The sequence below is a fragment of the Lentzea sp. NPDC037011 genome (assembly GCF_055607425.1).
Genome location: NZ_JBVJRT010000001.1, coordinates 487,416 through 543,246, shown reverse-complemented (window position 1 = coordinate 543,246; position 55,831 = coordinate 487,416). Strand labels below are relative to the sequence as shown.

At 68.9% G+C, this 55,831-nt stretch carries 58 protein-coding genes and 1 tRNA gene (2 of these 59 only partly in view); 29 read left to right on the top strand and 30 right to left on the bottom strand.

Annotated features, from left to right (window positions below; genetic code table 11):
* The 3 genes in view from ACZ7CH_RS02750 to ACZ7CH_RS02740 are tightly spaced (at most 1 nt apart) and all read right to left on the bottom strand, a layout consistent with a single transcriptional unit that may run on beyond the window.
* On the bottom strand, positions 1-720 hold the start of the coding sequence (locus ACZ7CH_RS02750) for a DNA repair ATPase (RefSeq protein ID WP_470373033.1). 3,699 nt of this gene lie to the left of the window's left edge; 720 of the gene's 4,419 nt are visible here — the first part of the coding sequence; it begins with the start codon at positions 718-720; its stop codon lies off the left edge, out of view.
* Complete coding sequence (locus ACZ7CH_RS02745; RefSeq protein ID WP_360396839.1) at positions 717-2,642, bottom strand: flotillin family protein; 1,926 nt, start codon at positions 2,640-2,642, stop codon at positions 717-719. Before ACZ7CH_RS02745 ends, ACZ7CH_RS02750 begins: the two co-directional genes overlap by 4 nt.
* Position 2,643: 1 nt before the next feature.
* A complete protein-coding gene (locus tag ACZ7CH_RS02740; protein ID WP_458430077.1) occupies positions 2,644-3,171 on the bottom strand; it encodes a hypothetical protein in 528 nt (175 codons plus the stop codon).
* A gap of 96 nt (positions 3,172-3,267) precedes the next feature.
* Here ACZ7CH_RS02740 and ACZ7CH_RS02735 point away from each other — a divergent pair, with 96 nt between their 5' ends.
* Positions 3,268-4,083 carry an LLM class F420-dependent oxidoreductase gene (locus ACZ7CH_RS02735; RefSeq protein WP_360396835.1) on the top strand — a complete coding sequence of 272 codons (816 nt, stop codon included), beginning with the start codon at positions 3,268-3,270 and terminating at the stop codon, positions 4,081-4,083.
* 15 nt (positions 4,084-4,098) lie between these two features.
* Entirely contained in the window at positions 4,099-5,007 is a 909-nt protein-coding gene (locus tag ACZ7CH_RS02730) for a CobW family GTP-binding protein (RefSeq protein WP_470373032.1), read from the top strand.
* Here ACZ7CH_RS02730 and ACZ7CH_RS02725 read toward each other — a convergent pair whose 3' ends face one another.
* The 3 genes from ACZ7CH_RS02725 to ACZ7CH_RS02715 all read right to left on the bottom strand — a co-directional run bounded on the left by ACZ7CH_RS02725 (position 5,008) and on the right by ACZ7CH_RS02715 (position 8,310).
* Positions 5,008-6,033, bottom strand: a complete 1,026-nt coding sequence (locus ACZ7CH_RS02725) for a serine hydrolase domain-containing protein (RefSeq protein WP_360396831.1) — start codon at positions 6,031-6,033, stop codon at positions 5,008-5,010.
* Complete coding sequence (locus ACZ7CH_RS02720) at positions 6,030-7,142, bottom strand: serine hydrolase domain-containing protein (protein WP_470373031.1); 1,113 nt, start codon at positions 7,140-7,142, stop codon at positions 6,030-6,032. The genes ACZ7CH_RS02725 and ACZ7CH_RS02720 overlap by 4 nt, the downstream gene beginning before the upstream one ends.
* Positions 7,143-7,239: 97 nt before the next feature.
* On the bottom strand, positions 7,240-8,310 hold the full coding sequence (locus ACZ7CH_RS02715) for an aldo/keto reductase (protein WP_470373030.1): 1,071 nt from the start codon (positions 8,308-8,310) through the stop codon (positions 7,240-7,242).
* 202 nt (positions 8,311-8,512) lie between these two features.
* On the opposite strand from ACZ7CH_RS02715, the gene ACZ7CH_RS02710 reads away from it, so the two are divergent.
* Positions 8,513-8,588: transfer RNA gene (locus ACZ7CH_RS02710), tRNA-Lys, on the top strand.
* Positions 8,589-8,779: 191 nt separating this feature from the next.
* On the opposite strand, the gene ACZ7CH_RS02705 is transcribed toward ACZ7CH_RS02710, so the two are convergent.
* Genes ACZ7CH_RS02705 through ACZ7CH_RS02690 form a run of 4 tightly spaced genes read right to left on the bottom strand, consistent with a single transcriptional unit; the run spans position 8,780 to position 9,876 of the window.
* Positions 8,780-9,040: an AMED_5909 family protein gene (locus ACZ7CH_RS02705; RefSeq protein WP_470373029.1), complete on the bottom strand. Its 261-nt coding sequence runs from the start codon at positions 9,038-9,040 to the stop codon at positions 8,780-8,782.
* On the bottom strand, positions 9,027-9,287 hold the full coding sequence (locus ACZ7CH_RS02700; protein WP_470373028.1) for a hypothetical protein: 261 nt from the start codon (positions 9,285-9,287) through the stop codon (positions 9,027-9,029). Before ACZ7CH_RS02700 ends, ACZ7CH_RS02705 begins: the two co-directional genes overlap by 14 nt.
* Positions 9,287-9,493: a hypothetical protein gene (locus ACZ7CH_RS02695; RefSeq protein WP_470373027.1), complete on the bottom strand. Its 207-nt coding sequence runs from the start codon at positions 9,491-9,493 to the stop codon at positions 9,287-9,289. Before ACZ7CH_RS02695 ends, ACZ7CH_RS02700 begins: the two co-directional genes overlap by 1 nt.
* The gene (locus tag ACZ7CH_RS02690; protein WP_470373026.1) at positions 9,490-9,876 is read right to left on the bottom strand and encodes a plasmid replication, integration and excision activator; all 387 of its coding nucleotides are present in this window, start codon (positions 9,874-9,876) and stop codon (positions 9,490-9,492) included. Before ACZ7CH_RS02690 ends, ACZ7CH_RS02695 begins: the two co-directional genes overlap by 4 nt.
* Before the next feature lie 227 nt (positions 9,877-10,103).
* Between ACZ7CH_RS02690 and ACZ7CH_RS02685 the strand changes: the two genes are divergently transcribed.
* Positions 10,104-10,847 carry a DUF5919 domain-containing protein gene (locus ACZ7CH_RS02685; protein WP_470373184.1) on the top strand — a complete coding sequence of 248 codons (744 nt, stop codon included), beginning with the start codon at positions 10,104-10,106 and terminating at the stop codon, positions 10,845-10,847.
* Between the two features lie 10 nt (positions 10,848-10,857).
* Positions 10,858-11,331, top strand: a complete 474-nt coding sequence (locus ACZ7CH_RS02680) for an NUDIX hydrolase (protein WP_470373025.1) — start codon at positions 10,858-10,860, stop codon at positions 11,329-11,331.
* Here ACZ7CH_RS02680 and ACZ7CH_RS02675 read toward each other — a convergent pair.
* Positions 11,316-11,882 (bottom strand): HD domain-containing protein, encoded by a 567-nt coding sequence (locus ACZ7CH_RS02675; RefSeq protein WP_470373024.1) that lies wholly within the window; start codon positions 11,880-11,882, stop codon positions 11,316-11,318. The genes ACZ7CH_RS02680 and ACZ7CH_RS02675 overlap by 16 nt on opposite strands.
* 195 nt (positions 11,883-12,077) lie before the next feature.
* Between ACZ7CH_RS02675 and ACZ7CH_RS02670 the strand changes: the two genes are divergently transcribed.
* Entirely contained in the window at positions 12,078-15,266 is a 3,189-nt protein-coding gene (locus tag ACZ7CH_RS02670; protein ID WP_470373023.1) for a COR domain-containing protein, read from the top strand.
* 746 nt (positions 15,267-16,012) lie between these two features.
* Here ACZ7CH_RS02670 and ACZ7CH_RS02665 read toward each other — a convergent pair.
* Positions 16,013-17,410 (bottom strand): MDR family MFS transporter, encoded by a 1,398-nt coding sequence (locus tag ACZ7CH_RS02665; RefSeq protein WP_458430032.1) that lies wholly within the window; start codon positions 17,408-17,410, stop codon positions 16,013-16,015.
* 380 nt (positions 17,411-17,790) lie between these two features.
* Between ACZ7CH_RS02665 and ACZ7CH_RS02660 the strand changes: the two genes are divergently transcribed.
* The gene (locus ACZ7CH_RS02660) at positions 17,791-18,495 is read left to right on the top strand and encodes a hypothetical protein (RefSeq protein WP_470373022.1); all 705 of its coding nucleotides are present in this window, start codon (positions 17,791-17,793) and stop codon (positions 18,493-18,495) included.
* Here the strand turns inward: ACZ7CH_RS02660 and ACZ7CH_RS02655 are convergent.
* Both ACZ7CH_RS02655 and ACZ7CH_RS02650 read right to left on the bottom strand, forming a co-directional pair.
* On the bottom strand, positions 18,460-18,942 hold the full coding sequence (locus tag ACZ7CH_RS02655; protein ID WP_360396803.1) for a DUF6328 family protein: 483 nt from the start codon (positions 18,940-18,942) through the stop codon (positions 18,460-18,462). The genes ACZ7CH_RS02660 and ACZ7CH_RS02655 overlap by 36 nt on opposite strands.
* Before the next feature lie 59 nt (positions 18,943-19,001).
* Positions 19,002-19,679, bottom strand: coding sequence for a DUF4241 domain-containing protein (locus ACZ7CH_RS02650; RefSeq protein WP_360396801.1), 678 nt, complete (start codon positions 19,677-19,679; stop codon positions 19,002-19,004).
* Positions 19,680-19,922: 243 nt separating this feature from the next.
* Between ACZ7CH_RS02650 and dusB the strand changes: the two genes are divergently transcribed.
* From dusB to phoU, 5 genes are all read left to right on the top strand, one after another.
* A complete protein-coding gene (gene dusB / locus ACZ7CH_RS02645; protein WP_470373021.1) occupies positions 19,923-21,050 on the top strand; it encodes a tRNA dihydrouridine synthase DusB in 1,128 nt (375 codons plus the stop codon).
* Positions 21,043-21,495, top strand: a complete 453-nt coding sequence (locus ACZ7CH_RS02640; protein ID WP_470373020.1) for a hypothetical protein — start codon at positions 21,043-21,045, stop codon at positions 21,493-21,495. The genes dusB and ACZ7CH_RS02640 overlap by 8 nt, the downstream gene beginning before the upstream one ends.
* A 141-nt stretch (positions 21,496-21,636) precedes the next feature.
* Entirely contained in the window at positions 21,637-22,482 is an 846-nt protein-coding gene (locus ACZ7CH_RS02635) for a GGDEF domain-containing protein (protein ID WP_360396795.1), read from the top strand.
* Positions 22,483-23,440: 958 nt separating this feature from the next.
* Positions 23,441-26,185 carry an LCP family protein gene (locus ACZ7CH_RS02630; protein ID WP_470373019.1) on the top strand — a complete coding sequence of 915 codons (2,745 nt, stop codon included), beginning with the start codon at positions 23,441-23,443 and terminating at the stop codon, positions 26,183-26,185.
* Positions 26,186-26,257: 72 nt separating this feature from the next.
* Positions 26,258-26,923, top strand: a complete 666-nt coding sequence (gene phoU / locus ACZ7CH_RS02625; protein WP_360396791.1) for a phosphate signaling complex protein PhoU — start codon at positions 26,258-26,260, stop codon at positions 26,921-26,923.
* A gap of 16 nt (positions 26,924-26,939) precedes the next feature.
* Here phoU and ACZ7CH_RS02620 read toward each other — a convergent pair whose 3' ends face one another.
* The 7 genes from ACZ7CH_RS02620 to ACZ7CH_RS02590 all read right to left on the bottom strand — a co-directional run bounded on the left by ACZ7CH_RS02620 (position 26,940) and on the right by ACZ7CH_RS02590 (position 33,883).
* Positions 26,940-28,133, bottom strand: coding sequence for a hypothetical protein (locus tag ACZ7CH_RS02620; RefSeq protein ID WP_470373018.1), 1,194 nt, complete (start codon positions 28,131-28,133; stop codon positions 26,940-26,942).
* A 10-nt stretch (positions 28,134-28,143) separates the two neighbouring features.
* Positions 28,144-28,920, bottom strand: a complete 777-nt coding sequence (gene pstB / locus ACZ7CH_RS02615) for a phosphate ABC transporter ATP-binding protein PstB (protein WP_470373017.1) — start codon at positions 28,918-28,920, stop codon at positions 28,144-28,146.
* Positions 28,921-28,930: 10 nt separating this feature from the next.
* Complete coding sequence (gene pstA, locus ACZ7CH_RS02610) at positions 28,931-29,845, bottom strand: phosphate ABC transporter permease PstA (protein WP_360396785.1); 915 nt, start codon at positions 29,843-29,845, stop codon at positions 28,931-28,933.
* Positions 29,842-30,906, bottom strand: a complete 1,065-nt coding sequence (gene pstC, locus ACZ7CH_RS02605) for a phosphate ABC transporter permease subunit PstC (RefSeq protein WP_458430026.1) — start codon at positions 30,904-30,906, stop codon at positions 29,842-29,844. The genes pstA and pstC overlap by 4 nt, the downstream gene beginning before the upstream one ends.
* 33 nt (positions 30,907-30,939) lie before the next feature.
* Positions 30,940-32,046, bottom strand: coding sequence for a phosphate ABC transporter substrate-binding protein PstS (pstS, locus tag ACZ7CH_RS02600; protein ID WP_360396781.1), 1,107 nt, complete (start codon positions 32,044-32,046; stop codon positions 30,940-30,942).
* 198 nt (positions 32,047-32,244) lie between these two features.
* Positions 32,245-33,120 (bottom strand): mycothiol synthase, encoded by an 876-nt coding sequence (gene mshD / locus ACZ7CH_RS02595; protein ID WP_470373016.1) that lies wholly within the window; start codon positions 33,118-33,120, stop codon positions 32,245-32,247.
* A gap of 10 nt (positions 33,121-33,130) precedes the next feature.
* Positions 33,131-33,883, bottom strand: a complete 753-nt coding sequence (locus tag ACZ7CH_RS02590) for a response regulator transcription factor (RefSeq protein WP_360396779.1) — start codon at positions 33,881-33,883, stop codon at positions 33,131-33,133.
* A gap of 240 nt (positions 33,884-34,123) precedes the next feature.
* Here ACZ7CH_RS02590 and ACZ7CH_RS02585 point away from each other — a divergent pair, with 240 nt between their 5' ends.
* From ACZ7CH_RS02585 to ACZ7CH_RS02535, 11 genes are all read left to right on the top strand, one after another.
* Positions 34,124-34,780 carry an alpha/beta hydrolase family protein gene (locus ACZ7CH_RS02585; RefSeq protein ID WP_470373015.1) on the top strand — a complete coding sequence of 219 codons (657 nt, stop codon included), beginning with the start codon at positions 34,124-34,126 and terminating at the stop codon, positions 34,778-34,780.
* On the top strand, positions 34,777-35,613 hold the full coding sequence (locus ACZ7CH_RS02580; protein ID WP_458430023.1) for an LmeA family phospholipid-binding protein: 837 nt from the start codon (positions 34,777-34,779) through the stop codon (positions 35,611-35,613). Before ACZ7CH_RS02585 ends, ACZ7CH_RS02580 begins: the two co-directional genes overlap by 4 nt.
* The gene (locus ACZ7CH_RS02575; protein ID WP_360396773.1) at positions 35,610-36,029 is read left to right on the top strand and encodes a thioredoxin family protein; all 420 of its coding nucleotides are present in this window, start codon (positions 35,610-35,612) and stop codon (positions 36,027-36,029) included. The genes ACZ7CH_RS02580 and ACZ7CH_RS02575 overlap by 4 nt, the downstream gene beginning before the upstream one ends.
* Positions 36,030-36,108: 79 nt before the next feature.
* Positions 36,109-36,186, top strand: a complete 78-nt coding sequence (locus ACZ7CH_RS02570) for a putative leader peptide (RefSeq protein ID WP_352235731.1) — start codon at positions 36,109-36,111, stop codon at positions 36,184-36,186.
* Positions 36,187-36,259: 73 nt separating this feature from the next.
* Entirely contained in the window at positions 36,260-36,697 is a 438-nt protein-coding gene (locus ACZ7CH_RS02565) for a DUF4395 domain-containing protein (RefSeq protein ID WP_360396771.1), read from the top strand.
* A gap of 33 nt (positions 36,698-36,730) precedes the next feature.
* A complete protein-coding gene (locus tag ACZ7CH_RS02560) occupies positions 36,731-37,576 on the top strand; it encodes a sulfurtransferase (RefSeq protein WP_360396769.1) in 846 nt (281 codons plus the stop codon).
* Between the two features lie 5 nt (positions 37,577-37,581).
* Positions 37,582-37,881: a DUF1416 domain-containing protein gene (locus ACZ7CH_RS02555; RefSeq protein ID WP_360396767.1), complete on the top strand. Its 300-nt coding sequence runs from the start codon at positions 37,582-37,584 to the stop codon at positions 37,879-37,881.
* 247 nt (positions 37,882-38,128) lie between these two features.
* Positions 38,129-38,740 (top strand): heme-binding beta-barrel domain-containing protein, encoded by a 612-nt coding sequence (locus ACZ7CH_RS02550; protein WP_360396765.1) that lies wholly within the window; start codon positions 38,129-38,131, stop codon positions 38,738-38,740.
* Positions 38,741-38,806: 66 nt separating this feature from the next.
* Positions 38,807-39,394: a 5-oxoprolinase subunit PxpB gene (gene pxpB, locus ACZ7CH_RS02545; RefSeq protein ID WP_470373014.1), complete on the top strand. Its 588-nt coding sequence runs from the start codon at positions 38,807-38,809 to the stop codon at positions 39,392-39,394.
* A complete protein-coding gene (locus ACZ7CH_RS02540) occupies positions 39,391-40,242 on the top strand; it encodes a 5-oxoprolinase subunit C family protein (RefSeq protein WP_470373013.1) in 852 nt (283 codons plus the stop codon). The genes pxpB and ACZ7CH_RS02540 overlap by 4 nt, the downstream gene beginning before the upstream one ends.
* A gap of 85 nt (positions 40,243-40,327) precedes the next feature.
* Positions 40,328-42,862: a glycosyl hydrolase family 18 protein gene (locus ACZ7CH_RS02535; RefSeq protein ID WP_470373012.1), complete on the top strand. Its 2,535-nt coding sequence runs from the start codon at positions 40,328-40,330 to the stop codon at positions 42,860-42,862.
* A 1-nt stretch (position 42,863) separates the two neighbouring features.
* On the opposite strand, the gene ACZ7CH_RS02530 is transcribed toward ACZ7CH_RS02535, so the two are convergent.
* Positions 42,864-43,706, bottom strand: a complete 843-nt coding sequence (locus tag ACZ7CH_RS02530) for an aminodeoxychorismate lyase (RefSeq protein WP_470373011.1) — start codon at positions 43,704-43,706, stop codon at positions 42,864-42,866.
* A 71-nt stretch (positions 43,707-43,777) separates the two neighbouring features.
* On the opposite strand from ACZ7CH_RS02530, the gene ACZ7CH_RS02525 reads away from it, so the two are divergent.
* From ACZ7CH_RS02525 to ACZ7CH_RS02505, 5 genes are read left to right on the top strand one after another with little or no spacing between them, the layout of a single operon-like run.
* Entirely contained in the window at positions 43,778-44,167 is a 390-nt protein-coding gene (locus tag ACZ7CH_RS02525; RefSeq protein WP_470369996.1) for a Fur family transcriptional regulator, read from the top strand.
* Positions 44,164-45,225: a CAF17-like 4Fe-4S cluster assembly/insertion protein YgfZ gene (gene ygfZ, locus ACZ7CH_RS02520; RefSeq protein WP_458430017.1), complete on the top strand. Its 1,062-nt coding sequence runs from the start codon at positions 44,164-44,166 to the stop codon at positions 45,223-45,225. The genes ACZ7CH_RS02525 and ygfZ overlap by 4 nt, the downstream gene beginning before the upstream one ends.
* Positions 45,226-45,243: 18 nt before the next feature.
* Positions 45,244-46,068, top strand: a complete 825-nt coding sequence (locus ACZ7CH_RS02515; RefSeq protein WP_470373010.1) for a beta-keto acid cleavage family enzyme — start codon at positions 45,244-45,246, stop codon at positions 46,066-46,068.
* A gap of 60 nt (positions 46,069-46,128) precedes the next feature.
* Complete coding sequence (locus ACZ7CH_RS02510) at positions 46,129-46,698, top strand: RsiG family protein (RefSeq protein WP_360396750.1); 570 nt, start codon at positions 46,129-46,131, stop codon at positions 46,696-46,698.
* Positions 46,699-46,755: 57 nt separating this feature from the next.
* Positions 46,756-47,937, top strand: coding sequence for an MFS transporter (locus ACZ7CH_RS02505; RefSeq protein ID WP_470373009.1), 1,182 nt, complete (start codon positions 46,756-46,758; stop codon positions 47,935-47,937).
* Here ACZ7CH_RS02505 and ACZ7CH_RS02500 read toward each other — a convergent pair.
* Entirely contained in the window at positions 47,880-48,743 is an 864-nt protein-coding gene (locus ACZ7CH_RS02500) for a DUF8083 family protein (RefSeq protein ID WP_360396746.1), read from the bottom strand. The two genes, ACZ7CH_RS02505 and ACZ7CH_RS02500, sit on opposite strands and share 58 nt — an antisense overlap.
* Positions 48,744-48,916: 173 nt before the next feature.
* Here ACZ7CH_RS02500 and ACZ7CH_RS02495 point away from each other — a divergent pair, with 173 nt between their 5' ends.
* A complete protein-coding gene (locus tag ACZ7CH_RS02495) occupies positions 48,917-49,102 on the top strand; it encodes a DUF3073 domain-containing protein (RefSeq protein WP_360396744.1) in 186 nt (61 codons plus the stop codon).
* 72 nt (positions 49,103-49,174) lie between these two features.
* Here ACZ7CH_RS02495 and ACZ7CH_RS02490 read toward each other — a convergent pair whose 3' ends face one another.
* The 7 genes from ACZ7CH_RS02490 to ACZ7CH_RS02460 all read right to left on the bottom strand — a co-directional run.
* Positions 49,175-50,170, bottom strand: a complete 996-nt coding sequence (locus ACZ7CH_RS02490; RefSeq protein ID WP_458430014.1) for an NADH:flavin oxidoreductase/NADH oxidase — start codon at positions 50,168-50,170, stop codon at positions 49,175-49,177.
* Positions 50,171-50,291: 121 nt separating this feature from the next.
* Entirely contained in the window at positions 50,292-52,145 is a 1,854-nt protein-coding gene (gene iolD / locus ACZ7CH_RS02485; protein WP_470373008.1) for a 3D-(3,5/4)-trihydroxycyclohexane-1,2-dione acylhydrolase (decyclizing), read from the bottom strand.
* Positions 52,142-53,029, bottom strand: a complete 888-nt coding sequence (gene iolB, locus ACZ7CH_RS02480; RefSeq protein ID WP_470373007.1) for a 5-deoxy-glucuronate isomerase — start codon at positions 53,027-53,029, stop codon at positions 52,142-52,144. Before iolB ends, iolD begins: the two co-directional genes overlap by 4 nt.
* The gene (locus tag ACZ7CH_RS02475) at positions 53,026-53,931 is read right to left on the bottom strand and encodes a Cgl0159 family (beta/alpha)8-fold protein (protein WP_360396736.1); all 906 of its coding nucleotides are present in this window, start codon (positions 53,929-53,931) and stop codon (positions 53,026-53,028) included. The genes iolB and ACZ7CH_RS02475 overlap by 4 nt, the downstream gene beginning before the upstream one ends.
* Positions 53,928-54,860 carry a 5-dehydro-2-deoxygluconokinase gene (gene iolC / locus ACZ7CH_RS02470; protein WP_360396734.1) on the bottom strand — a complete coding sequence of 311 codons (933 nt, stop codon included), beginning with the start codon at positions 54,858-54,860 and terminating at the stop codon, positions 53,928-53,930. The genes ACZ7CH_RS02475 and iolC overlap by 4 nt, the downstream gene beginning before the upstream one ends.
* Positions 54,857-55,627: an ATP-binding cassette domain-containing protein gene (locus ACZ7CH_RS02465; RefSeq protein ID WP_470373006.1), complete on the bottom strand. Its 771-nt coding sequence runs from the start codon at positions 55,625-55,627 to the stop codon at positions 54,857-54,859. The genes iolC and ACZ7CH_RS02465 overlap by 4 nt, the downstream gene beginning before the upstream one ends.
* Positions 55,624-55,831: the end of an ABC transporter permease gene (locus ACZ7CH_RS02460; RefSeq protein WP_470373183.1), read on the bottom strand. Its footprint extends 782 nt past the window's final position; 208 of the gene's 990 nt are visible here — the last part of the coding sequence; its start codon lies off the right edge, out of view; it ends in the stop codon at positions 55,624-55,626. The genes ACZ7CH_RS02465 and ACZ7CH_RS02460 overlap by 4 nt, the downstream gene beginning before the upstream one ends.

The window sequence follows — 55,831 nt, the reverse complement described above, 5'->3', positions numbered from 1 at the left end:
GGCGAGGCTCTGCAGCGGTTCGTCGACCGGTTCGGAGTAGATGCCCTCGCCGGTCTCGGTGTTGTTCTCGACCTTGATGGTCAGCGTGCCGCCGACGGTCTCGACGAACACCTCGCCGTCGATGGCGATGTGCGGGTGCCGGCCGAGCACGTGCTGCTCACGGGTCGTCTCGACCCACGTGAAGTCGTGCGCGGGCGGGAAGACGTGGTCGCGTTCACCGCGGTTGTCGAGGTAGGTGACCGTGCCGTCGACCGCGACGTCCCAGCGCAGCACGCGGATGTCCTCGATCCGCGCGCCGGTCTGGAACACCGCGAGCAACCGCGACTCGACGATCCGCAGCTGCAGCAGCCTGGTCTCGCGGTAGTACCGGTAGAGCTCGGCGAAGTCGTTGCGGAACCTCGGATCGTCGAGGAACCCCGCGTCGGCCGGGCCGAGGTCCTTGCCGTGCACCGCGAACACGTCCGCGACCGCGGTCTCCGGCTTGAGGCCGAGGAACACGTTGTAGCCGAACAACATCTGGTCGCCCAGCGGCACGATGTCGCGGGGCACGCAGTTGTTCTCGGTGCGGATGCGTTCGGTGGCGACGAGCTCCAGCGCCTGGCTGCCGAACGTCTCGACGCGCCGGTCGTTCAGCGCCTCGGTGCTCCGGGCGAGCCCGGCGGCCTGTTCGGCCAGCCGGGCTCTGAGCACCTCGTAGGTGCCCGCGTCGAGAGCTGTCATGCGGGCTGGCCGTTGTTCTTGGCCATCTGGGTCAGCGCGATCGCGGCGGCGATGTTCTGCGCGTCACCGGTGGTGAACGAGCTGAGCACCTTGGTCAGGTCCTCCGGGAAGTTGTTCGTCCCGTCCATCCACTTGGCGCCCAGCGCCTGCACCACGTCGGAGTTGCCGACGAACCCGTCGACCTGCTTGCCCGCGGTGATGGCGTTCGCGATCTTGTCGAAGAACACGGTGTCGCCGCCGATGATGTCGATGTCGGCCTTCTCCAGCCCGGCCGCGAGGACCATGGCCTGCGCCTCGGCGATCTGGCGCTGCACGTCGATGCCCTTGAGCCGGATCTCCTTCTCGGCCTCCAGCCGCAGGCGGTACTCCTCGTGCTCGCGGGTCGCGGTGTCGAGGGCGGCCATGGCCTCCGCCTTGTGCGACAGGCCTTCGGCCTCGCCCTTGAGGCGTTCCTTGATGCCCTCGGCGTCGGCGAGCGCCTTCTCGCGGTCGACGACGGCCTCCGCGCGGCCCAGCGCCTCCACCGCGACGGCGTCGCGTTCCTTGACCTGCACGTCGGCCAAGCCCTTCGCGGCGGCCTCCGCCTGCACGCCCTCGGCGAGCCGGATCTTGGCGGTGGCGTCGAGCTCGGCGGACTGCTTGCGGGCCTCCGCGAGCAGCACCTCCTGGCGGGCCTGGTGCTGCGCGGCCTGCTCGGCGGCCTCCGCGGCCTTGATGTCCTTGACCAGCGACTCCTGCGCCTCGGCCTCGGCCCGGATGATGATCTGCTGCCGCTCGCGCTCGGCCTCCTCGACCGCGCGCAGCCGCTTGATGTTCTCCTCCTGCTCGGCCACGGTCTTCTCGACCGCGACCCGCTCGCGCACCAAGTCGGCGATGGCGCGCCGCTCGTGCTCGAGCTCCTTGTCCTTCTCGATCATGCGCAGCGAGGTCTCCCGTTCGCGCGCGATGACCTCCAGCAGGCGGTCCTTCTCGATCCGCTCGGTCTCGACGGCGATCACGCGCTCGCGGTTCTTCTCCGCCACGGCGATCTCGCGGGCCTTGTTCTCGGTCTGGATGCCGAGCTGCTCCTCGGTGCGGATGAACGCGGTGTTGGCCTTGAGGCGTTCCTCTGCCTGCACCTTCTGGGTCTCCGCCTCCTGCTGGGCGCGGGCGGTCTCGATCTCGCGCTTCTGCTTGATCTCCGCGTCGGCCTGCCGGCGTTCGAGCTCCAGGATCGCCTCACGCGCGCTGACGTTCTGGCGCGTGATCTCCTTCTCCTCGTTGCGGGTGAACTCGTTGGTCTTGACGTGCTCGATCGCGGTCAGCTCGGTGATCTTGCGGATGCCCTGCGCGTCCAGGATGTTCGCCGGGTCGAGCTGCTTGAGCGGCGTCTGCTCCAGGTAGTCGATCGCGGCGTCTTCGAGGCTGTAGCCGTTCAGGTCGGTGCCGATGACCTGGATGATCCGGTCGCGGAACTCGTCGCGGTGGGTGTAGAGGTCGACGAAGTCGAGCTGCTTGCCGACGGTCTTGAGCGCCTCGGAGAACTTGGCGTTGAACAGCTCCTGCAGCGTGGCCTCGTGGCTCGCGCGCTCGGTGCCGATCGCCTGCGCGACCTTGATGACGTCCTCGACGGTCTTGTTGACGCGCACGAAGAACGTGATGCGGATGTCGGCGCGGATGTTGTCCTTGCAGATCAGGCCCTCGTTGCCGGCCCGCTTGATCTCGATGGTCTTCACCGAGATGTCCATCGTCTCGCACTTGTGCAGCACCGGGAGGACCACGGTGCCGGTGAAGGTCACGTCGACCTTGCGCATCTTGGAGACGATGAGCGCCTTGCCCTGCTCGCACTTCTTGAACAACCTGCTGATGACGACCACCGCCATCAGCAGGACGACCGCGATCACCCCGATCAGCACCAGCAACCCCGTCGAAATTGCACCCATGTCAGCCCCCTGTGGAGATGTCGACGACCCAGAAGAACTCGCCTTCGGCGTCGTAGTCGAAGATCAGCGCGGTCTGCCCGAAGACCAGCTGCGTGCTCTCGGCCGCCCGCACCTGGACGACAGCGGTGCCGCCGTCGTCGGCGGTGACCTCGGCCTGGCCGTAGTGCCCGGTGACCCGAGCGGTCCGCACGATCGCCGTGCGGCCCACGAAGTCGTTGCGGGAGGCGGGTTTCTCCGGTCGCGTCCACCGCTTCACCGGGATCAGCACGACCTTCGTGACGAGCGCGCCGACGAGCAGCGCTGCGGCCAGGACGGCGTAGCGGAGCTTGTTCTCCGGCGTCAGCACCGTGCCGACCAGCGCGGCGAACCACGTGATCACGACGAACAGCGAGATGGAGACCGGCAGCACCGGGGCGTCGAAGTCCACGCCCACCAACGCGACCGTCAACCAGTACGCCAGCACCAGGAGCACCAGGACGCTGAACAGCACTGTCGGGAAGGCCACCGCGGCGGACAGGAACTCGGTCATCATCGCCCCCTCTCGCCACTCTGATGCGCGAAACGGCGTTTTCGTTGCACTTCGGGGAATGATCGTTGTCACCCGGTCGTTGCCGGGAACATGGACATGGGGGTTCAGGGGCTGAACACGGGCGACGCGATCGCCCCCGCCGAGACTCGTCGGCTGGCCGAGCTGGTGGAGGCGCTGGGGTACCGGTCGTGGTGGGTGGCGGAGCACGTGGTGCTGCCCTCGCCGAAGGCCGACCCGTCGCCGGCGGAACCGGACACGCCGCTGCTCGACCCGCTGGTCAGCCTGAGCTTCGTGGCCGCGGCCACGACCAGGCTGGAGCTGGGCACCGGCATCGTGATCCTTCCGCAGCGCAACCCGGTGGTGCTCGCGAAGCAGGTGGCGTCACTGGACGTGCTGAGCGGCGGCCGGTTCACGCTCGGTGTCGGTGCCGGCTACCTGCACCAGGAGTTCGCCGCGGTCGGCGTGCCGTTCGCGGGCCGTGGCCGGCGCACGGACGAGTACATCGACGCGATGCGGGAGCTGTGGCACTCGCCGGCGCCGTCGTTCTCGGGCAGGCACGTCTCGTTCAGCGGCATCGACGCCCATCCGCGCCCGGCCAACGCCCGGATCGCGGTCGGCGGTGCCAGCGACGGTGCGCTGCGGCGGGCGCTGACCCGCGGCAACGCGTGGATCGGCATCGGCACGCCGGAGGAGACGGCGGCCAACCTCAAGCGGATCCGCAGGCTGTCCGCGATGACCGAACGACCCGACTCGCTCGGCGCGCTGGAGATCGACGTCCTCGCGACGGCCCCGCTGGACGCGTCGGTGGTGCGGCAGTACGAGGACCTCGGCGTCGACCAGCTGATCGTGGTCCCCTCGTCGGTCGACCTGCCGGTGGACGAGGCGCTGGCGAGCCTGATCGCACTGCGGTAGGTAGCCTGAACGGCCGTGATCCCCGTAGTCGTCCTGGCCGGTTTCCTCGGCGCCGGCAAGACCACCCTGCTCAACCACCTGCTGCGCACGTCCGGCGGCACGCGGATCGGCGTGGTCGTCAACGACTTCGGCTCGATCAACATCGACGCGTTCGCGGTGTCCGCGCAGGTCGACTCGATGGTGACGCTGTCGAACGGCTGCCTGTGCTGCGCCGTCGACGGCTCCGAGCTGGCCGACATGCTGGGCACGCTCGCCACGGCGGACCTGGACGTCATCGTCATCGAGGCGTCCGGGCTCGCCGAACCGTCCGCGCTGGTCAGGATGGTGGTCCAGGCACCGGACGTGGCGTACGGCGGGCTGATCTACGTGGTCGACGCCGTGGAACTCGACGCCGTCGACCACCTCGACCGGGACCTCGCGCTGGCGGACCTGGTGGTGCTGAACAAGGTCGACCGGGTGGACGCGCTGCCGTCGTTGCCGTGCGAGGCACCGGTGCTCGCGGTGTCGTACGGCCGGATCGACCCGGCGCTGCTCTTCGAGGTGCGGCCACCGGACCCGGGCCCGCGCCAGCTGGCGTTCGACGACCTGGAAGACCACTCGACGCACGCGCACGCCGCGTACGACACCGTGACGTTCACGTCCGAGGACCCCCTGCACCCCAGGCTGTTCATGGACTTCCTGTCCGCGCGGCCACCGGGGTTGTTCCGCGCCAAGGGTTTCGTGCAGTTCGAGCACGGCACCTTCATGCTGCACACCGTCGGCGCGTACGTGTCGTTCACACCGGTCGAGCCCGCCCCGACCCAGCTGGTGCTGATCGGGACGGGCATCGACGCGGACTCGGTGACCGACTGGCTGCTCGCGTGCGTCGCGCTGGAGCCGGTCAGCTCCGAGGAGATGCTGTGGGTGTTGCGGTACGCCCGCTGATCACGTGCAGAGCGCGGTGTCGACGACGTCGAGCATCTGCTGGAGCGACTTCTCCGCGTCGCCGTAGGTGCCGAACAGCGCGGTCGCGGTGATCGCGGTGTGGCGCCCGCCGTCCGTCGCGGCACCGAACGACGAGAACCCGTGGATCGTGCCGCCGTGGCCCCAGTAGACGCCACCGCAGCTGAGCTTCGTGCTCTCCAAGCCGAGCCCGGCCGCGTTCCGGTCGTCGATCGGGATGGTCCTGCGCATCTCGTCGAGCTGCGGTTTCTGGAGGAGCTCGCCCCGCAGCAGCGAGCGGTAGAACCGGGCGATGTCCTGCGGCGTGGAGACGAGCGCACCCGCCGCCCAGGCCCAGGACGAGTCGAGCTCCGTCGCGTCGACCGCCTTCGACCTCGGGTCGAACAGGTCCGCCGGCGCGTACCCGCGGGCGTGCCGGCCGCGGATGGTCCGCTCGCCCTGCGCCGGCCAGTAGGTGTCGCGCAGCTGGGCCCGGTCGAGCACCCGCCGCTGCACCTCCTCCGCCACCGGCCGGCCGGTCACCTTCTGCACCAGCAGCCCCGCGACGACGTAGTTCGTGTTGCTGTAGCTGTACTTCTCACCGGGCGCACCGGTCACGGGCTGCTTGAGCCCCGCGTCGAGCAGCTCGTACGGCTCGAAATACCGGTCGCGCACGTCCGCGATCTTCGCGACGCCCACCGCGACCGAGAACTCGGGCAGGCCGCTGGTGTGCTGCAGGACCTGCCGGACCGTGATGCGCTCGTCCTCGATGCGCGGGACGTAGTTCTTGACGGGCCCGTCGAGCGCGACCTCGCCCTCGCCGACCAGCTGCAGGACCGTCACCGCCACGAAGGACTTGGTGATGCTGCCGACCCGCACCCGCCCGTTGACGGGTGCGTTGCCCTTCGCGTGGTTGCTGCCGTTGACGTGCATCTCCACGCCCGGCATGCCGTCCTCGACGATCCGGTCGAGCTGCTGCGGTATCGGCGTGACGAGGCTGAGGGCGGCTAAGGCCGCGACGACCTTCACTTCGCACCGCACAGTGCACTGTCCACAGTGGCCAGGATCTGGTCGTGCGCCTTGGCACCCTTCTCCGGCGTGTCCTGGAACGTGCCGGGCAGCGCCGTGACCGCGATCGAGAACGCACGGCCCTTCTCCGTGACGCCACCGCGGGTCTCGTACCCGTGGATGTCACCGCCGTGACCCCAGTACTTGCCACCACAGCTCAGCGTCGTGCTGGCGATGCCCAGCCCGTACGCCGAACCCGGCCACATCTCACCGGCGGTGTCGACGGTCTTCTGCATCTCCGTCAGCTGCGCGGCGGGAACCAGGTCCCCCTTGAGCAGCGCCTGGTAGAAGGTGTTGAGGTCCTTGGTGGACGAGACGATCTGCCCGGCGGCCCAGCCCCACGACGGGTCCATCTCGGTGACGTCGGTGGGCACGCCCTTGACGCGGTCGTACCCCTTGGCGTGCTTGCCGCGGATGCCCTGCTCACCCTGGCCAGGCCAGTAGGTGTCCTTGAGCTTGAGCTTCTGCACGATCCGCTGGTCGACGTTCTCCGCGATCGGCCGCCCGGTGAACTTCTGCGCGATGAGCCCCAGCAGCACGTAGTTCGTGTTGCTGTACTTGAACTTCTCCCCCGGCTGGTGCGTCGGCGGCTGCTGGTTCGCGACGGCCAGGAGCTCGTACGGCTCGAAGTACCGGTGCCGCACGTCCTCGAACTTCTCGAGCCCCAGGAAGCCCGTGTAGTTCGCGAGCCCGCTGGTGTGGTTGAGCAGCTGCCGCACCGTGATCCGGTCGTCCTTGATGGCGCCCGGCAGGTACCTCGTGACCGGCACGTCCAGCTCGACCTTGCCCTCGGCCACCAGCTGCATGATCACGACGGCGACGAACGCCTTGGTGTTGGACCCGGCCCGCACCTGCCCGTTCTTCGGCACCGGCACCCGCTTGTTCAACTCGGCCGTCCCCGCGGTGTACGCGGTCGCCCTGCCGTGCGCGTCGGTCGTCGTCGCCAGCGCCGCCGGGAACTCCTTGGCCAGCCCGTCGAGCTGCTTCTGCACCTGCCCCGCCGGCGTGGCCATGGCCGTCCCACTGCACAGCATGGCCGCCGCCAACACTCCTACCAGCGTCTTCTTCATCGTTCGTCCCCTCGTTCGGCTTGAGGAAGACGATTCCAATTCCGCGCCGCGCACACAGTCAGGCACACTGCCGTTGATCAGGTAGAGCCTGCTCCACCTAGTACCGGACGTCGCTCAGGAGCAGCGGCGGGTAGACGGTGGACGCCTCCCCGTCGACCGTGGCACCCGCGAACTGCAACATGGCCCGCAACTCCCCGTGCAACGGCGCCGGGTAACCCAACTCCGGCGCGGACACCTCGTCCAGCCTGCGGAGCTGCTCCTCACCGAGAACGACCTCCTCAAGGTTGCTCTCCAGGTGCTCCAGCCGGCGCGCACCGATGATCGGCACCACCGTCCCCGCCCGCTGCCTGAGCCACGCCAACGACACCGCCGCGGCCGAGGCACCGACCTCCTCGGCAACCTCCACCACCACGTCGATGACCCGGAACTCCGCCTCACCGGGCCCACCCACGAACTTCACCCGTTCCGAGTCGCCGACCCGCCCGTCCCGCCGGTACTTGCCCGACAGGAACCCGTTCTTGAGCGGACTCCACGGCACCAGCGCCATGCCCAGGTCCCTCGCCATCGGCGCCACCTCCCCCTCCACGGTCCGCGCCAACAGCGAGTACTCGACCTGCAACGCGATCAGCGGCGTCCACCGGTTGAGCTCGGCCATCGTCTGCGCCCGCGCCGTGACCCAGGCAGGCGTGTTGGAGAACCCGATGTACCGCACCTTGCCCGATCCCACCAGATCGTCGAGCACCCGCATGGTCTCCTCGACCGGGGTGTTCCGATCCCAGTTGTGCAGCCAGTAGAGGTCCAGGTAGTCCGTGCCGAGCCTGCGCAACGTCTCTTCGAGCTGCTTGCGGACGGCACTCCGCCCCGCCCCGCCACCGTTCGGGTCGCCGGGGTGCATGTTGAAGAAGAACTTGGAGGCGAGGACGACCCGGTCTCGGTCCCTGGTCCTGAAGTAGTCGCCGAGGATCTTCTCGGAGTGCCCGTTGGTGTAGAAGTTGGCCGTGTCGATGAAGTTCCCGCCGCGTTCGAGGTAGGCGTCGAGCATCTTCTCCGCCTCCTCGACACTGCAGCCGGCAGACCCCGGGTCCTCGCCGAAGGTCATCGCGCCGAGGGCGAACGGGCTGACGCGGAGGCCGGACCGGCCGAGGGTGACGTAGTGGTCGAGCGGCATCTCTTGGCTCCTTGGGCTGCTGTTTCGCTGCTCCAATGAAACCGGTGCCGGGGTGGTCGGCGGTACGACGATGCTCCTGGGGTCTTGCCTGATCCTCTCGTTCGGCTTGGGCTCGGTCGTTCGGGTGGGTGGGGAGTGTCAACCGTGAGGTGGGTAACCCGAGCGACATGGCGTGATGACGATCGGTAGGCTGTGCCGGCGAGGGCTGCTAGCTCAATTGGCAGAGCAGGAGACTTTTAATCTTCGGGTTCAGGGTTCGAGTCCCTGGCGGCCCACCAAACCCCCAGGTCACAGGCCTGGGGGTTTCGCTTTGCCGGGTCTCCCCACACTTAACCCACACAAAACCGCTGGTCATTCAACTTCGCCGTCTTCCTCTTTCGGCCCTCCGAGCGCGTCTCCAGAGCGTCAGCGGCCCGCCGGTTGACCGTCTCCCGTTCCATGTAGGTGTTCTGCGCCATCAAGGATGTTGCTACTTCTTTTCCGTCGCGGTGACCTTGATCGCCTCCCCCTTCTCGCGCTCACGGTTCGCCCAGTAGACGGCTTCGTGGTGGTGACTGCGATCGGTCTCGGCGACCCGCGCGTAAACAGCGGCCGAGCGGAGGTAGTAGTCCCGCAGGACGGCGGGAGCGGCCTTGGGGTTGGGCATGAGCTTGCTCAGCACGTCGTGCGCCTCGCTCAGCGTCCGGACCTGCTCAGCGACTCCCCAGTGCATGGCCTCAGCCGCGGACATCGGGAGCCTCCTCCGCGAGCGCGTGACGCCCCTCCTGGTTGCCGAGGTGGTCAGCCAGCTTGGCTGCCTCCCGCGACAACTCGCGGCAGAACCGCATCAGCACGTCTGAATCACCGGGGAAGGGCGGGAGCTGGATCGCGATGTTGACCGGGTCGAGGTAGATGGCCAGCGCCGGGACCTCCGGCGTCACCCGGACCATGGCCGCGCCCGCGTCCTGACCAGGCGTGCAGGTGGCGTTGAACCCCATCACCGACCACCCCGAGCCGCATCGAGAGCTGCCTGTCCTTCGGCGACCGCCTCAGCAAGGCGAGGCAGTGCCTCCGCGTCGACCACCAGGACGGCCGGAAACGCGTTGCCCAACCGGAACTCAACCCGTCCAGCGAAGACGAGCGGTTCCACCCGGATCGGCAGGTTCGCCGTCAGGTGCAGGCGCATCAAGTCGGCCACGGTCACGCCGCCTTGGGTGCTGACTTGGACGCGACGGCCGCCTTCATGCCGGTGGCGCGCAGGCTGTAACCCAGCTTCGCCCGGCAGCGGTGACGCTCGCCGACGTGGCCACCACGGCAGCCCTTGTCGTCGATCCACGGCGTGACCGTCAGACCCTCGAACATCGCCGGGCGGATGTCCGTACCCGGAATCGCCTCCGGCGGCACCGGCTGGTGAGGCGCGGAGATCTTGACCGTGACCGCCGCGTCTGTCTTGCGCTCCGCCGCCTGGTCGATCACCAGCACGGACCACACGAGCTGACCGGTCTCCTTGTCCTTCTCCTGTTCGACAGGGAGGCCCTTGGTGCGCTCCTCAGCTGACTGGAACTTGAGCACTGGCTCGACGCTCATCACGAGCGCACCCCTCGGGAACACGAAGTCGTGACCCGCCGGGAGCCTGCTCCCACCTGTGATCGCCATCGTCGTTCTCCTGTCATTTGTGCCGGTCGGGGCTGTTCCCCGACGTTTCGACACCTACGACTTTCGGCGAATCGGCAGGACGTCAACACCACACATCAGGACAACTACAGACGTCTCGGCTACATTGAAGTCGTCCCTAGTTGTACGGAGGGTGGGCCATACCGAACCAACGCCTGCGGGATGCGTTGCTGCGCAACACTTTGGGCTTCGATGAAGTCGCCAAGGTAACCGGCGTAGACCCGAAGACCGTCGAACGGTGGATCACGCAGGACCGGACGCCGTACCCACGTCACCGGCACGCCATCGCCGCGATGGTCCGCGAGACGGAGACCTACCTCTGGCCGGACGCCGTCGCGCCAGAGAAGAAGAAAAAGATCAACGAGTCCGAGGTCGTCCAGGTCTACGCACACCGCCACGCGGTGTCGCACGACATCTGGGGGCACCTGATCGAACAGTCCAAGATCAGCATCTCGATCCTCGTCTACGCCGCCATGTTCCTGGTGGACAACCCAGCCCTGATCAAGACGCTGCGCCAGAAGGCAGAGAGCGGCGTGCGGATCAGGTTGCTACTAGGGGACCCAGCGAGTCGGGAAGTCGCGCGTCGCAGCGAGGAAGAGGGCATCGGCAAGACCACGCTTGGCGCGAAGATCCGGAACGCCCTCGCGGTCTACAAGCCGTTGGCCGAGGTGCCCGGCGTAGAGATCCGCGTGCACGGGACGACGCTCTACAACTCGATCTACCGCTTCGATGACGAGATGCTCGTGAACACGCACGTGCACGGCTTCATGGCAGCTCACGCGCCGGTCCTGCACCTACGACGGTTGTCCGGGGGCGACTTGTTCGAGACGTACGCCGAGAGCTTCCAGGGCGTCTGGGATGGCGCGAAGCCGCCGAAGTGGTAGGCAGGTAGGCATGGCTCGCACTGATCACTACAACGACCCGAACGCACCGGAAGCCACCAACATCGTCGTGGCGGTGACGGCGTTCGTGCAGGACGAGCAAGGCCGGCTGCTGATGATCCGCCGCACCGACAACGACCTGTACTCGATCCCCGGTGGGGCGCAGGACGTCGGCGAGACCATCGGCCACAGTGTCATCCGCGAGGTCAAGGAAGAGACCGGGATCGACGTCGAGCCCGTCGACATCATCGGCGTGTACTCCGACCCCGCGCACGTCATCGCCTACACGGACGGCGAGGTGCGGCAGCAGTTCTCCATCTGCTTCCGGGCACGGTTGGTCGGTGGGGAGCTGCGGACCAGCGACGAGTCCAGCGAAGTTCACTGGGTGAGCCGCGGAGACCTCGGCGCGCTCAACATCCACCCGTCCATCCGGCTTCGGATCGAGCACGGGTTCGAAAAGCGGTCGACTCCCTACTTCGCGGTGTAGTCGACTCCCGCCGCTCGTAGCCGTTCCTCCGTGCGCTCTACCGCGGCAACCAGTTCAGGCTTAGCTTGCCTAATGAAGAAGCTCACCAAGTCTTCTGGGCCGTAGCGCTTCTGAATCTCTTCGATTCGATCGAAGACGTTCGTAGCTTGACCATCGGGCGTCGTCGTCATGTCAGCCCACCAAAGAGCATCCCGCAGCACAGTCCTCTCGTCTGACCACTTCGCAAGCTCTGATGAAAGTCCACGAAGCTCAGCTTCAAGGTAGGCAAAAGAGTGATGCGCAACTAGCGCGCATATCCGCTCATCAACCTTCATGCCAGCAAGGAAACGAGCCCCATCCAAAGGATGGAATCCAGACCTCGCCATTTTCGGCGCATAGCCGATATCGTGCAACAATGCAGATGAAATCAAAACATGCTGGTCGCACACATCCAACAATAGCGCCGCCATCCGCGCTCTGCGACCTACCCCTATAACGTGTTTCCAGCGGCGCGGCAACGGCTCCGCCAACGCTTCCCGTGCAACCTTTGTCGCCCAATCAACTAGATCCACGCCACCAGCGTACGGCACGATGCAACAACTACAAAAGCGCATCGATCGCCCAGAAAAATATAACGAGATGGCCGGTTGCAGAGGGCTGCTCAGAGCGAGTGGACGCAGAAACGTAACGAGCCGCACTTCTGCTACGACATACCTGTATAGCTAAGCCCGCAAGACCATCGTATAGCTCAGGTAGGACCGGGAGCCATGACTACGGACAACCCCTTCATCGACGATGATGCAGACAAGCTTGCAGAATCAGCAATCAGCGAGCTTGAGAGCCACGCCATTGATCCAGGGAAAACGAGTTTGTCGGCATCCCTGAGCGAAGACCCCGATAGTTGGCCTGACGAAGAGCGCTCCGCAACTAACAAGTCAACGTCCTCCTTGCCATACGATGAAGAAGTCAATATAGATATCAGCATTCAAGGCCACGATAAATTCCCAGTCGAACTCCTCGACGACAACCCGGATTTTATTACCACAATATCAGCCTATGGAAACGAGCTTACAGAGCTTCCCAAGCAGATTACCAAACTTCGAAACCTGGCACTGCTCGACATTAGCGGGAACAAGATAACGCGCCTGCCGGTTAACATAGGTCGAGTTTCGAGCCTCTACGCATTCGAGGCGAACGAAAACAAGATAAAGGAGCTACCCGAAAGCCTGTTTCACCTAGTAAATCTCGGAGAGCTTTCCCTCACTTCCAACCACTTGCGATCGATCTCGCGCCAGATCGGCAAGTTGCGCGCACTAAACAGCCTGAATCTAGCCGATAACGAGCTCACAGATATTCCCGAAGAAATAGGTGAAATTAATGATCTAGAGTCTCTCGACTTGTCCGCCAATTCTATCTCTCGACTACCTGTATCAATTGGAAGACTGCATAAGCTCAAGTTCGCGAACTTTGCCGAGAACACCCTACGATCTCTACCTCCAAGCATACAATGGCTACAGGAACTTCAAGACCTTCACTTGTCGGGAAACCAACTAAAGCTCCTCCCTAGCCAGATAGGAAAACTCCGCGGCCTGCGCAATCTTGATGTTTCCCACAATGAACTAACATCTATTCCGGCCGAGATTGGCAAACTGAGCAGTCTTGAACATCTAGATTTGTCCGGGAACCAGATCAAGACTTTGCCCAAGGAACTCGGGAATCTTCCCGAAAATGTACAAATAGACCTAAGCGGCAACCCGCTTGTCGAGCCACTTCCAAGTCTAGTCGCAAGAGGCGTCCCGGCACTTCTCACCTATCTACGCAGTCTAGGAGACGGAACTCCTCATTACGAAGCTAAAGTCCTGCTTGTGGGCGAAGGCGGTGTTGGTAAATCATCGCTCATCGCCGCTCTCCGGGGAGATGACTTCCTAGAAAACCGTCCTACCACCCACGGTATTGAGATCAACGGACTCACGCTTGACCATCCTCAGTTTGCTCAAACCCTCAAGTTGAACTCATGGGACTTCGGCGGACAGGAGGTATACCGAATAACTCATCAGTTCTTCTTCTCGAAGCGCGCGCTTTACATACTCGTATGGAAGCCGCGCGAGGGGCATGAAGAGAATAGTGTGGAAGCTTGGTGCAGGCGGATCCGCCTTCGTGTCGGCGACCACGCAAGAATACTGATCGTTGCCACTCACGCAGACGAAAGAAGACCAGAGTTCGACTTCGAATACCTAAGAGCAAAGTTCCCCAATCTTCTCGTGGGATATCACGAAGTCGATAGCGGATCCGGACGAGGTATCGACGCTCTACGAACTTCCATCGCTAACCATGCATCGAAGCTTCCGCAGATGGGGGAGCTGATAAGCCAGAGTTGGATTGATGCGCGTGATGAGATCAAACATCAAGACGGACCGCAAATATCTCGGATGATGTTCGAACGGATCTGCGCAGCTCATGGTCTTGATGAAGCAGAAACCGAAACTCTCAGCTCCCTACTCCATGATCTCGGCCACATCATCCACTATGGAGACGACGACGGCCTGCGTGACATCGTCGTTCTCCAACCGGAATGGCTCACGAAGGCAATCGGATATGTGCTAGAGGATGAGCCAACACGCGCTAATGGCGGCGTGTTGCAGCACGGGCGTCTACAGAACATTTGGTCCGACAAGTCCGAAAAGATTCAGTACGACGCAAAGCTCCACCCGTACTTTCTGAGACTTATGGAGAAGTTCGACGTCTCTTATCGCCTCACTGACGATAGCGCAAGCCTAGTAGCTCAACTTGTGCCTTACGAACGCCCCAAGAACGTTTGGCAGGATGGCGCGCCGAGCTTTCATGGTCGCCGACGGATGCGCGCAGTTTGCCAAACGGCCGAAGAGGCGCCGGGGTTGATTGCGTGGCTGACAGTTCGCAATCACCGCTTCTCAACCGGGCTGCATTGGAGACGCGGAGTTCTACTCGAATACAAAAAGTACGCATCTCAAGCGGTGCTCGAACTAGCCGACAACAACCGCGATCTTCGATTGACAGTAATCGGGCCTGCACCTGACTACTTTTTCCATGTTCTGAGGGACGGAATTGAAGAGCTCATCCAGTTGCGCTGGAGAGGCCTCTCATATGATTTCCTGGTCCCATGCCAACAGATAACCGAGGACGCTACTGCGTGCAGCGGGCTATTTCCGTTCAAAATTCTCCAAAAGTTTCGAGAGAGAAGCGAACCTCGAATAATCTGCAATGCATGTGCCGGCTGGAGCGATGTCAACATTCTGCTTACTGGATTCGGGCGTCTCGCAGCACCAATCGATCAGCTTCTGGAAGGTATGCAGAAGATTTCATCACGACTGCTATCGGTAGAGGCAAGCTCATCAGAAACAGCCCGCTACGCGCGGACGGTTCTAAAAGTTCTAGACAAAGAGGTCACCGACTGTCCCAGGTACTTCACACTCACCCCTGAAGATCGCTCGTTCGCGATGAGAAAGTTGAGTCCTACGGAGAAATACAAGATGGTTCTATGGTGCGAGGAGCCAGGAAGCGAGCATCCGCAGGAAGAAGCGACGTACAGTTTTCACCCCCCGAAGAGCTGGCTTCAGTCGGTCGCACCGTACGTGAATTACCTTACAAAGTTCCTTCGGATTGCTGTGCCCATCGGCGTCACGGCCTATGCGGCCTCCATGAGCGACGATGCGCTGAAAAGCGCGAAAGCAGATCTTGATTTGATGAAGATTCTGGCGGAGAAACTTCCAGAGGATCCATTGGACTCACACACCGGTAAGAACGCAATGACAAAGCCACAGGGAGCGGCCTTGCGGGCCTTTCGGATTCTGCTGATGAAGTTGGACGCCGAAGCCGCGTACGGAGATCTACGACGGACACTCAGCCCGGCAGGCGATTACCTCTGGGTATGCCCGGAACACTACCGCGAATATGATCCTGGCTTGCCTTCGATCTAATCTGCCGAATATGGCTCTACAGGATCAAGGCGCCGCCACGCCGGCGCGTGCGGTGTGTTGCTGCGCCAGCATCCATCCCGACACTCCCGGCATCCGCTTCGCTCCGCCGGTCGGTCGGGCGGCGCTGCGCGCCGGACGTCAGGCAGCAGCTGACGGCGCATCCGACCCCGAGGCCTGATGCGTCCCCGACTCCCGACGAGCGCCAGCGCAGTCACCACAGGCCGGCTGGGCACGGCGCTCGACTGCCGCGACGGCTGCGCCGCCTTGCCACCGAAGAGGCCCAGACGAAGCCGCGAAAAGCTCGACGAGCATCAGGCCGAGCCACCCCGACACCGCGAGCATGACAACGGCCGGCAACGTCGCGTCAAGGCTGGAACGAGTTACCTTGACCCGACGCCACCGGCCGCGTTCGAGGCTCAGTGTCGGGATGATGGCAGGGGTGTGAGCGGGTCCAGGACACCAAGATCAACCCATACTTAACCCTCACAAAACGACGACAGAAGTCGAGAAGCGACTGTCCACAGTGCTCAGATTAAGATCGCATCCGCGCAGGTAGTAAGCGCTGTCGAGGAAGATCGACGAACAACACCAAGCGAAGGCTCTTACTCTTCGGGTTCAGGGTTCGAGTCCCTGGCGGCCCACCACACCCCCAGATGCTGCACCTGAGGGTTCCGCGTCGCAAGAGCGCCACCGAACGAAAGAGGCCGACGTGCAACCAGCACGTCGGCCTCCAACAACCACCACGATCAGTGGTGCGCCACACCTCCACCAGCCGAAGCAGACGCCCGGCTCGGCAGCAGCACCGCCACCACGATGGTCGCCGCGGCCAGCACGGTCGCCACCACGAACGCGATCTTCATGCCGCTCAGCTGAGCCGCACCGGCCGCAACGCCGTCGGCCACCAGCGAGCTGGCACGGGCGGACATCACGGTCACGACCAGCGCGGTGCCCAGGGCCGCGGCCACCTGTTGGAGGGTGCCGAGGATCGAGCTGCCGTGCGGGTACATGTCGGGGGGCAGGGCGCCCATGCCGAGGGTGAAGATCGGGGTGAAGGTGGCGGCCAGGCTCACCATCAGCAGTGCGTGCAGGGCGAGGATCTGCCAGTACGGCATGGTGGTGGAGATCTGGGTGAAGCCGGCCAACGAAAGCACGATGCCGATGGAGCCGGGCAGGACCAGGGGGCGGCTGCCGAGGCGGTCGTAGACCTTGCCGACCGTGGGGCCGAGGAGGCCCATGGCGAGGCCGCCGGGCATGAGGAGCAGGCCTGTTTCCAGTGGGGTGAGGCCGCGGAGGTTCTGCAGGTAGAGGGGCAGCAGGATCATCGAGCCCATCATCGCCAGGAACGCGACGCACATCAGGATCAGGGCCAGGGCGAACGTGCGGTGGCTCAGGGTGCGGAGGTCCATCAGCGGGGCGCCGGTGCGCTGCAGGCGGAGTTGGCGGAGCACGAAGAACGTGATGGTGGCGGCGCCTGCCACGACGACGCCGATGGTCGGGCCGAGGTGGTCGGTGCCCTCGCCGAACAGGCTGAGGCCGTAGACCAGGCCGCCGAAGCCGACGGTTGCGAGGGCCGCGCTGAGCCAGTCGATCGTGCTGACCTTGGGTTCGCCGATGTTGGTGAGCTGGCGCAGGCCGAAGTACGTCACGGCGCCGGCGATCGGGAGGACCGCGACGAAGAGCAGGCGCCACGAGCCGAGTTGCAGGATCAGGCCGGAGATCGCCGGGCCCATGGCCGGGGCCACGGAGATCGCGAGGGTCACGTTGCCCATCACGCGGCCGCGGTCCTGTTCGGGGACGACGGTCATCAGCGTGGTCATCAGCAGCGGCATCATCACGGCGGTGCCGGCGGCCTGGACGATGCGGCCGATCAGCAGCACGGTGAACGTCGGCGCGGCCGCGGAGATCGCGGTTCCCGCCATGAACACGCTCATCGCGATCAGGTAGCCCTGGCGGGTCGTGACGCGCTGCAGGAACCAGCCGGTGATCGGGATGACGGCGGCCATGGTGAGCATGAACGCGGTGGAGACCCACTGGGCGGCCTGTTCGCTGACGTGCAGCGACTCCATCAGGCGCGGGATCGCGTTGATCATCAGGGTCTCGTTGAGGATGACCACGAACGTCGCCAGCACCAGCAGGCGCACCACGAGTGGTGTTCGACTCGCTTGCGCGGTCGGTCGGTCTTGGATCGCAGCAGGCATGTCAGGCCCTCACTAGGTAGCTGGCTGGCACAGTCGCGTCGCGGCCAAGGCCGCCGGCGTCGTCGTCGACGCCGGTTGAGACCGGCAGATCAGGTAGAACTCATCGGTGGGTCCGAGTGTTCCTCATCGCCGCGTTCGTCTCACCCGAATTCCGCCTCCGGCAGATCCGGCGCTCGTCCGCCCACCGGTACGTCGAACTGGGGGAACGCCGATCGACAGACCGCTCGAAAAATCTTTTGGACAACGGTCTCGGACCGTGGTCCGAGGCGGGCGGTCGGACCACGGGCCGATCACGGGGAACGGCCGCGCTGGCAGCGTTGCCGACCATGACGGACGAGGTGTTCCCGAACGGGTGGACCGCCGGTGTCGCGCTGGTCCTGGGGCCGGTGCTGCTGCTGGTGGGGACGTTGCTGCGGTCGCCGTTCCACTTCTTCTTCCCCGACCAGCTCAGGGCCGCCGCCGACCACCCAGGGCTGATGACGGCGGCCTACACGGCGTTCCTCGCCGGGCACGTGGTGATGTGGCCCGCTGTGGCCGAGGTCGCGCGGCGGGTCGCGGGGCGGCGGCCGGTGTGGGCGGCCTGGGGCGGGGTGCTGGTCACGGTGGGGTTGTTCGCCCGGACGTTCCACGCGGGCGTGGACCAGGCGGCGTTCGGCGTGGTGCGGCACCGCGGGGTCGAGGAGGCGACGCGGCTGGTCGCGGACGGGTACGGGGACCTGCACCTGTTCAGCTATCTGTCGTTCACGATCGTGTTCGGCTGGTGCGTGCTGGCGGTGGGCGCCTACCTGGGTGGGGTGCTCGGGCTGGTGAGGGCGGTGGCGTTGGCAGCCATGGGGCTGTTGCCGCTGGGGGTGCTGAAGGGTGCGGAGGTGCTGTCGGTCGTGGGCACGGCCGGGTTGTGCGTCGCGCTGGTCCCGCTGGGGGTCAGGACCTTGCGCGTGCTGCCGCGGCCGAGCCGCAGGGCGGTCGTGCTGGCGGTGCCGGTCGCGGTGGGGTTAGGGGCGCTCGCGTTCGTCAGCACGCTCGGCTGAGCGCGAGGCGAACGGCCAGGCGAACCACAGGCCGGCGAAGACGAGGAACGCCACCGCGCCCACGAGGATCGCGGGCCAGCCGCCGACGACGACCTCGGCCAGCAGCAGCACCGTGCCGGTCATCGCCAGTGCGAGGAAACCCAGGCCCGCCAACGCGAACGTGTTGCCGGACGACACGACGTCCTCGCGGCGGCCCTGGCGGAACAGCACGCGGTGCCAGGCGGCGGGGGCGGTGAGGAACGCGACGGCGATGGCGGCGCACAGGACGGTGACGAGGTGGGTGACGCGGACGTAGGCGCCGACGGTCGAGTACTTGTCGGTGAAGGCGATGGAGAGCAGGAAGCCGAACAGGATCTGCACACCGGCCTGCGCCACGCGGAGCTCCTGCAGCAGCTCGTTGACGTTGCGCGCGAGCCTGTGCTGATCGGACTCCTCGGCTTCGCTCACGCCTTCCCGCGTACCCGGTCACCCCCGTTCGAAACGCGGCGACCGGGCGAACCAGCCCCTCAGAACCGGTTGATCACGAAGAAGTCCGTCACGAACGCGACCGGGTCGCCCGCGGCGTTGCGGCCCACCCACGTCGGGTAGACGCCGTCGCCCCAGCCGGTCGAGAACGCCACCACGTTCAGGCCCGACTCGACGTCGGTGACGTTGGCAGGCCCGCGACCGCCGCCGACCGCGCTCAGCGCGTCGATGAGCTCGCAGCCGCCCTGGTCGTCGCCGGCGAGCCGGTCGACGGCGGGTGCCGCGGAGAGGTCGAAGAACGCGCCGGTGCTCGACTCGACCTCGTACCCGAAGCGCTGGCCCGGCAGCATCGGCGTCACGTGCTCGCCCGGCACCAAGGCCGGCTCCCAGACGTACGCGGGTTCGTCGCGCACGGTCAGCTTGGCGGCGGCGACCCGGTAGCCCTGGCGCACGTCGGGGAACCCGTCGCGGTCGAGCCACGACACGAGGGAGACCGCGACCGGGTACTTGCCCGGCTCGAACGTCGCGGTGAACGGCTCGGCGTCCTCCGGCCACAGCACGAACGGGTCGGCCGCGACCAGCCGGCCGGTGGGCATGGCCAGGAAGCCGACCTCGCGCACGCTGATGACCTGCTGCTCGTCACCACCGGTCGGTCTGCCGATGGGACCTTCCTCGAAGAAGAGCTCGAACCCGGTCTTGATCAGCTGACTCGCCCCCACGCTTCGGTCTCCTTTCCAGGTGGCATGTTGGCAGAAGGGGTACGCCACCCGATCGGGGCACCACCACCACGATCCGGCCGGGCTCCGGGAAATCGGCGTTCAGCAGGCACTTCTGCTACCCACGCTGCCGGCGGTGGACCCGGGGGTGCAGCGGGGGTGACCAGCACCGGCACCAGGTGGCGGTGCGGGAGGCGCTGCCTTCCTCCATCGGCGAAGATCCGGCCAGGTCAGTGCCGTAACCTGGTGGTCGTGCCCGCCCCCACCCTCAAGATCGGCCCCTACGCCGTCGACCCGCCCGTTGTGCTCGCGCCGATGGCCGGGATCACCAACGTCGCGTTCCGGCAGCTGTGCCGTCAGTACGGGGCCGGGCTCTACGTCTGCGAGATGATCACGGCGCGTGCGCTGGTCGAGCGGGACCCGATGACCATGCACATGATCACCTTCGACGAGGGGGAGAACCCGCGGTCGATGCAGCTCTACGGCGTCGACCCGAAGAACGTCGGCGAGGCCACGAAGATGATCGTGGACGAGGACCTCGCCGACCACATGGACATGAACTTCGGCTGCCCGGTGCCCAAGGTGACGCGCAAGGGCGGCGGGGCGGCGCTGCCGTACAAGCGGGAGCTGTTCCGGCAGATCGTGCGGGCCGCGGTGCGCAACGCCGGGGACATGCCGGTGACGGTGAAGTTCCGCATCGGCATCGACGAGGACCACCTGACCTACCTCGACGCGGGGCGGATCGCGCAGGACGAGGGTGCGCAGGCCGTGGCGCTGCACGCGCGCACCGCGTCGCAGCGGTACTCGGGCAAGGCGGACTGGAGTGCGATCGCGCGGCTCAAGGAGGCCGTGACGAGCATTCCGGTGCTGGGCAACGGCGACATCTTCAGCGCCCAGGACGCGCTCGACATGGTGGCGCGGACCGGGTGCGACGGCGTGGTCGTCGGGCGCGGGTGCCTCGGGCGGCCGTGGTTGTTCCGCGACCTGCAGGCGGCGTTCCGGGGCGAGGAGGTGCCGCCGGGGCCGTCGCTCGGTGAGGTGGCCGAGGTCCTGCGCACGCACGCGCGGCTGCTGGCGGCGCACGACGGCGAGAACAAGGGGTTGCGCGACCTGCGCAAGCACATGGCCTGGTACTGGCACGGGTTCCCGGTCGGCGGGGACACGCGGCGGGCGTTCGCGATGGTGTCGAGCCTGCAGGAGCTGGACGACCTGATCGGTCAGCTGGACGCGGACGTGCCGTTCCCGGCCAACGCCGAGGGGCCGCGCGGGCGGCAGGGGTCCGCCGCCAAGGTCGTGCTGCCGGAGGGGTGGCTGGACGACCCCGAGGACGCGACCGTTCCCGCCGGTGCGGACGTGATGCACTCCGGTGGCTGAGCGCGCGGCGGTTCTCCTGGTCTCCCTGCTGCTGCTCGCGGGATGCGGCGGTCCCGTCGCGGGCAAGGCGCTGCCGGTGTCGTTGTCCGACGGCGACCGCGCGAAGTTCCGCGAGTACTACGAGCGGGTCAACAAGGCCGGCGACGAGGGCGCCGAGCAGCAGGCCGCGCTGTTCAAGGACACCCAGCACCCGGACTTCAAGCAGAAGACCTGCAACCTGCGGGGCGCCACCCTGAAGGTCGAACCGACCTGGTCGACGCTTCGGATGGACGCCGACTGGGCACCCCCTGGCGAGAAGTCCCACCCACGCGGGGACGTGTACGTCGTCGCCGTGACGGTGACGCTGCGCCAGGAGGACGCGGTCGTCGGCAGCCAGATCGGATCACTGCACGTGGTGCTCCTCGACGACGAGGTCTACGGGTTCGCCCCCTGTCCCGGTGGCTGAGCGGGTTGTTGATCTCCCAAGCTCACTGGATCGGAGCAGGCCCCGGTCAACCGGACGGGGGAAATCCCGCCCCCACCCGTCCTTCTTGCTCAAGCGCCGCCTCTTCGGAGACGACACCTGGCAAGTAAGGAGGTGATCGCGATGACCGCGCTGCGACCCGAAATCGCAGAGACCGAGCCGGCCGACGCCGCTGCCGGGCAGGGGCCCGCACTGGTCGGCCTGCACGAGTCCATCGCGAGGTTGCTCGCCTCCCGCGGTCAGTGGCGCCAGGCCTACCAGCACCTGCGCTCGGCGCTCGACCTCGTCCAGGCCGACCAGGAGGAGGAGCCGCACGTCCCCGAGCAACTGCGCCGCGAGGTCGACCGGCTGCGCCGGGAGCACGCGGAGGCGCGCGAGCAGAGCCTGCGCGACAGCCTCACCGACTCCTACAACCGCCGTTACCTCGACCAGCGGCTGATGGACCTGCTGGCCGAGCACGGTGCGTGCCGGCACGGGCTCGCCATCGCCCTGATCGACCTCGACTGGTTCAAGCAGGTCAACGACACCTTCGGTCACCTGCTCGGCGACCGCGTGCTCCAGCGCGTGGTGGAGCTGCTCCAGCAGGGGTTGCCGGAAGGTGCGTTCTGCGCCCGTTACGGCGGCGAGGAGTTCGTGCTCGTGCTGCCGCGGGTGGACGCCGCCGCGGCCGTCGAGGTGGCCGAGAAGGCCAGAGAACGTGTCGAGCGTCACCCCTGGGACGAGATCGCTCCCGGGCTGCGCGTGACGGTCTCGGCGGGTCTCGCCTACGAACCGCCCGCGGACGAGGCTCCGCAGCGGCCGCCGGTCAGCGCCGAGCAGCAACTGCTGCGCGCCGACAGCCTCCTGTACTCGGCCAAGCAGTCGGGCCGCAACGCCGTGGCGTACCGTTCGGACGGCCGGGTTCGCCTCGCCGGTGCCGCTTCCGGGCGGCGTGCCGTCGCTGAAACACGTGTTCTCGGTTACTGCTGAGTGACCCAGCTCACCCGTTCAGGGCAAGCGGACTGCGCGTAATCGCGTACAGATCGAACTCGTATCACCCGGAGTGGTCGTCAGAAGACGGCTACATCCGTAGTATCGCGGGCGCAACTGACACGCCCGGTGATGCAACCCTTGTGTCCCGGTCGTCGTCAACTCGTAATAGCGAACCGCTAAAGCGCTTCTGACCCAGAAGGGAGATTGGGTGCCCGACGACCCCCGACGTGGCGGCCCCTCTTCCCGCGGTGATCAGGATCCCCAGCACGACCAGCCGACCGGCCGTAGACGTCGCTCGATGGATGGCTCTGGGGGCCTGAGCGTCTCGGACCTCATCGAGCAGCACAGCAGGACGGACATCCCCCGGCCCGTCCCGCCCGGCTCGCCCGACGCTTCCACTACCGGCAGGCGTGCTCTGCCAGAGAACCCGCCCGCGGCCACCGGCCGCCGCTCGCTGCAGGAGCCGCCCGCCGACCAGCGGCAACCCGCTCCGCCGCAGGGCTTCACCGGTGGCCAGGCACCCGACCAGACCGGTCGGCGGCGCAGGCCAGAACCCGAGCAGAACGGTGCGCCCGCGCGCCCGGCGCCGGGTGACCGCCGTGCCGAGCAGACCGGTGCCCGGCCGCGACCGGACCGGAACCCGCCGCAGGCAGCGCCCCCGGCACCGCCGCGGAGCGGTGTCCGTCCGGGTGAGCAGACTGGAACGCGACCGCGGCCCGCGCAGGCCCCGCCCGCAGGCGAGCAGACGGGAACGCGCCCACGACCTGCGCAGACCCCGCCGCCCACCGGTGAGCAGACCGGACCGCGACCACGACCTGCGCAAGCCCCGCCACCCGTCGGCGAACAGACCGGAACGCGACCGCGACCTGCCCAGGCCCCACCGCCCACCGGTGAGCAGACCGGAACGCGACCACGGCCCGCACAAACCCCGCCGCCCGTCGGCGAGCAGACCGGGATGCGACCGCGGCCGGACGCGAACGGCGCCCCGCGGCGACCGGCTCCCGGCGTGCGGCCGGGCGAGGCGAGCGGTGCGGTGCGCCGTCCCGTTCCGCCGGCCGACGCACCGGGCGTGCGTCCCGGTGACGTGAGCGGACCGGTCCGGCGACCGGAGCCCCCGGCAGACCCGAACGGCGTCCCCCGCGGACCCCGGCCCGGCGAGGCGACCGGTGCGCAGCGGCGCCCGGACCCCGCGGTCCGGCCCGGTGACGTGACCGGTGCGCCGCGCCGCCAGGACGGTCCCCCCAGCGGCACGATGCGGCGTCCCGTTCCGGGTGCTCCCGCGGACGCCGAGGGCGTGCAGCGCCGGCTCGACGGCCCCGGTGGTCCCGGTGGTGCGCCCCGGCGGCTCGCTCCCGGCGACGCGCCGTCGTCGAACGGCATCCCGCGTCCGCCCGCACCGGACGGCCGCAGGCCCGCTCCCGGTGAGGCGCCCGACGGTGGACCGCGCAGGCACGACGTGCCCTCGTCCACCGGCATCCCGCGGCCACCGGTTCCCGGTGAGACGCTCCGGCACGACGTGCCCTCCTCCAACGGCATCCCGCGCCCGCCCGCTCCCGAGGGCGGCCCGCGCAGGCACCCCGGTGACGCACCGTCGTCCAACAGCATCCGGCGCCCCGACCCGAACGCGATGCCCCCGGCACCGGAGGGTGCGCCGCGCAGGCTGCTCCCCGGCGAGGCGCCCTCGGTGAACCGGATCCCGCGTCCGCCCGTTCCGGGTGAGCGGCCCGCGACCGGGGACGTGACCGGCCGGCACCCGATGCCGACGCGTGCGGAGTCCAGCGCGCCGCGGCCCGCTCCCGGCGGTGTCTCCGACCGGCTCGGTGGCGGCGACGTCGCCGACCGGCCCGCCGGTGCCCCCGAGGACGACGCGACGCAGGACAAGGGCCCCGAGGCCACCCAGATCGCCCCGGCGGGTGTGGCCAAGGTGGAACGGCGCGAGGACATCGACCCGATGAGCCTGACCACCGAGATGGAGGCCATCGGCGAGGAGGTCAAGAAGCGCCGCGAGGTGGACCACACGCTCGCGCGGTTCTCGGCCGTCCACGACGAGCTGCTCGAACAGGAGCGCCAGCGCAAGGAACGCCGCGCGAAGCTCATGCCGTGGCTCAACGACGGTGACGGCGAGGACGAGGAGGCGACCCAGTTCGCCGACCCCGTCGTCGTCGGCGCGGAGGACGACCAGAAGGCCGGTCCGGCCGGACGGACGCCGCAGCAGCGCAAGCTGATGCGCACGGCGAAGGTCGGTGCTATCGCCGCGGCGGCCGTGGTGTTCGCGTCCACCGGCATCGGCTGGGGCGCGATGCAGTGGGCCGACTCGCAGTTCAGGGACATCGACGCGCTCGGCGGCAACTCGCAGGCCGTGCAGCAGGCCGAGAAGCAGCTCGGTGACGAGAACTTCCTGCTGGTCGGCTCGGACACCAGGGCGGGTGCGAAGGCGGGCGACAACGTCGGCACGACGGCGACCGAGAAGGGCGCCCGGTCCGACGTGATCATGCTGGCGCACATCCCGGCCGACCGGAAGCGGATGGTCGTGGTGTCGTTGCCGCGGGACGTGCGCGTCGACCGGCCGGACTGCCGCAGCTGGAACTCGGACAACGGCGAGTACGGCGACGCGCTGGCACCGGCCAAGGACGTCATGGCGAACAGCGTCTACGCCGAGGGCGGACCGCAGTGCGTCGCCAACATGATGACGCAGCTGACCGGTCTCAAGATCAACCACTTCGTCAGCATCGACTTCAACGGCTTCCGCGAGATGGCCACGGCCGTCGGCGGCGTCGAGATCTGCACGTCCAAGCCGATCAAGGACAACGAGATCGGCGTCGTGATCGACAAGCCGGGCAAGCACGTCCTCAAGGGCGACCAGGCGCTGCAGTACGTGCGCGCCCGCTACGTCCAGGGCGACGACGCCTCGGACTTCGCGCGCATCACGCGGCAGCAGCAGTTCATGTCCTCGATGCTGCGCACGGCCCTGTCGAGCGAGGTGCTGCTGAACCCCAGCAGGCTCAACGACTTCATCAAGGCCTTCACGAGGTCGACGGTCGGCGACAACATCGGTGTCGCGCAGCTGCTGGAGCTCGGGCAGTCGTTGCAGGGCCTGGAAGCCGGCCGGGTGTCGTTCGTGACGATGCCGCACTGGACCGACGACAACAAGCTCATCAACATCCCCGACGACAACATCGAGCGGCTGGACAAGGACGGCGTCAAGAGGCTCTTCCAGTCGATCATCGACGGAACGCCGCTGCCGCTGGAGAAGCCGGCCGAGCAGAAGCCGGGTGAGCAGAGCTCCGCGCCCAAGCAGGGCACGGTGATCGACCCGAAGAGCGTCCTCATCCAGGTGCTCAACGGCGACCCGGACAACGACGGTGTTGCCGGCCGCACCGCGGACGCGTTGCAGGGCGTCGGTTTCCAGGTGTCCTTCAAGGGCGACGCGACGGAGCGGGCCGCGAAGACGACCATCCGCTACGCCAGGGGTTTCGAGGACAAGGCGGCGACGCTGCGGGCCGCGGTGCCCAAGGCGGAGCTGGTGGAGGCCCCGGAGATGGGTGGCGCGGTGATGCTCGTCCTCGGTTCCGACTTCGACGACAAGGTGGTCGACCCGAAGACGGGTGGGAACGCCCCCGCGCAGAACCAGAACCAGAGCGCGGGCAACCAGGGTGATCTGTCCATTGTGAACGCGGGCCAGGACCCCTGCGCGAAGTGATTCGCCTGGGGTTCACCCGCGGTTCACTCGGGCATGTCGCTGCCGCGATGGTCGCACCGTAGGCTGAGCCCCATGCGCGAGGCCTACACCGACCAGCTAGAACAGCTCGCCGAACGACTGGCCGACATGACCGGCATGGTCGCTGAGGCGATGGAGAACGCGACCGCTGCCCTGCTGCAGGCCGACCTCGGTCTGGCGGAGCAGGTCATCAGCGGTGACCAGGAGGTCGACGACGTCCGCGCCAGCATCGAGGAGCAGTCCTACGCGCTGCTCGCGTTGCAGGCCCCCGTCGCGACCGACCTGCGCACCGTGCTCGCGGTGATCCACGCGGCCGAGAGCGTCGAGCGGATGGGCGACCTGGCGCTGCACGTGGCGAAGGCCGCGCGCCGCCGCCACCCCGCGTCCGCGATCCCCGAGGACGTCCAGCCGTACTTCACCGAGATGGGCCGGATCGCGGTCAAGCTCGCGACGGAGGCCGCCCTGGTCATCCGCGAGCGGGACGTCGCCCGCGCCCGTTCCCTCGAAGAGGAGGACGACGCGATGGACGACATCCACCGCCACCTCTTCTCGGTGATCATGGACAAGGAGTGGCAGCACGGTGTCGCGGCCGCCGTGGACGTGACCCTGCTGGGCCGCTTCTACGAGCGCTACGGCGACCACGCCGTGTCGGTCGCCAAGCGCACCGTCTTCGTCGTCACCGGCCGGATGCCCGGCTACGGTGGCGACGACGACCTCTAGAAAACTTCAGGTACGGCTACCCGCGCAGCTGCCCGTCGCGCTCAGCCTCGAGCTCCGGATCGGCGTAGGCCTCGGAGAACTCGGCGAGCACGGTGGGCAGTTCCGCGTCCCAGGCGGCGCGCGCCTCCTCGCGCGGCAGATCGCGCGCGTCCGCGGTGAAGTACGCCCACGCCCGCACGACGTCCGGCAGCAGTGCCAGGTCCTCGTCCGGGACGTGCAGCCGGGCCGCCACGGCCAGGATCAGCACACCGGTCAGCGACGCGGGCCCGTACGCCACGGGGTCGCGGTCCTGGTCGGTGGCCTCCCCGGCGAGCACGCGCGCGAGCGCCCTCGCCAGCTCCGCGTCCGGCAGCGCGGTGGCGTGCTCGGACGCCAGGAACGCCTCGACCACCTCGTCGGTCCGGTCGGGCCGCTCGGGGATCTCGTAGTCGTCGGGGACCAGCGCCCGCACCCGTGCCTCGGCCAGCGCCATGAGCTGGATCGGGTGCCGCGCCTCCTCGTCGTCGTCGAGCAGACCGGCCTCGGCCTCCTCGTCGGGTTCCTCGTTCCAGAACAGCTCGATGTCGGGCCACACCCGGCTGAACGCCTCCTCGGCGCTCATCGGCGTGATCCGGTCGCGGAACGCACCCGGCGCGGAGGAGATCATGTCCTCCAGCAACGCGGTGGTGCCCTCGTCCGGGGTCGCGAACAGCTCGATCGCGGTGGCGCCCAGCACCGGCTGCCGCATGAAGAGCACGGTCTCCACGGCACCCGCGCGTTCCTGGGTGACCGCGACGACCTCGACGTCACCGAGCAGGTTCGTGACGAGGAACGCCTCGCGGAACTCCAGCGCCGCACCGGCGACGAACCACGACGGCTCGGCAACGCCCTGCGCGGCAAGGGTTTCCGCCGCCTCGACGGCCGCTTCGCCGGACGACACACCGGACAGCGCGCGCAACGCGGTCAGCGCGGCCTCACCACCGGCCCGCAGCACCCCCGCGACCAGCTTCTCGTGCTCGGACTCGAACGCCTCGGCCGGCTCCGGGAACCGCCAGGACCCCAGCCAGAGCGACGCCACGACCTCGCTCGCCCAGGCGTCCGCGAGCAACCAGGACTCGGAACGCAGCACGGCCGCCGACTCGAGCAGCGCCCCGTACGGGGACTGCTGCTCCGGCCGGCGGCCGGGTGCCTTGCCTTGCTTCTTCTTGCGGGACTTGCTCTGCGGGCTCACGCCCGGCAATTTAGCCGAACCGGCCGGAGATGTAGTCCTCGGTCGCCTTCTGGCCGGGGTTGGAGAAGATCTTCTCCGTGTCGTCGACCTCGATGAGCTGACCGGGCTGGCCCACACCGAGCAGGTTGAAGAACGCGGTCTGGTCCGACACGCGCGCCGCCTGCTGCATGTTGTGGGTCACGATGACGATCGTGTACTCCTTCTTCAGCTCCGTGATCAGGTCCTCGATCGCCAGCGTGGAGATCGGGTCCAGGGCCGAGCAGGGCTCGTCCATCAGCAGCAGGTCCGGCTGCACCGCGATGGCACGCGCGATGCAGAGGCGCTGCTGCTGACCACCGGAGAGGCCGCCGCCGGGGCGGTCGAGGCGGTCCTTGACCTCGTTCCAGAGGTTGGCGCCGCGCAGCGAGCGCTCCGCCACCTCGTCGAGCTCCTTCTTGTTCTTCACGCCCGCGAGCCGCAGACCGGCCACCACGTTGTCCTTGATGGACATCGTGGGGAACGGGTTGGGCCGCTGGAACACCATGCCGATGGTGCGGCGCACCTCGACCGGGTCCACAGTGGACGCGTAGATGTCCTCGCCGTCGAGCAGCACCTTGCCCTCGACGCGGGCGCCGGGCGCGACCTCGTGCATGCGGTTCAGCGACCGCAGCACCGTGGACTTGCCGCAACCGGAGGGACCGATGAACGCGGTCACGTTGCGCGGCGGCACCGCGAGCGAGACGTTCTCGACGGCGTGGAACTTGCCGTAGAAGAGGTTCAGGTCCTTGATGTCGAGTCGCTTGGCCATGTCCGCCCGCTCACTTCGTCTTCGGCGCCAGCGCCCGCGAGATCACGGTCGCCAGGAGGTTGAACAGGGTGATGAGGACGACGAGCGTGATCGCCGCGCCCCAGATGCGCTCGAATCCCGCCTGCGTCGGGTTGTTGCGCTCGTTCACCATCATCAACGGCAGCGAGGCCATGGGGCCGTCGAACAGGTTGTAGTTGATGAACGGCGCGTACGCCGCGAGCACCAGCACCGGCGCCGTCTCGCCCATGACGCGGGCGAGGGCCAGCATGATGCCGGTCAGGATGCCGGAGAGCGCCGTCGGGATGACGATCTTGACGATCGTCTTCCACTTCGGGATGCCGAGCGCGTAGGAGGCCTCGCGCAGCTCGTCCGGGACGATCTTGAGCATCTCCTCGGTCGTGCGCACGATGACCGGCACCATCAGCAGCACCAGTGCGAGCGACACGGCGAGCGCGCTGCGGCCGAGGCCGAAGTACGTGATCCAGACCGTGTAGACGAACAGCGCGGCGACGATCGACGGGACACCGGTGAGGATGTCGACCATGAACGTCGTGGCCTTGGCCAGCCTCGAACGGCCGCCGTACTCGACGAGGTAGATCGCGACCATGATGCCGATCGGCACCGAGATCACGGCGCAGATCAGGCCTTGGACCAGGGTGCCGTAGATCGCGTGGTACGCGCCGCCGCCCTGCTGGCGGGCCAGCAGGCCGGACATCGACTTCTGCCACCAGTCACCGTCGAGGATGACCGGGAAGCCGCGCTGGACGACGGTGTAGAGCACCCACACCAGCGGGATGATCGCGACCGCGAACGCGCCCCACACGAGCGTGGTGGCGAGGCCGTTCTTGAGCCGGCGGGAGACGCTGACCGACTGGAACGTCGGCGGCGTCGCGAGCCGCGTGGGGTCGGCGAGGTTGGTGCTCACTCGTACTCCTTGTGGCCGGCGACGATCGAGCGCGCGATGGCGTTGACGACGAAGGTCAGCACGAACAGCACCAGACCGGCGGCGATGTAGGCGCCTGCCGAGCGCGGGTCGTTGAACTCGGGCGCGGCCAGCGCGATCTTCGAGGCGAAGGTCGAGCCGCCGTCGAACAGCGACCAGCCGAACGGCTGGGTGGCCGTGCTCAGGATGATCGCGACGGCGATCGTCTCGCCCAGCGCGCGGCCGAGGCCGAGCATGGAGGCGCTGACGTAACCGGCCTTGCCGAACGGCAGCACCGTCGTGCGCACGACCTCCCACTTGGTCGCACCGAGGGCGATGGCGCCCTCGACGTGCATGGTGGGCGTGCGTTCGAAGACCTCGCGGGTGACGGCCGTGATGATCGGCAGGATCATCACCGCGACGACGATGCCCGCGGTGAAGATGGTGCCGCCGAGCTGGACGTTCACGTTGCCCTTGGCGAACAGCGGGATCCAGCCGAGGTTGGAGATCAGCCACTCGGAGAACGGGAAGAGCACCGGGCCGAGCACGAACAGGCCCCAGAGGCCGAACACGATCGAGGGGACCGCGGCGAGCAGGTCCACGACGTAGGCGAACGGCCGGGCGAGGTTGCGCGGCGCGTACTGGGTGAGGAACAGCGCGATGCCCAGCGCGATCGGCATGGCGATCAGCAGGGCCAGCACCGCCACCACGACCGTGACGAGCGTGAGGTCCAGGATGCCGAACCGCAGGTTGGACGGGTCGGTGGTGTTCCACTCGCGACTGGTCAGGAAGTTGACGTTGTCCAGCCCGAGCGACGGGATGGCCTGCAGGATCAGGAACAGGCCGATCGCGCCGATGAGGACGACGATGAAGACACCAGACCCCGTCGCCAGGCCGCGGAAGATGCGGTCACCGGGCCGAACGTGCGGTGCCTTAGGGGTTTCTGGAGCTTCCGGTGTCGGGGGAATCGGAGCCTCCGAGGCGTGGGGAGCAGCCGCAACGCCCCGCTCCGCACCGGCGGCACCGGTGCGGGCGGGGCGCTTGGCCACGACGGGATCGTTCATCGCGTCAGCGTTGGTCGAAGTCTCGCATCAACCTCAGGCGATCGCCTTCACGGCGGTCAGCAGCTTGTCCTGGAACGCCTTGGGCAGCGGCACGTAGCCGGCGTCGGCGAGCTGCTGCTGGCCCGTGGTCGCGGCGACCGTGAGGAACGCCTTGACGGCCTTCGCGGTGTCGGCGTCGTAGCCCTTCGAGCAGACGATCTCGTAGGTCGCGAGCAGCAGCGGGTACGCGCCGGCGGCCTTGGAGCCGTAGATCGAGTCGAGGTCGAGGACGAGGTTGTTGCCCTCGCCCTTGACCTTCGCGCCGTCGATGGCCTTGCCGGCCGACTCGGCGGTCAGCTCGACCGCACCGGCACCGGAGTCGATCTTGGCGATCGAGAGCTTGTTGTCCTGCGCGAACGACCACTCGACGTAGGTGATCGCACCGTCGATGGAGCCGACGGCCTGCGCGACACCGGCGGACTTCTCCTTGCCCTCGCCGACACCGCCCTTGAACTGCTTGCCGTCACCCTTGGTCCAGCCGCCGGCGACCTTCAGGTACTTCTGGAAGTTGTCGGTCGTGCCCGACTCGTCCGAGCGGTAGATGACCGCGATGTCCTTGTCCGGCAGGTTCGCGGAGCCGTTCAGCGCCTTGATGGCCGGGTCGTTCCACTTCTTGACCGCGCCGGAGAAGATCGCGGCGGTGGTCTTGGCGTCCAGCACCAGGCTGTCCACGCCGGACACCTTGTAGCCGACCGCGACCGGGCCGAACACCAGCGGGAGGTTCCACGCCGGGTTGCTCTGGCAGCGCTTGGCGGCCGCCTCGGTCTCGGCGCCCTCCTTCAGCGCGGAGTCGGAGCCGCCGAAGTCGACCTGGCCCGCGTTGAAGTTCTTGACGCCGGCACCGGAGCCGGACGGGTTGTAGGCGAGGTCGGTGCCGGGGCAAGCCGCCTGGTACGCCTGCACGAACGCGTCGACGGCGTTCTTCTGGGCGGAAGAGCCCTCGGCGTTCAGCTTGGTCTTGCCGCCACACTCGACACCGGAGGCGGCGGGCGTGTTCGTGCTGCCACCCGCGCCCGTGTTGTTGTCGGAACCACACGCACCGAGCAGAAGCGCGCTGGCCGCGACGAGGCCGAGCACGGCGCCGTGCCGCTGGATCTTCACCTTGGTCCTCCACCTTGCGGAAGCTTTAGCGGTTTCGCGACGGACGTCGCCGCTCGCTTCGGAAGGTAGGTAGCCAGAGTGGACAGACCACCTAGACCGGGTGAACGGGAGGTGAACACCGAACGGGAAGTGACGGGTCACACGGCCGAAAGAGTGACTGCGTGACCAGCGCGTATGCGTTTTGTGACGGTACGTTGACTACCGCGCGTACTGGACGTCGGCATCCCACAGGGTGAAGCCGAGCTTGGTGTAGACCCGCACCGCCGCGGTGTTGTCCGACTCCACGTAGAGCATGACCTCCTGGACCCGCTGGTCGCGCAGGTGCCGCAGGCCCGCGAGGGTCAGCGCCCTGCCCAGGCCGCCGCCCTGCCGGTCGGGGTCGACGCCGACGACGTAGACCTCGCCGAGCTCGGGGGTGTGCACCTTCGTCCAGTGGAAGCCGACGAGCCGGTCCTCCGCGTCGAACGCCAGCAGGAACCCCGCCGGGTCGAACCACGGCTCCTGCTCCTTCGCGCGGACGTCCTCGATGGACATCGCGCCCTGCTCGGGGTGCCAGTCGAACGCGCGGTGGTTCACGTAGACGACCGCGGCCTCGTCCTTGCCGGGCACGAACGCCCGGATGACCACGCCCTCGGGGAGCCGGGGCTCCGGCAGGTCGTCCTGCACCCGCAGGCGCATCCGCAGCAGCTCGCGGACCTTGTCGAAACCGAGCTTCCCCGCGAGGCGGTCCGCGTCGGGGTGGCCGCCGTGGGCCCAGATCCGCAGGTTCCGCGCGGGCAGCTCGGACACCAGCTCGGCGCCGACGCCGCGGTGGCGGTGCTCGGGGTGCACGGCGAGCTCGGCGACCTGGTGGCCGCCGGAGTCGCCCAGCAGGTCGAGGTGCGCGTAGCCGGCGAGCCGGTCGTCGACGCGGGCGAGCAGGTGCCTGCTGCCCGTGGCGCCCGGCCGCATCCGCAGCCTGACCGCCTCGCCCACCGGGGCGACGCCGTCGGTCGCCTCCGCGGCGGTCAGCAGCTGCGCGACCTCCGCAGCCTGGTCGGTCGTCAGCTCGTCGAACCAGCTCAGTTGCGCCACACCGGCGAACCTACCGCGCGATCAACTCGTCATCCAGGACTCGGACGGAGTCGGCGATCTCCACATCGGACGCGCGGCGCGACGAGCCGGGGCGCGGCGGCCGGACGAACTTGTAGCCGACGTTGCGCACGGTGCCGATCAGCGCCTCGTGCTCGGGGCCGAGCTTGGCGCGCAGGCGCCGCACGTGGACGTCGACCGTGCGGGTGCCGCCGAAGAAGTCGTAGCCCCAGACCTCCTGCAGCAGCTGCGCGCGGGTGAACACCCGGCCCGCGTGCTGCGCGAGGTACTTGAGCAGCTCGAACTCCTTGTAGGTGAGGTCGAGCGGGCGGCCCTTGAGCCGCGCGGTGTAGGTGGCCTCGTCGATCACCAGGTCGCCGAGCTGCAGCGCGCCGTCGCCACCGGGCTGGGTGGTGCCGCGGCGCGAGCGCACCAGGCGCAGGCGGGCGTCGACCTCGGCGGGGCCGGAGGTCGGGAGCAGGATCTCGTCGACCGACCAGTCGGAGTTGACCGCGACCAGGCCGCCCTCGGTGACCACGGCCACGACCGGGACGTCCACGCCGGACGAGTCGAGCAGGCGGCACAGCGACCGCGCTCCGACCAGGTCGGTGCGGGCGTCGACCAGCACGATGTCGTGCGGGCCCGCCTCCAGCAGCGCGGAGACCTCGGGACGCAGCGGGCGGACCGCGTGCGGGAGCAGCGCCAGAGCCGGGAGCACCGCCTCCGGGTCGGGGTCTGTCGTCAGCAGAAGCACGTCGATGCTCATCGCGGCGCCCTCCAAGTCGGCCGTGGTCGGTCACCACGACCAGACCAGCGGCGTACGGTGACCGGGCCCCGTTGCCTGCGGATGACGGAGACAATACCGGTGCACCCCGAGAAAGTCCCAGGTCAAGAAGCCGTGCTCACAGTTGTTTCCACAAGCGTCACGCCTGTTACATCCATGTCACACGACGGCGTGCGTCTGCACGGCGTCCACCACAAGGGTGAAGGCCCCCTCGCTTTCGTTGTGGCACACGGGTTCACGAACAACGTGACCAAGCCCTACGTGGCACGGGTGCTCGCCCGGTTCGCCCGGCACGGGGGTGTCGTGGCGTTCGACTTCCGGGGTCACGGCAAGTCCGGCGGGCGCTGCACGGTCGGTGCCGACGAGGTCCACGACGTGGAGGCGGCCGTCCGGACGGCACGTGAACTGGGTTACACCCGCGTTGCGACGGTCGGGTTCTCGATGGGCGCGTCGATCGTCGTGCGGCACGCGGCGCTGGGGGAGGCGAAGCCGGACGCCGTGGTCGCGGTGAGCGGGCCCGCGCGGTGGTGGTCGCGGGAGACCGCGCCGATGCGGCGGGTCCACTGGCTGCTGGAACAGCCGCACGGCAAGCTCGCCGCCCGCGCGATGGCGGTTCGGCTCGGTGACCCGTGGGTACAGGTGCCCGAGAGTCCGCTGGAGGTGGTCTCGCGGATCGCACCGACCCCGCTTTTGCTCGTGCACGGTGAGCTGGACCACTATTTCGGACCGGAGCACGCCAAGTCGCTGCACCGCGCGTCCTCCGGACATGCGCGGCTGTGGTTGGAACCGGGCATGCGGCACGCGGAATCGGCGACGACTCCTGACCTGGTAGACCGGATGGCGGCCTGGACCGCCGGCAACGTCGAGGACGAGGGATGACTGCAGGGCACTCTGGACAGACGCGCAAGGTGAAGCGGAAGTCGCGGCGCGGCAAGTTCCTCGTGATCGCGGTGCTCGTGCTCGGTGTGCTGCTGGTGGCCGCCGACTTCGCACTGGCCGCGGCGGCGGAGTACCAGATCGCGCAGCGGATGCGGGAGAAGCTGCAGCTCAAGGAGGACCCGTCGGTCCGGATCAGCGGCTTCCCGTTCGTGCTGCAGGCGATCCGCGGTGACTACCAGCGCGTGGAGATCGACGCCTACGGCGTGCCGATCAAGGACGAGCAGAAGGACATCGAGCTGCGCGACCTCGACGTCGAGGCCGACCTGCTGCACACCCGCGTCGAGCTGGGCGACCTGCTGGCGGGCAATGTCTCCAAGGCCACGATCGACCAGGTCGACGGCAAGGTGCGGATCAAGGCGCTCGACCTGAACCGGCTCGCGAACCAGGTCACGCCGTTCGACAAGCTGTCGATCGAGCCGGACAACCGGGTGACCACCACGACTCCGACGCCCGCGGCACCGGAGACGCCCAAGCAGAAGACGACCGCCGCGATCAAGCTGTCCGGCCAGACGAACCTCGCCGGCAAGACCATCACGGTCGCCGCGTACGGCCAGATCGCGCTCGTCGACGGCGCCATCCAGATCACCGTCGACGACATCGAGCTGGAGGACGCGTCGCTCAAGCAGCTCGTCCCGCAGCTGCGCAACGCACTCGCGATCAAGATCGACCCCGGCGCGCTGCCGTTCGGTGCGAAGCCCACCGCCGTCGAGGTGGAGAACGGCGCGTTCACCCTGAGCGGCATCGTCACGGACGTACCCTTGGCCGGGCGATGACCGGGGTGTGGGCGCTGCTGGGCGCGCTGGCGGTGGCCAGTGCGATCGGCGTGCTGCTCAAGGTCCGCGAGGGCCGCATCAAGGAGCCGGCGCGGGCCGTCGACCTGCCGGAGCCCGTGCGCGCGCTGCTCGCTCCGGGCGTGACACTGGTCCAGCTCTCCACCACGTTCTGCGCACCGTGCCGGCACGCCAAGGTGATCTTGCGCGACCTCGCCGACCGCACCGACGGCCTCACGCACGCCGAGCTGGACGTGACGAACCTGCCGGACGTGGCCGCGCGGCTCGGCGTGATGCGCACGCCCACGACGCTGGCGCTGACCGCCGACGGGACCGAGGTGCTGCGGGTCGGCGGGGTGCCGAAACGGGACACGTTGCTGGCCGCGTTGCGCCCACATCTGGGCGCGCAATCGGCCTAGTCCGGTTGAGTGAACCTGCGTTGTTCCACCTGATGGACATATCTCCCGGACCGAGGGATCGGGTACTACCCTCGCTGGCATGACCATGCTGCTCACGAAGCGACGCGCGGTTGATCTGTGCCGCGTGCGCAGCAGCCTGTGTCGCACGACGAGCTGACTGGGCCGCTTGACGCCCACCAGCCACCTCTGACGGACTGAATCACCCCTCGTCCGAATGTCCGGAGGTCGTCGTGCCCCAAGATGCCCCTGTAGACCCGCGCGGACCGCGCTTCTCCGCCTGGATGACCACCGTCGTCCTCGCGATCGTGCTGCTCACCGGCTGGTGGCGCCTGTTAGCCGCCCAGACCGTGCTCTTCGCGATGTGCGCGTTCATCTCGCTGAAGCTCAACCCGTGGGGCCACGTCTACCGGTACGCCGTCCAGCCGCGCATCACCCCGACCACCGAACGCGAGGAAGCGGCCCCGCTGCGCTTCGCCCAGGGCGTCGGTTTCGTGTTCGCGCTGCTCGGCACCGTCGGTTACGCAGCGGGCTACCCCACGTTCGGCACCGTCGCCACCGGCCTCGCCCTGGTCGCCGCGTTCCTCAACGCCGCCTTCGGCCTGTGCCTCGGGTGCGAGATGTACCTGCTGCTGCGCCGGTACGCACCCGCCCTCGCCCGTCCCCAATGAACAAGCACTGAACCTTAAATGGGAGCAACTTCGATGAGCCGTGAGAACGTGCTGGTCTCGGCAGCCTGGTCCGAGGAGAACCTCCAGACGCCCGGCGTCGTCTTCGCGGAGGTCGACGAGGACACCACCGCGTACGAGGGCGGCCACATCCCCGGCGCCGTCAAGATCGACTGGAAGAACGACCTCCAGGACCCGGTGCGCCGCGACTTCGTCGACCGCGAGGGCTTCGAGAAGCTGCTGTCCGCCAAGGGCATCTCCAACGACGACACCGTCGTCCTCTACGGCGGCAACAACAACTGGTTCGCCGCCTACGCGTACTGGTACTTCAAGCTCTACGGCCACAACGACGTGAAGCTCCTCGACGGTGGCCGCAAGAAGTGGGAGCTCGACGGCCGTCCGCTGGACAAGGAGGAGGTCGTCCGCGAGGCCACCTCCTACTCCGCCCAGGAGCAGGACCTCTCGATCCGCGCGTTCCGCGACGAGGTCGTCGAGGCCATCGGCAACAAGAACCTCGTGGACGTCCGTTCCCCCGACGAGTTCTCCGGCAAGCTCCTCGCCCCGGCCCACCTCCCCCAGGAGCAGGCCCAGCGCGGCGGCCACATCCCCTCGGCCGTGAACGTGCCGTGGAGCAAGGCCGCCAACGAGGACGGCACCTTCAAGTCCGACGAGGAGCTGCGCGCCCTCTACGAGGAGGCCGGCTTCGACGGCTCGCGCAAGACCATCGCGTACTGCCGCATCGGCGAGCGCTCCTCGCACACCTGGTTCGCCCTGCGCGAGCTGCTCGGCCACGAAGACGTCAAGAACTACGACGGTTCTTGGACGGAGTACGGCTCGCTCATCGGCGTGCCGATCGAGCTCGGTTCCGGCAAGGAGGCCTGATCACCATGAGCGACTCGTGCGGCGCGCCCGTCCAGGGCGGCGCGATCGACGTCTCGTCCTCGGAGACCGTCCTGCAGGGCAAGGTCGTGGCCGACGGCACCCCCGTCGGTGGCGCCTTCGTCCGCCTGCTGGACTCGACCGGCGAGTTCACGGCCGAGGTCGTCTCCTCCCCGGAGGGCGACTTCCGGTTCTTCGCGGCGCCGGGCAGCTGGACCGTCCGCGCCCTGCACCGCACCGGCAACGGGCAGGCCGACGTGGCGGCCTCGGGTCCCGGCGTGCACTCGCTGGAGATCGCGGTCGCCTGACGCTTCGAGCAGGAGGGCCCCGGCAGTCACGCCACTGCCGGGGCCCTTCGCCGTCCAGGCCTGCCGCGACAGCCGCGGCTCACGCGGGGCGTGAGCCGTGTCGTCCACCACCACAATCCTGCACGTCAGCCGCCCCGGGATATCCTTTCCCGGTGGAACACATCTTCACCGGACTCCTGGTGCTCGTGACCATCGCGGTCGTCTGGTTCTCGGCCTACGTCGTGTACCGGCTCTACTCCGACCAGCGATGACCAGCGGCGACGAGGCCATCCGCCTGGCCGAGCAGCGCGCGGAGGCGACGCGTGCCCGCAACCTGCCGCAGTTCACCGACATGCCCATCCCGGGCGACACGGCGAACCTGCGGGAGGGTGCGAACCTGAACGACGCCCTGCTCGCGGTGCTGCCGCTGGTGGGTGTGTGGCGGGGTGAGGGCGAGGTCGTCTACCCGACGATCGACGGCCCGTTCCGCTTCGGCCAGCAGATCACGTTCGCCCACGACGGCCGGCCGTTCCTCGTCTACGAGGCGCGGTCGTGGCTGCTCAACGAGGCAGGCGAGGTCATCAGGCCGGCGGCGCGGGAGAGCGGGTTCTGGCGCCCGCAGCCGGACGACACCATCGAGGTGCTGCTCACGCACAACACGGGCATCATCGAGATGTACTACGGCAAGCCGATCAAGCAGACGGCCTGGGAGTTCCAGACCGACGCGCTGATCCGCACCGCCACCGCCAAGGACGTCACCGCGGCCCAGCGGCTCTACGGCATCGTCAACGGCGACCTCGCCTACGTCGAGGAGCGCGCCATGATGGGGCAGCCGATGCAGGCGCACGCGTCGGCGCAGCTCCAGCGCATCGTCGGCTGAGCGACACGCTGAAGCCAGGGTCGTGGGATTGTTCAACAATCCCACGATTCCCCGTAGCATGGGTCCATGCTGCTGCGGCACTGCGGTACTGACGCACTCCTGGTCGAGGTCGACTCGCTGACCGAGGTCGCGGCCGTCCGCGCGGCCCTGCACGGGCTGCCTGGGGTCGAGGAGCTCGTCCCGGCCGCCAGGACGGTGCTCGTCAAGGGTGCGCTGCCGCGGGTCAGGGAAGTGCTCGCGAACGTCGACCTGACCAGGGCGCCCGCCACCGAGTCCCGCCAGGTCACCATCCCCGTCACCTACGACGGGCCGGACCTCGACCTCGTCGCCGAGACCGCCGGCATCGGCACCGCCGAGGTCGTCGAGCTGCACACCGCCGCCACCTACGAGGTCGCGTTCTGCGGCTTCGCCCCCGGCTTCGGCTACCTGACCGGGTTGCCGGAGGTGCTCCGGCAACCCCGGCTCGACTCGCCGCGCACGAAGGTCCCGGCCGGGTCGGTCGGCATCGCCGGCGAGTTCACCGCCGCCTACCCGCGTGCGACCCCCGGCGGCTGGCGCCTGATCGGCCGCACCCGGATCACGCTGTTCGACCCCGGGGCCGAGACACCGGCCCTGCTCGCGCCCGGCGACGAGGTCAGGTTCGTGGTCGCATGAGCCGCCGCGTCACGATCGTCCGCACCGGCCCGCAGGCGCTCGTCCAGGACCTCGGCCGCCCCGGCAACGCCCACCTCGGCGTGCCGCCGTCCGGTGCCGTCGACCCGCACTCGCTGCGGCTCGCCAACCGGCTGGTCGGCAACGACGAGACCGCCGCCGGCCTCGAACTGCTGCTCGGCGGCCTCCACCTCGAAGCGCACTCCTCCTGCACGGTCGCCGTCACCGGTCCCGCGGTCGAGGTCCGCGTCGACGGCCGGCTCGCCGACTCGCACCAGCCGCTGCACGTGCCGGCGAACGCGACCCTCGTCATCGGCACCCCGCAGACCGGCCTGCGCACCTACCTCGCCGTCTCGGGCGGCATCGACGCGCGCGCGGAGCTGGGCAGCCGGTCGACCGACCTGCTCTCCGGAATCGGTCCAGAACCCTTGCGGGACAACGACGTCCTGGAGCTCGGCGCCCCGAACCCGGCGACCGGCGCAGATGTCGTGCCGCCGTTCCACGCACCGCAGACCATCACCGTTCCCGTCCTGCTCGGCCCGCGCGACGACTGGTTCGAGGACGCGGAAACCCAGCTGCGCCGGGGTTCCTGGACCGTCAGCGACCGCGGCAACCGGGTCGGCGTGCGACTGCGGGGCACCGTTCTGAATCGTCGTGACGGCGAGATACCCAGCGAGGGCATGATCACCGGCGCGGTCCAGGTGCCGCCGGACGGGCAGCCCGTGATCTTCCTCAACGACCACCCGACGACCGGCGGCTACCCCGTCATCGGTGTCGTCGACAGCGCTCACCTGCGGTTTCTCGGCCAGGCCAGGCCCGGCACGACGGTGAGGTTCCTGCCGCGGGACTGAGGACCACGGCGTTGACGGAAGTGGTCCAGACCAAATACGGTATCCACCAGGCCGCCGCGGAACCTTCACCAAACTGGAGTTCCGCATGCGCCGATTCCCTGCCCTCCTAGCGATTCTGGTCGCGGTAACAGCCCTGGCGGTCCCTGCACACGCCGCCACGGGCATCACCGCGACCTTCACCCGCACCGGCACGAGCGCCAAGCTCGTGGTCGCCAACGCGTCCACGGCCGCGCTCAACGGCTGGTCGGTCAAGTTCGACCTGCCCACCGGTGTCACGGTGAGCGGCGTCCAGAACGCCACCACCACCCAGAACGGCACGCGGGTGACGCTCACCCCGGCGTTCTACCTCGCCAACCTCCCCGCGGGGCGCACCACCGAGCCCTACAGCCCGACGTTCACGCTGAGCGCCGCGGCCGACCCGACCGCCTGCACGATCAACGGCATGGCGTGCGACGGCAGCGGTGACCCCGCACCGGCGCCCACCGGGCTCACCGCCGAGTACTCGGTGGCCGGTGGCACGGCGAAGTTCGTCGTGCGCAACCACACCACCGCCGCGGTGAGCGACTGGTCGATCTCCCTCACGCTGCCCAACGGCGTGACGGCAGGCAACGGCCAGAACGGCACCGTCAGCCAGAACGGCAACCAGGTCACCATCACCCCGTTGCACTACAACAAGACCGTGGCCGCGGGTGGCAGCACCGAGCCGTACAGCCCGACGTTCGCCATCAGCTCCAACGTCGACCCGGTGACGTGCCGGATCAACAACGCGAACTGCGACGGCAGCGCGGACACCCCGCCGAGCACCCCGACGGGCCTCACCTCGCCGACGAAGACCACGCGCACGGTGACGTTGCAGTGGACCGCGTCGAACCCCGGCTCCCTGCCCATCGCCGGGTACGACGTCTACAACGGCAGCACGCTCGCCGGCAGCTCCACCACGACGTCCACGATCATCACCGGCCTGAACCCGAACACGGCGTACTCGTTCACCGTGCGCGCCAAGGACACCAAGGGCACGCAGAGCGCTCCGAGCACGGCCGTGGCCGTCACCACCAACAACCCCGCCGACGACACGACCCCGCCGACCGCACCGGGCGCCCTGCGCGCCACGGCGAAGGACGCGGGCAGCGTCACGCTGGCGTGGACCGCGTCCACCGACAACCGCGGCGTCGCGAACTACGACGTCTACGTCGGCTCGACCGTGAAGCAGACGGTCTCCGGCACCACCGCGGTCGTCAATGGCCTTGCGCCGTCCACGGACTACACGTTCACCGTGCGCGCACGGGACATCTACGACAACGTGTCCGCCGCGAGCAACGCGGTGAACGAACGCACCAGTGACATCGTCGGCGGCTACGCCCGTGTCGGGTACTTCGTGCAGTGGGGCATCTACGGACGCCAGTACTTCGTGAAGGACATGGACGCCGCGAAGCTGACGCACGTCAACTACGCGTTCGGCAACATCGACCCGGTCAACCTGACGTGCCTGCACGGTGTCACGAAGGGCACCAGCCCGAACCCGCAGGACCCGAACCAGGGTGACGGCGCCGGTGACGCGGAAGCCGACTACAGCAGGCCGTTCGCGGCGGCCCAGTCCGTCGACGGTGTGGCGGACAGCGGCTGGGAACCGTTGCGCGGCAACTACAACCAGCTCAAGAAGCTCAAGGCGAAGCACCCGGACCTGAAGGTGCTGATCTCGCTCGGCGGCTGGACGTACTCCAAGTACTTCTCCGACGTCGCGGCCACCGACGCGGCGCGCAAGAAGTTCGTGTCGTCGTGCATCGACGTCTACCTCAAGGGCAACCTGCCGGTCTACAACGGCGCGGGCGGTCCCGGCACGGCGGCGGGCATCTTCGACGGCTTCGACCTCGACTGGGAGTGGCCGGGCGCGGAGGGCCACGCGGGCAACCACTTCGGTCCGCAGGACAAGGTCAACAACACCCTGCTGATCGAGGAGTTCCGCCGGCAGATCGACGCCTACGGCGCCACGACCGGCAAGCGCTACCAGCTGACCGCGTTCACGCCGGCCGACCCGGCCAAGATCGAGGCGGGCTGGGAGCTCGGGCGGGTCGCGCAGTCGATGGACATCTTCAACGTCCAGGGCTACGACTTCCACGGCTCCGGCAGCGACAACTCGTGGGAGCCCAACCGGACCGGTCACCAGGGCAACCTGTACCCGGACCCGGACGACCCGTACACGACGAAGTTCAGCGTGGAGAGCACGGTGCAGGCCTACCTCGACGCGGGGGTGCCGCCGCGCAAGATCACGCTCGGGCTCGCGTTCTACGGCCGCGGCTGGCAGAACGTGGTCAACGGCGGCAAGAACGGCGAGTGGCAGCAGGCGGGTGGCGCGGCACCGGGCCAGTTCCCGGAGGAGTCCGGCACGCGCGGGTACGCCAACCTCGTCGCGTCGGTGCCGAACTGCACCGTCTTCCACGACGAGGTGGCGGTGGCGACGTCCTGCTACACCGGCAACCAGTGGTGGACCTTCGACGACGTGTGGTCGATCCAGAAGAAGACCGCGTGGCTCAAGTCGAAGAACCTGCTGGGCGCGATGTTCTGGGAGATGTCCGGTGACCGCGGCCCGTTGCTGGCCGCGGTCGACGTCGGGCTGAGGTAGCTCAGTACTCCGACTCGTACAGGCCCTGCAGCTCGGTGAGCAGGGCCGACGAGTCGGGCAGCTGCTTGCCGTCCAGCGTGGTCACCCGCGTGATCTTGCGGACGCTGGAGGTGAGGAACACGCCCTCGGCGTCGTAGAGCTCGCCGGTCTGGACCGGCTCCACGAGCACGGTCCAGCCGGCGCGCTCGGCGGCGCGGAACAACGCGTACTGCGTGGTGCCGGGCAGGATGCCGAGCTCGGACGGCGGCGTGACCAGCGTCTTGCCGCGCACCAGGACCACGGTGGAGGTGGGGCCCTCCAGCACGGAACCGCCGGAGGTCGTGAAGATGACCTCGGCGGCGCCGCGGCGCTCGGCCTCGCGGACAGCGGCCATGTTGATCGCGTACGACAGCGACTTGGCGCCCAGCAGCAACCACGGCGCGCGGTCGGCGAGGTCCGCCTCGATACCGCGGTCCAGCGTCACCGCGGACAGGCCCTCGGCGCGCTGCTTGAGCACCTTCGCGCCGATCTCCATGCCCAGCGCGAACCCGGTGCCGGTGCCGTCGCCGCCCTCGACACCGCGGGTGTAGACGAGCTTGAGCGCGAACTCGCCGCCACCGGTCCAGTTGGCGATGACGAGCTCGACCGCGCGCTCGAACTGGGGCCGCGGCGGGACCGGCATGTCGAGCATGGCCGCCGACCGCTCCAGGCGGTCCAGGTGCGGCGACAGCTCACGGGGCTTGCCGTCGACGACGAGGATGGTTTCGAAGACGCCGTCGCCGCGCATCAGACCGAGGTCGTCGACACGGATCTGCGGGGCGTCGGGGTCGGCAAGGGTTCCGTCGAGCAGTGCCAGCACGCGCATGGCGTGAGCCTACTAACATCAGGGCTGTGGAGACCGCAAGAGGCCTGCGCAAAACGCTGCACGACCGCGGCATGCGGATGACACCGCAGCGCCAGCTCGTGCTGGACGCCGTCAGGGTCCTGGGCCACGCGACCCCGGAGCAGATCTGCCAGCGCGTCCAGGAGACGGCGCCGACGGTCAACATCACGACGATCTACCGCACGCTCGACCTGCTCGACCGGCTCGGGCTGGTGCGGCACACGCACCTCGGGCACGGCGCGCCGAGCTACTCCGTCGACGAGCACCAGCACGTGCACCTGGTCTGCCACTCCTGCGGCCGGATCGACGAGATCCCGTGTGAGCTGCTCGACCCGCTGGTCGGAACATTGCGGGAGCGCGACGGGTTCGAACTTGATGCAAGCCACCTCGCGCTGTCCGGCACGTGCCGCGACTGCCTGAAGCAGGAGCAGGAGACCGAGTGAGCCTCCCAGGAGCCGTTCCTCCGCCCGACGAGTCGACCGACGCCGGCGTCGCCTGGCACTACGGCGACCCGTTCGCGGAACAACGCTCGGCCGCGCGCTCGGTCGTCGTCGTGGACCGCTCGCACCGCGGGATCATCGCCGTGCCCGGCGAGGACCGGCTCACCTGGCTGCACCAGCTCACCAGCCAGCACTTCGAGCAGCTCGGCGAGAACGCCGGCACCGAGGCGCTGATCCTCGACGCGCAGGGCCGGCTGGAGCACCACATGGTCGTCGCGAACGTCGGCGGCACCGTGTTCCTGGACGTGGAGAAGGTCGACGACCTGCTCGCGTACCTGAAGAAGATGGTCTTCTGGTCGAAGGTCGAGCCACGTGACGCCACGGCCGAGCTCGCGCTGCTGACGGTCATCGGCCCGGACGCGGCCGCGCTGCTGGAGAAGCTCGGCGTGCCGGTGCCCGCGGACGTCGCCGCGCTGGGCGACGGCTTCGTGCGGCGGACGTCGTGGCCGGGCAAGGGCGCGTTCGACCTGCTGGTGCCGCGCGCCGAGCTGGCCGCGTGGTGGCAGCGGATCACCGGCGCGGGCGCCCGCCCGGCCGGCAGCTTCGCCTTCGAGGCGCTGCGGGTCGAGTCGCTGCGGCCCCGGCTGGGCGTCGACACCGACGAGCGCACGATCCCGCACGAGGTGAACCTGGTCGAGCCGGCGGTCCACCTGAGCAAGGGCTGCTACCGCGGCCAGGAGACGGTCGCGAAGGTCCACAACGTGGGACGGCCGCCCCGCCGCATGCTCCTACTCCACCTGGATGGTTCTGCCGACGGGCAGCCGGAGACTGGTGACCCGGTCCTCCTGGACGGCCGCGTGGTGGGCCGGGTGGGCAGCGTCGCGCAGCACCACGAGCTGGGGCCGATCGCGTTGGCGCTGGTCAAGCGGTCCGTACCGGTCGAGTCCGAGCTGGTCGCCGGTGACGGGGAGCGCCAGGCGGCCGCCCGCATCGACCCCGACTCGGTGCCGCCGGACACGCCCGGTCTGGGCAGGGAAGCTGTTCGCAACTTGAGGGGCTGAGCCCCTACAGTCGCGCCTATGTCCCTGGGCACGCTCATCACTGTCGCTCCCACCGGAGCGGAGCACGCGAAGACCGACGTCCCCCAGCTCCCGGTGACACTGGAGGAGCTGGTCTCGACGGCTCAGAGCTGCGAGCAGGTCGGCGCGGCGATGGTCCACGTCCACGTCCGCGGCGCGGACGCGAAGCCGTCGCTCGACCTCGGGCTGCTGAAGGCCACCGTCGCCGCGTTGCGCGAGCAGACGAACCTCGTGGTCCAGCTGTCCACCGGCGGGTCGGTGCACGACCCGGAGGAGCACCGGCTGCGCGTGCTGGAGGCGATGCCGGACTCGGCGTCCTGCACGATGGGGACCGTCAACTTCGGCGACGACGTGTTCCTGAACCGCTGGGAGTTCGTCGTCGCGCTGCACAAGGGCATGCAGGAACGCGGCATCGTGCCCGAGTACGAGATCTTCGACATCGGCCAGCTGGCGTCGTTGAAGCGGCTGCTCGACCAGCACGGCCTGCCCGCGGGCGGGCACGTGCACGTCGACCTCGTCATGGGCGTGCCCGGCGGCATGCCCGGTGACGCGCAGACGCTGGTCGCCGCGGTGAACGCCCTGCCGGACGGGGCGACGTTCTCCGCCACCGGGATCGGCCGGACCACTCTTCCCGTGATGTTCACCGCATTGGGCGCGGGTGGGCACCTCCGCGTGGGTATGGAAGACACGACCAGCTACTCGCGAGGCGTGCCGGTGCGGGACAACGCACAGCTCGTCGCCCGTGCGGCGGGTCTCGCGAAGATCGCGCAGCGGCCGCCGCTGTCGCCCGACGAGGCGCGCAAGGTGCTGGGCGTGCAGATTTGAGACAAGTTCGGTGCAAGGGATCTGTTGGCGGCTGAGGAGGATCTACCGCAGGATGGACACGTGATCGAGGTGCGTCCTGGCGGGCGCCGCCGAATCGACCGGGTGCTCGCTCCCGACTACACGGAGGGCGTCGAGCAACGCCCGCTCGTCGAGGTGCGCGAACTCCGCGACGAAGCAGCGCAGGAGGAAACCGACCTGTCCTACCTGCGGCGGCTGCTGCACGCGCGGATCGACATCGTGCGTGCCGAACAGCAGCGCCGCAGCTCCGGCGGCTCGGCGGTGGTCGACCAACTGGCCACGATCCTCTCCACGAACGCCGTCGGGCCGGCGACCGGCCTCGGCCGGTACCAGACCCATGAGCCCTCACGTGCTGATGCGCATCAACGGCACGTGGAAGCGCTGATTTCCGATGTCGACCTCTCCGACGTGAGCAAGCTGTCCGACGACCGCCTCGGTGAGGTGTTGGAGACGTTCATCTCCGAAGAGGCCTCCGTGTCGGTGCGGCGGCGCGAGGTGCAGGTGGTCGTGGACCGGCTCAACGCCGAGATCGCGTCCCGCTACCAGCGCGGGAGCGCGTCCGTGGACGAGCTGCTGGCCGCGGAGCGCGGTCACCACCGGCGGAAGAGCTGACTCCCAGCATCTGGGAGAGTCGTTCCACTTTCTGAGCGGCGGACCTAGCGTGCCCCCATGGGGTACCGCTGGGTCGTGCTGTTCGTGGGGGCGTTGGCGCAGGGCACCAACGCGGCGGTCTTCCTCGGCCTCTCGGCCCTCAGCCCCCAGCTGCGCGACCACTTCGGCCTGACGTTGCCCCAGGTGGGGTTGCTACTCGGCGCGGTCAACCTGGGCACGATGATCGCGCTGGTGCCGTGGGGCCTCTTCGCGGACAAGCGCGGCGAACGGCTCGCGATGACCATCGGGGGCGCCGGCGCCGCAGCCTGCCTGCTCGGCGTGGCGGTCGGCGACGCGTGGCTCGCGGGCGCGGCCCTGCTCGGCGCCGGGCTGTTCGGTGCCAGCGTGAACGCCGCCAGCGGCCGGGCGGTGATGTCCTGGTTCCCCAGCGGCCGGCGCGGGCTGGCGATGGGGGTGCGGCAGACGGCGACCCCGCTGGGCGCCGCGCTGACCGCCGCATTCCTGCCCGGCATCGCGCTCGCCTCCGGCGTGCCGGTGGCGTTCGTCGTCCTGGCGTCGGTGACGGCGTTCGTGGCGCTCGCGGTGGCGTTGCTGGTCCGCGAACCACCGGGTGCCACCCGCGGCAGTGGCGCGCACGGGCTCGTGCTCAGGGACCCGCGGCTGATCCGGCTCACCGCGGCCAGCGGGCTCCTCGTCGTCCCCCAGTTCACCGCGGCGACGCTGCTGGTGCCGCTGCTGCACGAGCACCGCGGGCTGGCCGTCACGACCGCCGCCGTGGTGTTCGGCGTGGCGCAGGCGCTGGGCGGGGCCGGCCGGCTGGCGGCCGGGGTCTGGTCGGACCGGGTGGGCAGCCGCGTCGGGCCGCTGCGGGTGCTCGCCGTGGCGATGGCGGTGGGGTTCGTGCTGACCGCCGTGCTGGACCGGGCGCCGGTGCCGGTGCTCGTGGCGGTGCTGGTGCCGACCGCCGTGGTGGCGCTGGCGTGGAACGGGCTCGCCGTCACCGAGGCGGGCGAGCTCGCGCCGGAGGGCCGCAGCGCGACCGCGATCAGCATGCAGAACAGTGCGAACTACCTCAGCGCGACGGTCACGCCCGCCGTCTCGGCCTGGGTCGCGGTGCACGTGGGGTGGCCCGCGGCGATGCTGCTCGCGGCCGCGGCGTCGACCGCCGGGTGGGCGCTGCTTCAGCCGTGGCGTTCGCGGCGGGCCAGCTCGCCCCAGAACTCGCGCAGCGTCTCGTAGCGCAGCGCGACCTCCTCGGCGTCCCCGGTCTCCAGCGCGTCGACGACGGCGTTCACGTCAGCCGCGGAGGAGTCCTCCATCAGGTCCACGTCGTTCAGCAGCTGGACCAGGCCGCCGTAGTCGAGCTCGACCGCCGAGTGCGGGTGGAAGTGCTCCAGCCAGCGGCCGGTGTCGGCGAGGACCTTGGCCGGTCCGTCGTCGCCCAGCGCGCTCTTCACGACCTTCAACGCCCGCGCGACCCGCCGGCGGGCGTCGGCCATGGCGACCCGCCAGGACACCTGCCGCTCCGGGTCGTCCTGGGCGCTCGCGAGCACCACCCGGCGCTGGGCCGGGTCGACGAGGGCGAACCACGGCAGCGGCACCGTCCACGTCGTGGAGATCACGTGCACGGCCCCGGCGGACAGCTCGGCCAGCACGGCGGACGCACGCGACCGGACCGTCTCCGGTGCCGCGCCGAGCGCCGCGTCCTGCAGAACGGGCGGAGAAGAGGCCAGGAAGCCCACCAGGGCCGCCGCGGACCGGGCCCTGAGGTCCAGCGGGCAGACGAGGGGTCCCGGCCCGACACGCGCGGCGTCGGACGTCGGCACCTCGGCCGGGCTGATGGTCATCACGTCGAGGTCCGAACCGCCCGGGAGCAACTTCTTCGCCAACTGTGAGCGCAACCACAGCTCTCGCTCTCGGTCACCGACCTCCGCGCGGGCGACAGGACCCCTGTCCAGGGCTTTTCGCACTTCATCGGCCAGCGGCGCGTCCAGAACCGATAACGGTTCGTACACCCTGAGGTAGGCGACGAACGGTCTGGGCACCTGTGCATCCTTCCACGCGGGGGCGGCTGGGAGATTTGGCGGTGCGTGTCACGCCTACCGCGTCGCGAGGAACCCCATCGGCACGGTACGGTAGTTACCAGGAACTAGTTGTCGAGACGAGTGGGGCCGCCGTTCCCCCGGCCGCCCCCGTCCCTGTGCGAGGGGGTCGAGCCATGGGGCGCGGCCGAGCGAAGGCCAAGCAGACGAAGGTCGCCAGGGAGCTCAAATACAGCTCTCATGAGACCGACTTCGCTGCGCTGCAGCGAGAGCTGTCTGGTGGCGAAACGTCGCCGAACGGGAGTGGTGGCGATGAGCGCCATGACGACCCGTACGACGACTACGACGACTACCGTCGCTGAATCAAGCCTGACGCGGTTCAAGGGTTGGGTGGCTGATCGAGGCCACCCAACCCTTGACCTCGTCAGGCCTGCTCAGAACGCCCTGGCGTACTGCCTCGGTGCTCGAACCTCCACACCCAGCTGCTGTGCCGCGTGCAGTGGCCAGTACGGGTCGCGGAGCAGCTCGCGTGCGAGCAGCACCAGGTCGGCGGCACCGTCGTTCAACACCTGTTCGGCCTGCTTCGCCTCGGTGATCAGGCCGACCGCACCCGTGGGCACGTCCGCCTTGCGCCGCACAGCCTCAGCCAGCGGCACCTGGTAGCCGGGCCCGACCGGGATCTCCGCCTGCGCCGTGTTGCCACCACTGGACACGTCGACCAGGTCGGCACCCGCGGCCTTGAGCGCCGTCGCCAGCACCACGCTGTCGTCGGCGGTCCAGCCGTCGTCGACCCAGTCGGTACCGCTGATCCGCACGATCACCGGCACCTCCGGGCCGACGGCTGCCCGCACGGCGGCGGTGACCTCGACCGGAACGGCGATGCGTTCTTCCAGGCTGCCCTCGTTCGTCAGCGGCGAGTAGTACTGGTGCAGCAGGTAGCCGTGGGCGGCGTGGATCTCGAGCACCTCGAACCCGGCTGCGAGCGCCCGGATCGCCCCCTCGACGAACGCCTTGACGACCCCGGTGTGGTTCGTGATCTTCTCCGGCTGGTTGCCACCGGGGAACGGCTCGGTCGTGGGCGCCACCGGCACCCAGTCGCCGATCGCCTTGCGCCCGGCGTGCCCGAGCTGGATGCCGGGGACGCTGCCCTGCGCCTTGATGAAGCTCGTGACCCTGCGCCAGGCCGCGACCTGCTCGTCGTTCCAGATGCCGGTGTCCTGCGGCGAGATCCGGCCCTCCGGCACCACGGCCGTGGCCTCGGCGATCACCAGGCCGGCCCCGCCGACGGCGCGCGAGCCGAGGTGGACGAGGTGCCAGTCGGTCGGGACGCCGTCCTCCTGGTCCACCGAGTACTGGCACATCGGGCTGACCGCGATGCGGTTGGGCAGCGTGACGCCCCGCAGGGTAAGCGGGGAGAACAGCAAGCTCACGGGGGCTCCCTTGAACGTTCGTAGACCTAACTAAATGTTCAAGGGAGCCGCTCGGCGTGTTGTTCCCGGCAGCGGCGTCGTCTCAGTCACTGGGCGTGACGCTGAGACACCGAACCGGTCATCAGGTCAGATAGCGGACCTGCCTGGCCTTGCCCTCCAGCACGTCCTCCCGCGCCGCCGCGATCTCCGCCCGGTGCGAGGTCTCCGGCACCCCGACCTCCCACCACGCCCCGGCCTCCGTCCACGACGACGGGTGCGTGCGGATCACCACGACCGCGGGCCGCTGCTCGCCGACCGCCACCTCGCGCGCCTTGCGGTAGGCGCCGTCCAGCTCGTCCAGCGAGTCGACCGGGAACACCGCGCAGCCCATGGCCGCCGCGTGTGCCGCGAAGTCGGTGCGGGGCGGTGCGGCGTGGGTGGACCGGCAGTCGGCGTAGAGGTTGTTGAAGCCGGTGCCGCCCTGGCCGGTCTGCAGGCGGTGGATCACGGCGTAGCCGTCGTTGTCGCAGACCACGGCCACGAAGCCGTGGCCGGCGAAGGACGCGGAGAACAGCTCCGAGTTCAGCATCAGGTACGAGCCGTCGCCCAGCAGGGTCGTGACGACACCGGAGGTGTGGGCGATCGCGGCTCCCCAGGCGCCGGCCAGCTCGTAGCCCATGCAGGAGAAGCCGTACTCGACGTCCATGGTGGCCGCGCCGGTGGCGCGCCAGCCGCCGATCAGCTCGCCGGGCAGGCCACCGGACGCGGTCAGCACGTAGTCGGTCGGGCCGCTGGCCTCGTTCACCACGCCGACGACCTGGGCGTACGTGGGCAGGCCTGCCGACGGGGTGCGCAGCGCGGTGATGTGGGCGTCCCACTTCGCACGCTCCGAAGCCGCGCGCTGGGCCCACGACGACGGGGCCTGCCAGGGACCGAGGACGTCGGTCAGCTCGCGCAGGCCCTCGTCGGCGTCGGCGACCAGGGCGGACGAGCCGTGCTTCACGGCGTCGAAGCGGGCCGTGTTCAGCGACACCAGCTTCACGTCCGGGGAGAACACGGTCCAGGACGCGGTCGTGAAGTCCTGCAGCCGGGTGCCCACCGCGAGCACCAGGTCGGCCTCGCCGGCCAGGACGTTCGCCGAGGTCGAGCCGGTGATGCCCAGGGGACCGGCGTGCAGCGGGTGGTCGTGCGGGACCAGCGTGCGGCCCGCTGTGGTCTCGGTGACCGGGATGCCGTGCTGTTCGGCGAACCGCAGGGCGCGGCCGGCGGCACCGGAGTAGCGGACGCCGCCGCCCAGCACGAGCAGCGGGCGGGCCGACGAGCGGACCAGGTGAGCGGCGTCGGCCAGCGCGTGCAGGTCGGGGCGGGAGCGCACCAGGCGGTGGACGACCGGCTTGAACAGCGACTCCGGGAAGTCGAAGGACTCGGCCTGCACGTCCTGCGGCAGCGCCAGGGTCACCGGGCCGCAGTCCGCCGGGTCGGTCAGCACGCGGGCCACCTGCGGCAACGTCGACAGCAGCTGCTCGGGCCGGGTGATGCGGTCGAAGTAGCGGGAGACGGCGCGGAACGCGTCGTTCACGGTGGCCGTGGGGTCGTGGAAGTGCTCGACCTGCTGCAGCACCGGGTCCGGCGCGCGGCCGGTGAAGGTGTCGCCGGGCAGCAACAGCAGCGGCAGGCGGTTGGCGTGGGCGACGCCGGCCGCGGTGACCATGTTCAACGCGCCGGGGCCGATCGACGACGTGGCGACGCCGACCTGACGGCGGTGGGTGGCCTTGCCGATGCCGACGGCGGCCAGCGCCATGCCCTGCTCGGTGTGGCCGCGCCACACCGGAATCCGGTCGCGGACCTCCTCCAGCGCGGTGCCGACGCCGAGGACGTTGCCGTGGCCGAAGATCGCGAACACGCCGGGGAACAGCGGTGCGCGGGTGCCGTCGAAGAGCTCTGTCTGCTGGGCGAGCATCCAGCGGACGAGCGCCTGTGCGGTCGTGAGCTTCACTTGGTCCGCCCCTCTGCGGTCGTGACCGGGCAGCGCGGGTCGAGCTCCTGCGCCGCCCAGCTGTCGCGGACCCAGGTGTGCGCCGGGTCGTCGCAGAACGCCATCGAGCGCTCGGCACCCGGCCCCGCCAGCACGTTCAGGTAGTACATCGGGTAACCGGGCGCGGCCACGCACGGGCCGTGGTAGCCGCGCGGGATCAGGAACACGTCGCCGTCGCGCACGGTCACGTCCTCGTCGATCGTGCCGTCGTCGGTGTACGTGCGGTGGAAGCCGAAACCGGTGCGCGACGGCGTGACGCCGTCCCGGTCGGCGATGCGGAAGTAGTAGACCTCCTCGTTCTCCACCTCGCACGGCGCGGAGGCGTCGTGCTTGTGCGGCGGGTACGAGGACCAGTTGCCGTCCGGGGTGATCAGCTCGCACGCGTTCAGCCTGTCCGCGTGGTCCCACACGCCCGGCACGCCGAAGTTCGTGACCTGGCGGGTGGCGTTGCCCGCGCCGCGCACCTCGACCGGAACACCTTCCGCCGGACCGTACTTCGGCGTCAGCCGGTTCTCGCAGCGCGCCATCGGCAGCGCGACCTCGCATCCGTCCACACTGGACAAGACCACCGTCGCGTCCCGTGGCACGTAGGCGAAGTCCGTGACGCGGGTGAAGACCGACTCACGGCCCCGCAGCTCGAACCGCTCGCCGTCCACCTCGACCACGAGCGATCCGGCGAGCGGCAGCACGAACGCCTCGAACTCACCGGTCACGACGGTACGGGCGTGGCCGGCCTCGATCCGCAGCACCCGCAGACCGGTGTACGTCCAGCCCGCGTCCGCAGGCGCGAGCGAGACGACGTCGGACGGCGTCGAGAGCGTCCCGTGTGGACGGTGCAGGGTCATTCGGTGATCCCCTTCGCGGCGCGGAGGACTTCGGCGGCAGCGGCGACGGCGGCGGCCACGTCACCGTCCGGCGGGTAGAGCAGCGCGCGGCCGACGACCAGGCCCCGCACGGCGTCGTGGCGCAGCGAACGGCCCCACGACGCGAGGTCGTCCTCGGGGTTCGCGGACGGCACGCCGCCGAGCACCAGCGCGGGCAGCGCCGTCGTGTCCAGCACGACCTCGGGTTCGCCCGGCGCGGGCAGCTTGAGCCAGGTGTAGGCGGACGTCGAGCCCAGCCCCGCTGCCACGGCCGAAGCGCGCGACAGGGCGGCGGCGTCCTTCTGCAGCACCAGCTTGTCGTTGTGGTCGCGCTGGTACGGCAACGGTTCCACCATCGCCATCAGGCCGTGCTCGGCCAGTTCGGTGACGGCCCGCGCGCAGCCCTCCAGCGTCGGGATCGTGCCGGGGTCCGAGTCGACCAGGCGCAGCAGCATCTTGCCGCCGTCCAGGCCGAACGTCGCGATGGACGCCGCCGAGTACGCGGTGAACCGGTCGTCGATCTCCCAGTCGGCACCGGCAAGGCCACCGCGGTTCATCGACCCGATGACCACGCGTTCGTGCAGGCCGTCCAACAGCAGCAGGTCCTCGATCACGTCCGGCGTGCCGAGCACGCCGTCGACGTCGGGGTTGGCCAGCGCCGTCAGCAGGCGCGCCAGCAACGAGCGCCGGTCCGCCATCGCCAGCGGGTCGCCGCCGACGCCGAGTGCACCGCGCGCCGGGTGGTCCGCCGCGACCAGGAACAGCGTGGACTTGCCGTTCAGCAACGTCTGCCTGCGCCTGCGCGACTGGTAGGCCCGCCGGATCGAACCGGGGTCCTCCGCGCGCCGCCACAGCAGTTCGCGCCACTGCCCATCAGTGATCACAGCAGTTCCTCGATCTCCTTCTCGTCCGGCATCGCGTCGGCGCAGGCCAGCCGGGACGCGACCAACGCGCCGGCCGCGTTGGCGTAGCGGGCGATCCGCACCGGGTCCCAGCCGGACAGCAGGCCGTGCGCCAGCGACCCGCCGAACGCGTCACCGGCGCCGAGCCCGCAGACGACCTCGACGGGGTTCGGCGCGACCGTCCAGCGGCCCTCCGGCGTGGCGACGAGCACGCCGTCGGCACCCTTCTTGACCAGCACCAACGACAACCCGCGGGCCAGCAGCCGGTCAGCGGCCCCGTCCGGGTCGGACGTGCCGACGGCGACCTCGACCTCGGTCCGGTTGCCCACGGCGACCGTGACGTGGTCGAGCATCCAGCCGATCTCGGTGCGCGCGGTCTCGACGTCCGGCCAGAACATCGGCCGGTGGTCCAGGTCGAGCACGGTGTGCGTGCGCCGGCCGCGGTGCTCCAGCATCTTCCGCTGGGTCGCGCGGGCCGGTTCCGCGGAGACGCCGGTGCCGGTCACCCACAGCAGCGGCACGTCCCGCACGACGTCCCACGGCACGTCGGCGTCGGTCAGCGTCAGGTCCGGCGCGGTCGGCAGCCGGTAGAACAGCAGCGGCGGGTCGGCGGGCGGGTTCAGCTCGCAGAACACCACCGGCGTCAGCAGGTCCGGCGACGTGCCGACGTGTGCCGGCGACACCCCGAACCCCTCCAGTGCTCGCCGCACGTAGGTCCCGAAGCCGTCCGGGCCGACCTTGGTCAGCACACCGGCCCGGCGGCCGAGCCGTGCGGCGGCGACCGCGACGTTGGTCGCCGTGCCGCCGAGCGACTTGGCGAACGTGCTGACGTCGGCCAGCGGCACGCCCGACTGCTCGGGGTACAGGTCGACCCCGACCCGGCCGACGGTCAGCACCTCCAGCGACGTCACGCCTCCACACCCCGCAGCTCGTGCTCCAGGGCCTCCAGCTCGGCACCACCGGCCATCTGCTTCGTGAGCTCGTTGATGTCGATCTCGGACTTCTCGTACGAGCCGAGCGCACGGCCGCGCTTGAGCAGCAGGAACCGGTTGCCGACCGGGTAGGCGTGGTGCGGGTTGTGGGTGATCAGCACGACGCCGAGGCCGCGGTCACGGGCCTGGGCCACGTACTTCAGCACCACCCCGGCCTGCTTCACGCCGAGCGCCGCGGTCGGTTCGTCGAGGATCAGCACCTTGGCGCCGAAGTGCACGGCGCGGGCGATGGCGACGCACTGCCGTTCACCGCCGGACAGCGTGCCGACGGGCTGCTCCACGTCGCGGAGGTCGATGCCCATGTCGGACAACGCCTTCTTGGTGATCTCCCTGCCCTTCTTCCGGTCCAGGAACCCGAGCTTCGTCGTCGGTTCCGAGCCGAGGAAGAAGTTGCGCCACACCGACATCAGCGGCACGACCGCGAGGTCCTGGTACACGGTCGCGATGCCGTGGTCCAGCGCCTCTCGAGGCGAGGAGAAGCGGATCTCCTGCCCCTCGACCTTGAACGAGCCCCGGTCGTGCTGGTGCACACCGGCCAGGATCTTGATCAGCGTCGACTTGCCGGCGCCGTTGTCGCCGAGCACGCAGGTGACCTCACCGGCGTTGACCACGGTGGACACGTCGCTGAGCGCGATGACGCTGCCGTAGGTCTTGCCGATGTCCTCGGTCTCGATGAGTGGCGTCATCGCCGGACCCTCTCCGCTCGGCGGCGCAGCATGTTGTTCACCAGCACGGCGGCCAGCAGCATCACGCCGAGGAACAGCTGGAACCAGTCGCTGTTCCAGCCGGCGTAGACGATGCCCTGCCGGGCCATGCCGAAGATCAGCGCGCCGATCGCCGCGCCCACCGCGGAACCGAACCCGCCGGTCAGCAGGCAGCCGCCGATCACC

What these genes read in the sequence shown, in the direction of transcription:
- ACZ7CH_RS02745 (WP_360396839.1), bottom strand. Translation starts at nt 2,642, where the DNA reads ATGGGTGCAATTTCGACGGGGTTGCTGGTGCTGATCGGGGTGATCGCG.
- ACZ7CH_RS02740 (WP_458430077.1), bottom strand. Translation starts at nt 3,171, where the DNA reads ATGACCGAGTTCCTGTCCGCCGCGGTGGCCTTCCCGACAGTGCTGTTC.
- ACZ7CH_RS02735 (WP_360396835.1), top strand. Translation starts at nt 3,268, where the DNA reads ATGGGGGTTCAGGGGCTGAACACGGGCGACGCGATCGCCCCCGCCGAG.
- ACZ7CH_RS02720 (WP_470373031.1), bottom strand. Translation starts at nt 7,142, where the DNA reads ATGAAGAAGACGCTGGTAGGAGTGTTGGCGGCGGCCATGCTGTGCAGT.
- ACZ7CH_RS02715 (WP_470373030.1), bottom strand. Translation starts at nt 8,310, where the DNA reads ATGCCGCTCGACCACTACGTCACCCTCGGCCGGTCCGGCCTCCGCGTC.
- ACZ7CH_RS02705 (WP_470373029.1), bottom strand. Translation starts at nt 9,040, where the DNA reads ATGTCCGCGGCTGAGGCCATGCACTGGGGAGTCGCTGAGCAGGTCCGG.
- ACZ7CH_RS02700 (WP_470373028.1), bottom strand. Translation starts at nt 9,287, where the DNA reads ATGGGGTTCAACGCCACCTGCACGCCTGGTCAGGACGCGGGCGCGGCC.
- ACZ7CH_RS02690 (WP_470373026.1), bottom strand. Translation starts at nt 9,876, where the DNA reads ATGAGCGTCGAGCCAGTGCTCAAGTTCCAGTCAGCTGAGGAGCGCACC.
- ACZ7CH_RS02680 (WP_470373025.1), top strand. Translation starts at nt 10,858, where the DNA reads ATGGCTCGCACTGATCACTACAACGACCCGAACGCACCGGAAGCCACC.
- ACZ7CH_RS02670 (WP_470373023.1), top strand. Translation starts at nt 12,078, where the DNA reads ATGACTACGGACAACCCCTTCATCGACGATGATGCAGACAAGCTTGCA.
- ACZ7CH_RS02660 (WP_470373022.1), top strand. Translation starts at nt 17,791, where the DNA reads ATGACGGACGAGGTGTTCCCGAACGGGTGGACCGCCGGTGTCGCGCTG.
- ACZ7CH_RS02635 (WP_360396795.1), top strand. Translation starts at nt 21,637, where the DNA reads ATGACCGCGCTGCGACCCGAAATCGCAGAGACCGAGCCGGCCGACGCC.
- ACZ7CH_RS02630 (WP_470373019.1), top strand. Translation starts at nt 23,441, where the DNA reads ATGCGACCGCGGCCGGACGCGAACGGCGCCCCGCGGCGACCGGCTCCC.
- phoU (WP_360396791.1), top strand. Translation starts at nt 26,258, where the DNA reads ATGCGCGAGGCCTACACCGACCAGCTAGAACAGCTCGCCGAACGACTG.
- pstB (WP_470373017.1), bottom strand. Translation starts at nt 28,920, where the DNA reads ATGGCCAAGCGACTCGACATCAAGGACCTGAACCTCTTCTACGGCAAG.
- pstC (WP_458430026.1), bottom strand. Translation starts at nt 30,906, where the DNA reads ATGAACGATCCCGTCGTGGCCAAGCGCCCCGCCCGCACCGGTGCCGCC.
- ACZ7CH_RS02590 (WP_360396779.1), bottom strand. Translation starts at nt 33,883, where the DNA reads ATGAGCATCGACGTGCTTCTGCTGACGACAGACCCCGACCCGGAGGCG.
- ACZ7CH_RS02580 (WP_458430023.1), top strand. Translation starts at nt 34,777, where the DNA reads ATGACTGCAGGGCACTCTGGACAGACGCGCAAGGTGAAGCGGAAGTCG.
- ACZ7CH_RS02575 (WP_360396773.1), top strand. Translation starts at nt 35,610, where the DNA reads ATGACCGGGGTGTGGGCGCTGCTGGGCGCGCTGGCGGTGGCCAGTGCG.
- ACZ7CH_RS02570 (WP_352235731.1), top strand. Translation starts at nt 36,109, where the DNA reads ATGACCATGCTGCTCACGAAGCGACGCGCGGTTGATCTGTGCCGCGTG.
- ACZ7CH_RS02560 (WP_360396769.1), top strand. Translation starts at nt 36,731, where the DNA reads ATGAGCCGTGAGAACGTGCTGGTCTCGGCAGCCTGGTCCGAGGAGAAC.
- ACZ7CH_RS02555 (WP_360396767.1), top strand. Translation starts at nt 37,582, where the DNA reads ATGAGCGACTCGTGCGGCGCGCCCGTCCAGGGCGGCGCGATCGACGTC.
- ACZ7CH_RS02550 (WP_360396765.1), top strand. Translation starts at nt 38,129, where the DNA reads ATGACCAGCGGCGACGAGGCCATCCGCCTGGCCGAGCAGCGCGCGGAG.
- pxpB (WP_470373014.1), top strand. Translation starts at nt 38,807, where the DNA reads ATGCTGCTGCGGCACTGCGGTACTGACGCACTCCTGGTCGAGGTCGAC.
- ACZ7CH_RS02540 (WP_470373013.1), top strand. Translation starts at nt 39,391, where the DNA reads ATGAGCCGCCGCGTCACGATCGTCCGCACCGGCCCGCAGGCGCTCGTC.
- ACZ7CH_RS02535 (WP_470373012.1), top strand. Translation starts at nt 40,328, where the DNA reads ATGCGCCGATTCCCTGCCCTCCTAGCGATTCTGGTCGCGGTAACAGCC.
- ACZ7CH_RS02530 (WP_470373011.1), bottom strand. Translation starts at nt 43,706, where the DNA reads ATGCGCGTGCTGGCACTGCTCGACGGAACCCTTGCCGACCCCGACGCC.
- ACZ7CH_RS02525 (WP_470369996.1), top strand. Translation starts at nt 43,778, where the DNA reads ATGCGGATGACACCGCAGCGCCAGCTCGTGCTGGACGCCGTCAGGGTC.
- ACZ7CH_RS02515 (WP_470373010.1), top strand. Translation starts at nt 45,244, where the DNA reads ATGTCCCTGGGCACGCTCATCACTGTCGCTCCCACCGGAGCGGAGCAC.
- ACZ7CH_RS02505 (WP_470373009.1), top strand. Translation starts at nt 46,756, where the DNA reads ATGGGGTACCGCTGGGTCGTGCTGTTCGTGGGGGCGTTGGCGCAGGGC.
- ACZ7CH_RS02495 (WP_360396744.1), top strand. Translation starts at nt 48,917, where the DNA reads ATGGGGCGCGGCCGAGCGAAGGCCAAGCAGACGAAGGTCGCCAGGGAG.
- iolB (WP_470373007.1), bottom strand. Translation starts at nt 53,029, where the DNA reads ATGACCCTGCACCGTCCACACGGGACGCTCTCGACGCCGTCCGACGTC.
- ACZ7CH_RS02465 (WP_470373006.1), bottom strand. Translation starts at nt 55,627, where the DNA reads ATGACGCCACTCATCGAGACCGAGGACATCGGCAAGACCTACGGCAGC.